We start from the raw sequence: 57,671 nt of genomic DNA on the forward strand, positions 1-57,671 counted from the left end.
GACGGCGGGGCAGGGTGAAGACGACTCTGAAGAGAAAAAAGAGGCCGAGCGCGTCAGGCTGAAGCGCGATCTGATTCTCGCCAGCGTGCTGGCGCTCCCCGTTTTTGTGCTTGAAATGGGCTCGCACCTTATTCCTGGTATGCACGAGTGGGTGATAAAAACGATTGGCCTGCAACAAAGCTGGTACTGGCAATTTGCACTGACCCTGTTGGTGCTGACGCTCCCCGGTCGCCGTTTTTACCTTAAAGGGTTCCCGGCGCTGGCGCGTCTGGCGCCGGACATGAACTCGCTGGTCGCCGTGGGAACCGCAGCGGCATTCGGCTACTCGCTGGTGGCGACCTTTACGCCCGACCTGTTGCCTGAAGGGACGGTAAACGTTTATTACGAGGCCGCCGCAGTGATTGTCGCGCTTATTCTGCTGGGGCGCTTTCTGGAGGCAAGGGCGAAGGGGCGGACTTCCGAAGCGATTAAACGTCTGGTGGGGCTACAGGCGCGGGTCGCGCATGTGTTACGCGAGGGCCGCATCGTGGATATCCCTGTCGACGAGGTTGTGCTGGGCGACTGTGTGGAGGTTCGGCCAGGCGAGCGGATCCCGGTTGACGGCGAAGTGACCGAAGGCCGCAGCTTCGTTGACGAGTCGATGATTACCGGCGAACCGATACCGGTTGAGAAATCCGCAGGAAGCGCGGTGGTGGGCGGTACCGTCAACCAAAAAGGCGCGCTCACGCTGCGGGCGACCGCCGTCGGCGGACAGACCATGCTGGCGCAAATCATTCGTCTGGTGGAACAGGCGCAGGGTTCAAAACTGCCGATTCAGGCCGTCGTGGATAAAGTGACGCTGTGGTTTGTCCCAATGGTAATGCTTATTGCTGCGCTGACCTTTGTGGTATGGCTGGCGTTTGGGCCGTCGCCTGCGCTGACTTTCGCTCTGATCAATGGTGTTGCGGTTCTGATTATCGCCTGTCCTTGCGCGATGGGCCTGGCGACGCCGACCTCCATTATGGTGGGAACCGGTCGTGGGGCGGAAATGGGCGTGCTGTTCCGTAAGGGGGAGGCGTTACAGCTACTCAAAGACGCTAAGGTGGTGGCCGTAGACAAAACCGGGACGCTTACCGAAGGCCGCCCGGTACTGACCGATCTCGACGTGGCCAGCGGCTTTGAGCGCCGTGAGGTGCTGGCGAAAGTCGCGGCGGTAGAATCGCGTTCAGAGCATCCGATTGCCCGTGCGATTGTCGTGTCGGCAGAAGAGGAAGGGATCGCGCTACCAGGCATGAACGGCTTCGAATCGGTGACCGGGATGGGCGTATACGCTACCGTTGACGGTACGCGTGTTGACGTGGGGGCTGATCGCTATATGCGCGAAATTGGCGTGGATATTAGCGGCTTCGCCACCACCGCCGAACGGTTAGGGCAGGAAGGGAAATCGCCGCTCTATGCGGCTATTGACGGTCAACTGGCGGCGATTATCGCCGTGGCCGATCCGATCAAACCCAGTACGCCCGCCGCAATTAACGCTTTACATCAGCTCGGCATTAAGGTCGCCATGATCACTGGCGATAATGCCCGCACGGCACAGGCTATCGCCAGACAGTTAGGAATTGATGATGTGGTTGCCGAGGTATTGCCAGAAGGGAAAGTCGAGGCGATACGGCGCCTGAAAGCGGCGTATGGGCAGGTGGCGTTTGTCGGCGATGGCATCAACGATGCGCCAGCGCTGGCGGAGTCCGACGTGGGGCTGGCGATTGGCACCGGCACCGATGTGGCGGTGGAATCCGCCGACGTCGTACTAATGTCCGGCAACCTGCAAGGCGTGCCGAATGCTATCGCGCTGTCTAAAGCGACCATCCGCAATATCCACCAGAATCTGTTCTGGGCCTTTGCTTACAATACGGCGCTGATTCCTGTCGCGGCAGGCGCGCTATTTCCGGTCTGGGGCATATTATTGTCCCCGGTATTCGCCGCAGGGGCGATGGCGATGTCGAGCGTGTTCGTGCTGGGCAACGCTTTGCGGCTGCGCCGTTTCCGGGCGCCGATGGCAACCCCATCCGACACATCCACGACATGAGGAGGAGCGTCATGAACATCGGTAAAGCAGCTAAAGCATCGAAAGTTTCGGCCAAAATGATTCGCTACTATGAACAGATTGGTCTGATTCCCGCGGCAAGTCGGACGGATTCCGGCTATCGGGCCTATACCCAGGCTGATGTTAATCAATTGCATTTTATACGCCGCGCGCGCGATCTCGGCTTTTCAGTTGCTGAAATCAGCGACTTACTGAATCTTTGGAATAACCAGTCGAGGCAAAGCGCTGACGTCAAACGCCTGGCGCAGACGCACATTGATGAACTGGACAGACGTATCCAGAACATGCAGCACATGGCGCAAACCCTCAAAGCGCTGATTCACTGCTGCGCCGGCGACGCGCTGCCAGATTGCCCCATTCTGCATACGCTTGGACAACCTGACGATAGCGAGCCGGAGGCGCGTACCGGAGCGGTATTGCGCCGTCCTCGTCGCCATGGACTGGCAAAGCGTCTGTAAGTCCTGAGATTACGCTTGACCTTCCAACACTGGCAAGGCCCAGACTGGCAACAGTTCCCAAACAAAAGGAGTTCACTATGCAGTTCCATATTGATGACATGACCTGCGGCGGCTGCGCCAGTACGGTAAAAAAGACGATTCTGACTCTTGATGCTAATGCGACGGTGAGAACCGACCCGGCGACGCGTCTGGTTGACGTTGAAACGTCGCTATCCGCGGAGCAGATTGCCGCCGCCCTGCAAAAGGCCGGTTTCCCGCCGCGCGAAAGGTAATCGGCAATGGCGATCGGTCTGGCGACAGGCCGGTCGCGATACGCTAGCCACGCTTCGCTTTCCTTTGCATGAGATAATCCCCATAAAAAGTGTGACAAATCATGTGTCAGTAAGCTTTGTTAATAATATGTAATGATTTGTCTATTTTTGCTAACATTTTACCTGCTATATACAAAAAGATAACAAATAAGTAGCGCAACGCTACCTTGTTACGTCGCTTTGACGACGGGAGCGCTCCAGCGTTTCGCCGCTTCAAAGCTTGATGTTATTTTTTGATGCAGGACACTACCTATGTACACCCCCCTGAACTGGACGACGACACAACGACATGTGGCGTTTGCCAGCTTTACCAGTTGGATGCTGGATGCGTTTGATTTCTTTATCCTTGTCTTTGTACTTAGCGATCTCGCCGAATGGTTTCACGCTTCCGTATCGGACGTTTCCATTGCGATTATGCTGACCCTGGCGGTACGTCCCATTGGCGCGCTGCTATTTGGTCGAATGGCGGAAAAGTACGGACGTCGACCGATACTGATGCTCAATATTCTGTTCTTTACGGTGTTTGAACTGCTTTCCGCCTGGTCGCCCACCTTCATGGCATTTCTGATTTTTCGGGTCATGTACGGCGTGGCGATGGGCGGGATATGGGGCGTCGCGTCATCACTGGCGATGGAAACCATTCCCGATCGTTCGCGTGGCCTGATGTCGGGCATTTTTCAGGCGGGCTATCCCTGCGGCTATCTGTTCGCCTCGGTTATTTTTGGCCTCTTCTACAGTATGGTAGGCTGGCGCGGCATGTTCCTGATTGGCGCCCTGCCTGTTGTCTTGCTGCCTTATATCTGGTTTAAAGTGCCGGAATCCCCCGTCTGGCTGGCGGCCAGAGCGCGTAAAGAGAATACCGCGCTGCTTCCTGTTCTGCGCAAACAGTGGAAGTTGTGTCTGTATCTGGTGCTGGTCATGGCGTTCTTTAACTTTTTCAGTCACGGCACGCAGGATCTCTATCCTACCTTCCTGAAGATGCAGCATGGTTTTGATCCGCATCTGATCAGTATCATTGCGATTTTTTATAACATTGCCGCCATGCTCGGCGGTATTTTCTACGGTACGCTATCGGAACGTATTGGGCGTAAAAAAGCGATCATGATCGCCGCCTTTCTTGCGCTTCCGGTACTCCCGCTATGGGCATTTTCCAGCGGATCATTCACGATTGGCCTGGGCGCGTTCCTGATGCAGTTTATGGTGCAGGGCGCCTGGGGAGTCGTGCCGACCTGGCTAAACGAGCTGGTTCCGGCGAATGCGCGCGCCGTGCTGCCAGGGTTTGTTTACCAACTGGGTAATTTACTGGCGTCGGTTAATGCGACGTTACAGGCCCGCATCGCGGAAACGCATGGTGGCAATTACGGGTTGGCAATGGCGATCGTGGCTGGCGCGGTGGCTATTTTAATCTGTGTATTTGTGGCATTTGGTCGCGAGACCCGGGGAGTCGTCATCTCCGGTACAGATAGCGACGCCCTCCCGGAGTCGGCCATCGGTCATCGCACGTAAACACTACGCTCCTGGCGCATACTGTCGCCGGGAGCGCTCCTTCCCCCCGTCGTTTTCACGCCCTTTCAACGAACAACAAAGGTTAATGATGGCATCTGCCTTTCGTGACCATTACAATCATCGCTTACTTTTTTCTTTATAAGAAATTGATTGTTGGACCTTAAAATTGTCAACGGAGCGAAGATATCATGTTGAAAGATAACCAAAAACACAACGAGTCTGTTGCCCCGAATAGCGCCTTTCTGTCTGAGTTACAACGTGCATTACCGGAATTTTTTACCGCCGATCGCTATAACGAGCAGGGCGAACTGATCGAGAAAGGCGGATTTGATCTCGCCAAATTTGAGAGCGCGCTGAAAGCGCGTAATATTGATGAGCTGACTAGCGGTTATCAGATTGATTTTATTGGCAAAGATTACGCAAAAAAACAGGCGGGTGAAAAATCCGTTACCGTTATCGTTCCTGACGTGGAACACAATACTCTGGCAGAAAATAAAAACAGTCATAATCTTTTTCTGACCGGAGATAATCTGGATGTGTTACGCCATCTGCAAAATAATTACGCCGATACCGTCGATATGATCTATATCGATCCCCCTTATAACACCGGATCGGACGGGTTTGTCTATCCCGATCATTTTGAATATAGCGATCGGGCGTTGCAGGATATGTTTGGTCTTAATGATACTGAACTGGCACGTTTAAAATCCATTCAGGGTAAATCGACGCACTCCGCGTGGTTATCTTTCATGTATCCGCGTCTTTTCCTGGCCAGGAAGCTCCTGAAAGATACCGGGTTTATTTTTATCTCTATCGACGATAATGAGTACGCCAATCTTAAATTAATGATGGATGAGATTTTTGGCGAAGGCGGATTTGTCACCAATGTGATGTGGAAGCGCAAAAAAGAGATTTCTAACGACTCTGATAACGTTTCCATCCAGGGGGAATACATTCTTGTTTATGCCAAAACCGGTCAGGGCGCTTTACGTTTAGAACCGCTTTCTAAAGAGTATATTCAGAAATCCTATAAAGAACCGACCGAACAGTTTCCAGAAGGGAAATGGCGACCGGTGCCGTTAACGGTGTCAAAAGGGCTGAGCGGCGGCGGCTATACCTATAAAATTACCACGCCGAACGGTACGGTACACGAAAGACTATGGGCTTATCCTGAAGCCAGTTACCAAAAACTGGTGGCCGATAATCTGGTCTATTTTGGCAAAGATAACGGCGGTATTCCCCAGCGAGTCATGTACGCGCATCACAGTAAAGGGCAGCCAACGACCAATTACTGGGATAACGTAGCGTCGAATAAAGAGGGGAAAAAGGAGATTCTGGATCTCTTCGGCGACAACGTTTTTGATACGCCGAAACCGACCGCATTATTGAAGAAAATCATCAAGCTCGCTATCGATAAAGACGGCGTCGTCCTGGACTTTTTTGCCGGTTCCGGTACTACGGCCCATGCGGTGATGGCGCTGAATGAAGAAGATGGGGGGCAGCGCACGTTTATTCTGTGTACTATCGATCAGGCATTAAGCAATAACACTATCGCGAAAAAAGCAGGTTATAACACTATTGATGAAATCAGCCGCGAGAGAATTACACGCGTTGCGGCGAAGATCCGCGCCAACAATCCCGCGACCAATAGCGATCTCGGTTTTAAACATTATCGTTTTGCCACTCCGACACAGCAGACGCTGGACGATCTGGATAGCTTCGATATTGCTACCGGCCATTTTATCAATACCAGCGGTCAACTGGCCGCTTTTACCGAGTCAGGATTTACCGACATGATCAATCCTTTTTCCGCCAGAGGATTGGGCGTGCCGGGCGGCGCAAGCGGCGAAGAGACCTTATTAACGACATGGCTGGTCGCCGATGGTTATAAAATGGATATTGACGTACAGACCGTTGATTTTTCCGGCTATTGCGCCAGGTATGTTGATAATACGCGCCTGTATCTGATTGATGAACGATGGGGAACCGAGCAGACCCGCGATCTTCTCAACCACATTGGTACGCACCAGCTTCCGGTTCAGACCATTGTCATTTACGGCTACTCTTTCGACCTTGAATCCATTCGTGAACTGGAAATCGGCTTAAAACAGCTTGATCAAAAAGTGAACCTGGTGAAGCGTTATTAAGAGGGGATGATGATGAATATTTTACTGGAAGAACTTCCCCATCAGGAACAGGCGTTAGCGGCGATTCTGGCGAGTTTCACCGGTATCGATCACGCGCAGGCCGATCATAATCACTATGCTAATCCGCTGATTAAGGAACGTTACGACGATAAGGCCAATATTGACGTTAAAATGGAGACCGGGACGGGCAAAACCTATGTCTATACCCGGTTGATGTATGAATTGCATCAGAAGTATGGCCTCTTCAAATTTGTGCTGGTAGTGCCGACGCCAGCCATTAAAGAAGGCGCGCGGAACTTTATCACCAGCGATTACGCCAGACAGCATTTTTCACAGTTCTACGAAAATACGCGGATGGAACTTTGCACCATTAACGCCGGTGATTTTAAAGTAAAGTCGGGGCGTAAAAATTTTCCGGCCCAGTTATTAAGTTTTACTGATGCCAGCCGTCGTGATAGCCATACGATTCAGGTTTTGCTGATCAATGCGCAAATGCTCAATTCCGCCAGTATGACGCGAGACGATTACGATCAAACGTTACTGGGCGGGCTGACGTCGCCTGTTAAAGGGCTGCAAATGACGCGACCGGTGGTCATTATTGATGAACCGCATCGTTTTGCGCGAGATAACAAATTTTATCGAGCGATTCAGGCTATTCAGCCGCAAATGATCGTCCGCTTTGGCGCTACCTTCCCGGATATTGTCGAAGGTAAGGGTAAAAATAAATGTGTACGTAAAGATTACTATCGCCGGCAACCGCAGTTTGATCTCAACGCGGTGGACAGTTTTAACGATGGTTTGGTGAAAGGTATTGATATTTATTACCCGAATCTCCCCGAAGAACAGGCCAACAATCGTTATATCGTTGACAGCGTCACGGCAAAGAAATTAATCCTCCGACGGGGGAGCAAAATTGCCGAGGTTGGCGTGGGCGAAAATCTCGCCGATGTCGATGCAGGATTTGAAGGCAGTATCGAATATGCCGGCAGTAAAATGTTGTCGAACGATCTGGAGCTGGAGGCAGGGATGGCGCTGGTGCCAGGAACCTTTGGCGCGAGCTACCAGGAACTGATTATTCAGGAAGCCATTGATAAGCATTTTGATACAGAGCAGGCAAATTTCTTACGCAGCAATGAGCCAGAAAATAATGCCCCGCGTATTAAGACCTTAAGCCTTTTCTTTATTGACAGTATTAAAAGCTATCGTGATGACGAAGGTTGGTTGAAACTGAAGTTTGAGTGTTTACTGAAAAAGAAACTGACGCAACTGATTGACGATTATCAGCGCAAGACCCTGCCGCGAGAAGTGGAGTATCTGTCGTTTCTGCAGGCCACGCTCGCCAGCCTGCACTCGGATAACCAAAACGTCCACGCTGGTTACTTTGGCGAAGACCGCGGAAGCGGCGATGAGGCGATCCAGGCTGAGGTAGATGATATTCTGAAAAATAAAGAGAAGTTGCTCAGTTTTTCAGACCATCACGGCAACTGGGAAACGCGCCGCTTTCTGTTTTCAAAATGGACGCTTCGCGAAGGCTGGGATAACCCGAATGTTTTTGTCATTGCTAAATTACGTTCTTCCGGTAGCGAGTCGAGCAAAATTCAGGAAGTGGGGCGCGGCCTGCGGCTACCGGTAGATGAAAACGGCCATCGCGTTCATCAGGAAGAGTGGCCGTCCCGACTGTCGTTTCTGATTGGTTATGATGAAAAAGCGTTTGCCAGTATGCTGGTTGATGAGATTAATCGCGACAGCAAAGTTCAGCTTAACGAGCAGAAACTGGATGAGGCGATGATCACACTCATCGTCACCGAGCGGCAAAAAGTCGATCCTGCGTTTACGGAGCTTCGTTTGCTGGAAGATCTGGATGATAAAAAACTGATCAACCGGAGTAATGAGTTTAAACCCAGCGTCACGCTTAACGGGGAAACCAAAAGTGGTTTTGCGTGGCTACTGGAGTTCTACCCTGAGCTGACGCAGGCGCGGGTGCGAGCGGATCGCATTCGTGACAATAAGCCCGCCTCCCGACTGCGAGTCAGGTTACGCAAAGAGAATTGGGAACAACTTAGCAGTATCTGGGAGCAGTTTTCCCGTCGTTATATGCTGCAATTCGAGCGTAGCGGCGCGTCTCTGGAACAGATTGCCGCCGAGGTGCTGCGCGATCCGGCGCTGTATATACGCCAGAAGCCAAGCCAGGTGCAACAACGGCTGGTATCGAATGAAGATAATGGCCGTTTTGAAGTGGCGCAGCGGGAAGGCGAATTAGCCGCCAGCGAATTTATGGCGGGCATGAAATATGGCCATTTTCTTAAGCAACTGGCGTTACGCACCAGTCTGCCGGTTAACGTCCTGCACCCGGTGTTAATGGCGATGCTGCGTGATGTTTTGCACGGAGATTCACGCTATTTAAGCGAGATCTCGTTGGACAATATGACCCGCGCATTACAGACGCGGATTAATGCGCATTTTGCGCAGCGCCACGATTATCTGCCTCTCGACTTTCAGGCTTCAACGTCGGTATTTGATTCCACGGCACGGCAGTTCAGAGAGGAGATTAGCGCTGAAATTGTGGGAAAAAATGTGGATGAGAATGCGATAGACGATCCCCGTTCTCTCTATCAAATACCGCCGTTGCGTTATGACAGCGTCGATCCAGAATTGCCGCTATTAAAATACGATTATCCGCAACAGGTTTCTGTGTTTGGCAAACTGCCTAAGCGGGCCATTCAGATCCCCAAATATACGGGAGGCTCTACTACGCCGGATTTTGTGTACCGTATTGAGCGTCAGGACGCCGACAGCGTTTATTTACTGGTTGAAACTAAAGCAGAAAATATGCGCGTAGGCGATCAGGTTATTCTTGATGCGCAACGTAAATTCTTCGATATGCTGCGTCGGCAAAATATCAATGTCGAGTTTGCGGAAGCGACCAGCGCGCCGGCGGTATTTTCTACCATCAATGGCTTGATTGAGGGGAAGGTAAACTAACGGGTTTGAATAGACCTTAACGGTTATCTTTTTGATAGACCATATAAAATGGCCGCCGCGCAGCGAGCGTTGCGGTCATTATCCCTGTGCTAATCCCCCGTCCCGTAAACCGCGTTGACTTGAAGGTTATCGTTTTACGTCTATTCTTAACTTTCAGCTAAGCGTATTTTGCTGAAATTGCAAATAGTCTTGAGGACGCTGTTTTTTTGTTTTGCCGTTATTTTTATAACGGCCAGGTAGATATTGCTAAGTGAATGTAACTAAGGGAGACATGTTATGCTAAATAGATACTACCGTTTCGCTGTCGAAAAAGACGACCCCTCCGAAGCGCCAGAGTCGGGCGATAAGCCTGACAGCCAGCCGCAAAAAAAATCGTAATTTATCTGGATATTCCCCAACGTTTTTACGTTTGGGGAAAATAACCGTTTCGTTTCAACCTGGTTGCGAACAGTGAATATTTTACACGAAGTGACTATATATAAACGGGAGGGAACATGGAGTTTGATGCCTTCTTTTTAGCGAGACTCCAGTTTGCCTTTACCGTCTCTTTTCATATTATTTTCCCCGCGATTACGATTGGCTTAGCCAGTTACCTGGTGGTACTGGAAGGTTTATGGCTAAAAACGCGTAATCCTGTCTGGCGCTCGCTCTATCAGTTCTGGCTCAAAATTTTTGCCGTCAACTTCGGGATGGGCGTGGTCTCCGGTCTGGTCATGGCTTACCAGTTCGGAACGAACTGGAGCGGTTTCTCCCAGTTCGCCGGCAGTATCACCGGGCCTTTATTAACCTATGAAGTGCTCACCGCATTCTTCCTGGAAGCGGGATTCTTAGGCGTGATGCTTTTTGGCTGGAACAAAGTCGGGCCGGGCCTGCATTTCTTGTCTACCTGTATGGTGGCGTTGGGTACGTTAATGTCGACGTTCTGGATTCTGGCGTCTAATAGCTGGATGCATACCCCGCAGGGATTTGAAATTCACAACGGTCAGGTGGTCCCGGTGGACTGGTTCGCGGTGATTTTCAACCCGTCGTTCCCGTATCGCCTGTTGCATATGTCCGTTGCGGCGTTTTTAAGTAGCGCGATGTTTGTCGGCGCGTCCGCTGCCTGGCATTTACTGAAAGGTAACGATACGCCGGCTATCCGCCGTATGTTCTCGATGGCGCTATGGATGGCGGTCGTGGTGGCGCCCGTTCAGGCATTGATTGGCGATATGCATGGCCTTAACACCCTGAAGCATCAGCCGGTCAAAATCGCCGCGATTGAGGGGCACTGGGAAAATACGCCCGGCGAGCCAACGCCGCTTACGCTGGTAGGCTGGCCGGATATGGAGGCGGAACGGACCCGCTATGCGCTTGAGATCCCGGCGTTGGGCAGTCTGATCCTGACGCATAGCCTGGACAAACAGGTGCCTGCGCTAAAAGATTATCCCAAAGAGGATCGCCCCAACTCTACCGTGGTGTTCTGGTCTTTCCGTCTGATGGTGGGCATGGGCGTACTGATGATCTTCCTGGGGCTGGCCAGCCTGTGGCTACGCTACCGACGCCGACTGTATCATTCGCGGCCCTTTATGCACTTTGCGCTGTGGATGGGGCCGTCCGGGCTTATCGCCATCCTTGCCGGATGGGTGACGACTGAAGTAGGACGTCAGCCGTGGGTGGTCTATGGCCTGCTGCGAACGCGTGATGCGGTTTCCGCGCACAGCACCTTGCAGATGAGCATCAGTTTGCTGGCCTTCTTTGTGGTCTATTCCCTGGTCTTTGGGGTTGGCTATATTTATATGATTCGTCTTATCCAGAAAGGGCCGCAGCCGGCGGAGACACCGACCGCTGAAACCGATGGCAGACCCGCGCGTCCTATCTCTGCCGTGGGAGAATCGCTTGAGCAGGAGAAACGCGAATGACCATCGATCTTCCGGTTATCTGGTTTGCTATTATCGTGTTCGCCACGCTGATGTATATCGTAATGGATGGGTTCGATCTGGGCGTCGGTATCCTGTTTCCGTTTATTCGCGATAAACACGATCGCGATGTTATGGTGAACTCGGTCGCGCCGGTATGGGACGGGAACGAAACCTGGCTGGTGCTGGGCGGGGCCGGGCTTTTTGGCGCGTTCCCGTTGGCTTATGCCGTCATCACCGACGCGCTGACTATCCCGCTGGTGGTTATGCTGCTTGGTCTTATCTTTCGCGGCGTCGCTTTTGAATTCCGTTTTAAAGCCACCGAGTCGCATCGCGCGTTCTGGGATAAATCCTTTATCGTCGGGTCAATCCTGGCGACCTTTGCCCAGGGGGTTGTGGTGGGGGCGGTGGTGAGCGGTTTTCAGGTGGAAGGGCGAACCTTTAGCGGTTCGCAGCTTGACTGGCTGACGCCGTTTAACCTGTTCTGCGGCGTCGGTCTGGTTGTCACCTACGCGCTGCTGGGCGCTACCTGGCTGATTATGAAAAGCGAAGATCCGCTGCATAGCCGGATGTGCGCGCTGTCGCGCCCGTTGTTGATCGTCTTGTTGTTGGTGATGGGAGGCGTCAGCGTGTGGACGCCGCTCACCCACGACGACATCGCCGGGCGCTGGTTCACGCTGCCCAATTTATACTACTTCCTGCCGGTGCCTGTGCTGGTGTTGGCTTTTAGCGTCTGGCTATGGCGCAGCGTGAAAAAACCAGAATCCCATGCGCGTCCATTTATTCTCACGCTAGGGCTGATTTTTCTGGGGTTCAGCGGGTTAGGCATCAGTATTTGGCCGAATATTATTCCACCGGATATTTCGCTGTATGCCGCCGCCGCGCCGCCGCAAAGTCAAAGCTTTATGCTGGTTGGGGCGCTGATAATCATCCCGATTATTCTGGCTTATACCTTCTGGAGCTACTACGTCTTCCGTGGAAAAGTGCGACATGGAGAGGGATATCACTGATGGTTAAAGTGAAAAAATGGTCGCGGCGAGTCGTATGGATGGTCGCGATATGGTGCGCCAGCGTGCTTCTGCTGGCGGGCGTCGGAATGTTATTCAGACTGCTCATGACCTCCGCAGGATTTCGCTCCTGACTGATATCCCCCGGACGCGCTTTCGTCTCTCGCGAAAGCGCGTTTTTATCGACAGATCGGCGTTTATCGATCACCTTTGCTCGCCTTATCTCTCCCCTCAATAGCGGTTGATAATTATTCTCATCTTTATTGTCGTTCCCGGGCCGCAGTGATATGGTTACACAGTGGCTAACGCTCTGGTATAACGCAGATAAACGGTATTGATAATGTCTCCGATCTCCTGTCACTCTTCCGCCGCCCCGGCGATGAAAAAGATCTTTTCCGTCAGCGATTTCATCGCGTTTGGCGAGCGTTATGGCATTGATTACCGCTTCCCTGCGTTACCGCAGTATACGCAGAGTAGTCCCGTACTTCATGGCGATATCGAAGAGATAGCGCTTCCCGGCGGGATTTGCATTACACGCTCGGATGTTCACGTGTTACAACCTTATGAAACCACCTCTCGCCATAGCAGTCCGCTGTATATGCTGGTGGTGCTGGAAGGTAACGTCGCGCTGGCTGTCAATGAGCAGACCTTTTTGTTGAGCGCGGGGATGGCGTTTTGCTCGCAACTGAGTGAGCAGCAGACGATACGCGCCCATCACGGCGCAGACAGTAAATTGCGCACCTTGTCGCTGGGAATGTACCCGGACGGCGGATGGCGGGAGCGTTTGCCTGTCTCGCTGGCAGACGAGTGGGAAAATAGCGCGGCCTCGGCGAGGGTCTGGCAGGTGCCGGAGTTTCTGCTTTCGGGGCTACGTTATGCGCAGCAGCCCGGACCTCATGCGGCGTCACGCCAGTTAATGCTGGAAGGCATCATGCTGCAATTACTGGGCTATGCGCTAAATCTATGTCAGCCCGCAACGCAAAAACGCGGGCTTCCCGTCACCGGTGAATATCAGCGGCTGGAGCTCATTCGGCGTTTACTGGAGCAGACGCCGGAAAAAGCCTACACGCTGAACGAACTGGCGCGTCGGGCGGCAATGAGTCCAAGTAGCCTGCGGTGCAAGTTTCGCCATGCCTATGGGTGTACCGTGTTTGATTATCTGCGCGATTGCCGCCTGGCGCGCGCGCGTCGTTATCTGATGGAGGGATACAGCGTGCAGCAGGCCGCCTGGATGTCAGGCTATCAACATGCCACAAACTTTGCGACGGCATTTCGTCGGCGTTATGGTTGCTCGCCCGGCGAGCTGCGTGACGCGTCTCTGACGGCGTCCCGCCACTGTGCGTAACGCGCCCCGCCAGAACGGTAATATCCGCCGCTAACCCGGTTTTCTGCCGCTTTGGGTGATGTTTTATCATTGCGCATAGGCAATCTGGCGTTACGCATAGTGGTCCGTTATCTATAAAAGGTAATAATTCTTATTTACAATAAAGATGCCTTTGGAGATGTTCATGTTTGCGACAACGCGTATGGCGCTATTGATAGGCGGAGCTATCGGCGGCGCGACTTTTCCTCTTTTTGCCCAGGAAACCACAAAAAATGATACGGTCATTGTCACCTCGCCCGTTCAGAGTGGCGCGACCAAGCTGGCGACGCCAGATATTGAAACGCCGCAGTCGGTATCCATTATTACCCGCCAGCAGTTTGAAGAGCAGGGCGCAACCAGCGTGCGTCAGGCGGTCAGCTACACCCCAGGCGTATACAGTAATCAGATAGGCGCCTCTAACCGCTTTGATTACATCGTATTGCGTGGTTTTTCGGACGGTAGTCTGGATAACGTCTATCTCGACGGGTTAAAAATGATGGGCGACACCAATTCGCACAGTTCGTTGGTGGTTGACCCCTGGTTTCTGGAAGATATCGAGGTGGTACGCGGCCCGGCGTCCGTTCTGTATGGACGTTCATCGCCAGGCGGCATTGTCGCGTTGACGTCGCGAAAACCGGCGTTTGATGCCGGGGGAGAGGTGAAGCTGTTTGCCGGCAATCACAACCAGCGCGGGGCGGCTTTTGATGTGACCGGCCCACTGGATGACAATGAACGTGTGGCGGCGCGTCTTAGCGGCATGACACGTTACGCCGATTCGCAGTTTACCCCCTTGAAAGAGGAACGTTATGCGCTGATGCCGAGCCTGACCTGGCGAATTACCGATCGGACGCGTCTTGATCTTATGGCCTATCTGCACCGTGATCCGGAAGGCGGTAGCCACTCCGGACTGCCTTATCAAGGCACGGTTGTACCTTATAACGGCGGAAAAATTTCTAACACTTTCTTTGAAGGTGAAGATGACTACGACAAATACGATCGCCGTGAAAATATGGTGGGTTATAACATTGAGCATCTGTTCGATAACGGCTGGTCGGTACGGCAAAAATTGCGCTATTTGCATACCAAAGTGACGTTGAATCAGGTCTATGCCGCAGGTTGGTTGAATGAAACGGCGCTGAATCGCGGCTATTCCGGCTCCGGGGAGAAAATGTCGGCTATCGCGCTGGATAATCAGCTCGACGGCAGCGTGGATACCGGGGCGATTAATCATCGTCTGCTGGTGGGGATCGATTATCAGGATCGCAGTAATCATACTACTGGCTATTATGGCGCGTTTCCGCCGATTGACGCTTTCAACCCTGTTTATGGCGCTCAGCCGGATTACATTACGTTGTATAGCCGTGAAAAACATAAGCTGCGGCAGACCGGATACTATTTACAGGATCAGATGTCATGGGATCGCTGGCGCTTTACGTTGGGCGGTCGTTACGATCGGGTCAGCGTGTCTAACATCGACAAACTTCATGATTCACGCAGCGATCTCGATAAAAACAACGTCAGCACCCGTGCCGCGTTGCTTTATCTGTTCGACAATGGCGTCGCCCCCTATCTCAGTTATTCTACCGCGTTTACGCCGACCAGCTTCGCCGACGAAAACGGCAATGTGCTGGAACCGATGAAAGGCAAGCAGTGGGAGGCGGGGGTAAAATACGAACCGCTGGGGGGGAACAGCCAGTTTAGCGCCGCCGTGTATCGTATTAACCAGACCAATATCGCGACCAAAGAAGAACCTACCGATCCGTACCGCTCGATTGGTGAAATTGAGTCTAAAGGGGGTGAACTGGAGGCCATTAGCCATTTGTCGGATAGCGTCCGTTTGCAGGCGGCGTATACCTATACTGATATCCGTTATAAGAAAAGTAGCCCGCAAGAGCAGGGTAAGCGCGCGGTTTATGCTCCACGGAACCAGGCCAGCGCCTGGCTAAGCTACGATGTGAAAAGCGGTCTGTTAGAGGGGCTGACTTTGGGCTCCGGCATCCGGTACGTCAACGGCGTGACCAGCGATCGCCTGAATACCCACACGTTGCCGTCCTATACACTGGTCGACATGGTAGTTGGGTATGATTTATCCAGCATTGGGTTAAATGGCTTGAGCGCCCAGCTCAACGTAAATAACCTGACGGACAAACGCTATGTCGCTGCCTGTAATTCGCTCTCTTATTGTTATTTTGGCGCCGAGCGTAGCATTGTAGGCAGCGTGTCATGGGCGTTTTGATAACGCTTATCGTCCGGTAGCAAAGGCTACCGGGCAAACATTAGCGGTGCGTCACGCCTTCATAGAGAAGTCTGAGCGCAAACATCCCGATAATGGCGCCGATAACACGGCTGGCAATGCGCTGTATTCGTCCATAAGCGCGGCGGACTGCGGGGAGCGAAAAGGCCTGGCTGAGAAAAATACGCCAGATAACGGATGACAGCACAATTCCGGCCCAGGCCATTAACCTTGCCCATGTGGGCGTTTCTGCGCTAAGCGTTACGGAAAAAATACTGATAAAAAACAGTACGGTTTGCGGATTGGATAAATCGGTCATTAATCCCCGGCGAAAGAAAATTGTCCACGGGGCGGCAATCGGCGTCTGGAGCGTGCTCATTTGCGGCGTCGCCTGGTGGCGAATACTGTTCCAGGCGAACCATAATAAATAGGCGCCGCCGACAATTTTGATAAGAGAAAATACCGCTTCGCATTGCGTAATGAGCGTCGCCAGACCGAAAAGCCCCAGCCCGGAATAAAAGGCGTCTCCCGTGGCGACGCCCAGGCCGGTGATGACTCCCGCCCGGCGTCCTGATGCGAGGCTGGTTTGCACTACCACAAACAGATTCGCGCCGGGATTAAAAAAGGTTAACACAAACAGACTGACGGTAAGCACAACGGCATGAAACGGCTCCATAGGCAACTCTTCTCTTAGCCTCAAGAAATAACCTTCATCTTATTAATAGTCAAACCAGATGATTGCGAGTGAGATCACAAAGCAGGGGCGTTTTAATCCGCGTTGTTACGCCGACAGAGCGGGGGCTGACTGGATTTTTCCAGCAATCTACACTACTTATTTAATCAGTCCGAACGGCCTTTTTGTTCTGATAAAGCGATGATGGCGTAATAATAAAACGAGGGTTTTGCTATGAAAACTGGCTACAAGGTTATGCTTGGCGCATTAGCGTTTGTCGTGACAAACGTTTATGCCGCAGAAATCATGAAAAAAACGGACTTTGATAAAGTCGCCTCCGAATACACGAAAATTGGCACGATTTCCACCACCGGGGAAATGTCGCCGCTGGACGCCAGAGAAGATTTAATCAAAAAGGCGGATGAAAAAGGGGCGGATGTGGTGGTGCTGACGTCCGGGCAGACAGAAAATAAAATTCATGGTACGGCTGATATTTATAAAAAGAAATAAAAGCGTTGCATCATAAAAATACCCGCCTGGGTTTCCGGCGGGTATTTTTATTCCTGGCAACCGTCATCCGTTTTGCCGGATGACGGCCTGCAGTAAACGTAGCGCCATCAGGCATTCAGGACGCTGTCATTTGTCTTAATTACCCGACTGGTCTTTGGCACCTGCTTTTAAACGACGCCACAGAGTGGTGCGGCTAATCCCCAGATAACGTGCCGCCGCGGTCTTATCGCCCTTAAAGCGCGCCAGTACATCCTGTAACGTGTGCGCATCCACGGTTGAAGGCGTCAGCTCTGCTGTGTTCACCATAAGCTCAGGTAATAACTGCCGCATAAATTGCCTGTCCAGCGTTGGCGCGGGATCGACGCTTAAAAAAAGCGCCAGGCGCTCCATCATATTACGCAGTTCGCGAATATTACCGGGCCAGCGCCAGGCCAGCAAAAGCGGCTGACACTGTGTCAATCCATGACGTATCGATTCGGTAAACGGAATTTCCATCGCCGCCAGCGACTGTTTTAAAAAGCTTTCCGCCAGCGGCAAAATATCAGCCTGCCGCTCGCGCAAAGGAGGAAGCGTCAGACGCAGAATACTCAGGCGATAAAAGAGATCGGGGCGAAAACGTCCTTGCATTATCTCCCGATCCAGATCGCAATGCGTAGCGCTGATCACCCGGACCTCCACCGGGATCGGGTGGTGTCCGCCGACGCGAGTGACGGCTTTTTCCTCCAGTACGCGCAAAAGTCGGGTTTGTAACGGCAAGGGCATTTCGCCGATTTCATCCAGAAACAGCGTGCCGCCGTGTGCGATTTCAAACAGCCCCGCCCGGCCTCCTCGTCGTGAACCGGTAAACGCGCCCTCTTCATAACCAAACAGTTCCGCTTCCAGCAACGACTCGGTAATCGCGCCGCAATTGACGGCGACAAAGGGAGGGGATGGCTTATTCTGACGGTGAGGCTGGCGGTGAAAAAACGTCTGGTGAATCGCCTGCGCCGCCAGCTCTTTTCCGGTCCCTGTTTCCCCCTGAATCAGCACTGCCGCACGGGAGCGGGCATAGAGCGTAATCGTCTGGCGGAGCTGCTCCATTTGCGGCGACTGGCCGCGTATATCGCCCAGTTCATACCGGGTTTGTAATCCCTTGCCGGATGAGTAATCCACGCGCTGGCGCCGTGTCAGACGGGTCATATCCAGCGCATCATGAAAAGCCTGACGAACGGTCGCCGCGGAATAAATAAAGATGGCGGTCATTCCTGCCTCTTCCGCCAGATCGGTAATTAATCCCGCGCCGACGACGGCCTCAATACCGTTGGCCTTAAGTTCGTTAATTTGCCCGCGCGCGTCCTCTTCGGTGACATAGCTTCGCTGTTCAAGACGGAGGTGAAACGTTTTCTGAAAGGCAAGTAAAGCCGGAATGGTCTCCTGATAGGTCACGATACTGATAGACGAGGTGAGCTTTCCCGCTTTCGCCAGCGCCTGTAATACATCGAATCCGCTGGGCTTGATGAGGATCACCGGTATTGACAGGCGACTTTTTAAATAGGCCCCGTTCGAACCCGCCGCGATAATCGCGTCGCAGCGCTCGGTCGCCAGTTTTTTGCGAATGTAGGTCACCGCCTTTTCAAAGCCGAGTTGAATAGGCGTGATGGTCGCCAGATGATCGAATTCCAGGCTGATATCCCGAAACAGTTCGAACAGACGCGTTACGGAGACCGTCCAGATCACCGGTTTATCGCTATTATCGCGCGGAGCGCTGTGAGCAGTCGTCATCGCAGTAGGTTCATCTTTAAGGGGCGATTTTTTGTTTTAAACGTGTTTCATAAATGTTGCAATGAAACGGAGCGATTCGTTTCATGAAACGTTAGCTGACACGTTTTTCTTTTCCCTTAATCGCGCTTATTCATAACAGGCATTACTGTAATTACCTGTTTTTAAATCTCATTGTATTTAATTTTCTCGCAGCCTCTTTGCCTGGCATAGCCTTTGCTTTGGTGAATACATTCTGAGTAACAATTTACTAACATGAGGACGAGATATGTCTTTACATTCGCCGGGGCAGGCATTTCGCGCCGCGCTCGCTAAAGAGAATCCATTACAAATTGTCGGCGCTATTAATGCCAACCATGCTCTGTTGGCCCAACGGGCCGGGTATCAGGCTATCTATCTTTCTGGCGGCGGCGTAGCGGCGGGCTCGCTCGGACTGCCGGACCTGGGGATTTCTACGCTGGATGATGTGTTAACCGATATCCGGCGCATCACGGATGTTTGCCCGCTGCCGCTGTTGGTGGATGCGGATATTGGCTTTGGTTCCTCCGCCTTTAATGTCGCGCGGACGGTAAAGTCCATAGCCAAAGCGGGCGCCGCCGCGCTGCATATTGAAGACCAGGTTGGCGCTAAGCGCTGTGGACACCGTCCAAACAAAGCGATCGTCTCGAAAGAGGAGATGGTAGACCGAATTCGGGCGGCAGTGGATGCGCGCACCGATCCGAACTTTGTGATCATGGCGCGTACCGATGCGCTGGCGGTGGAAGGGCTGGAGGCGGCTCTCGATCGCGCGCAGGCTTACGTGGACGCGGGGGCTGACATGCTGTTCCCGGAGGCGATCACCGAACTGTCGATGTACCGCCAGTTCGCCGACGTGGCGCAGGTGCCGATCCTCGCCAACATCACTGAGTTTGGCGCGACGCCGCTGTTTACGACCGACGAGTTGCGCAGCGCGCACGTGGCGATGGCGCTCTATCCGCTGTCGGCGTTTCGCGCCATGAACCGCGCCGCAGAAAAAGTCTATACCGTGCTGCGCCAGGAAGGGACGCAAAAGAACGTGATCGACATCATGCAGACCCGCAACGAGCTGTACGAAAGCATCAATTACTACCAGTTCGAAGAGAAGCTGGACGCGCTGTACAGGAATAAAAAATCGTAGCCTGTAGGCCTGATAAGGCGAAGCCGCCATCAGGCAATGCCGGATGGCACTACGTTTAACCCGCCTACGGTACGGCCTACACGCCTCAATACCCTACACATTACAATAATGACGAGGACAATATGACAGACACGACGATCCTGCAAAACAACACGCATGTCATTAAGCCTAAAAAATCGGTCGCGCTTTCCGGCGTACCTGCCGGAAATACCGCTCTGTGTACCGTGGGAAAAAGCGGTAACGATCTGCACTATCGCGGTTACGACATTCTCGATCTGGCGGAGCACTGCGAATTTGAAGAAGTCGCGCATTTACTGATCCACGGAAAATTACCGACCCGCGACGAGCTGAACGCGTATAAAAGCAAGTTAAAAGCGCTGCGCGGATTACCCGCCAATGTCCGTACCGTTCTGGAAGCGTTACCGGCGGCCTCGCACCCGATGGACGTGATGCGTACCGGCGTTTCCGCGCTGGGCTGCACCCTGCCGGAAAAAGAGGCACATACCGTCTCCGGCGCGCGCGATATTGCCGATAAGCTGTTGGCCTCGCTCAGCTCTATCCTTCTTTACTGGTATCACTACAGCCACAACGGCGAACGTATTCAGCCGGAAACCGACGATGATTCCATCGGCGGCCATTTCCTGCATCTGCTGCACGGTGAAAAGCCAACCCAAAGCTGGGAAAAGGCGATGCATATTTCGCTGGTGCTGTATGCCGAGCATGAGTTCAACGCCTCGACGTTTACCAGCCGGGTGATTGCCGGAACCGGCTCGGATGTCTACTCCGCGATTATCGGCGCGATTGGCGCGCTGCGCGGCCCGAAACACGGCGGGGCGAATGAGGTGTCGCTGGAAATTCAACAGCGTTATGAAACGCCGGACGAGGCAGAGGCGGATATCCGTAAACGCGTGGAAAACAAAGAGGTGGTGATTGGCTTTGGACATCCGGTTTACACCATCGCCGACCCGCGCCATCAGGTGATCAAACGGGTGGCGAAACAGCTTTCAGAAGAAGGCGGCTCGCTGAAGATGTACCACATCGCCGACCGTCTGGAAACGGTGATGTGGGAGACCAAAAAGATGTTCCCGAATCTCGACTGGTTTTCGGCGGTCTCCTACAACATGATGGGCGTCCCTACCGAAATGTTCACCCCGCTGTTTGTCATCGCCCGCGTTACCGGCTGGGCGGCGCACATTATTGAACAGCGTCAGGACAACAAAATTATTCGTCCCTCTGCCAACTATACCGGGCCGGAAGATCGTCCGTTTGTCTCGATAGACGATCGTTGCTAACTCACTCTTATTAAAAATAAAACGCAGGAAACGTACCCTATGTCTACCCAAGAACTGAACATCCGCCCAGACTTTGACCGTGAAATCGTTGATATCGTTGATTACGTTATGAATTACGACATCACCTCAAAGGTGGCGTACGACACCGCGCATTACTGCCTGCTCGACACGCTCGGCTGTGGTCTGGAAGCGCTGGAATACCCGGCCTGTAAAAAATTGCTTGGGCCAATCGTGCCAGGCACGGTGGTGCCCAACGGCGCACGCGTGCCGGGCACCCAGTTCCAGCTCGATCCGGTACAGGCAGCTTTTAACATTGGCGCGATGATCCGCTGGCTCGATTTTAACGATACCTGGCTTGCCGCCGAGTGGGGCCATCCTTCTGATAACCTCGGCGGTATTCTGGCGATTGCGGACTGGCTGTCACGCAACGCCGTCGCCGCCGGCAAAGCGCCGCTGACCATGAAACAGGTATTGAGCGGGATGATCAAAGCCCATGAAATTCAGGGTTGCATCGCGCTGGAAAACGCCTTCAACCGTGTCGGGCTTGACCATGTGCTGCTGGTGAAAGTGGCCTCGACTGCGGTGGTCGCTGAAATGCTGGGGCTGACGCGCGATGAGATCCTTAACGCGGTATCGTTGGCGTGGGTGGATGGGCAGTCGTTGCGCACTTATCGTCATGCGCCGAATACCGGTACGCGCAAATCCTGGGCGGCGGGCGATGCGACTTCGCGCGCGGTACGTCTGGCGCTGATGGCGAAAACCGGCGAGATGGGTTATCCCTCGGCGCTCACCGCCAAAACCTGGGGCTTCTACGACGTTTCATTCAAAGGTGAAACGTTCCGTTTCCAGCGTCCTTACGGCTCCTACGTGATGGAAAACGTGCTATTCAAAATTTCTTTCCCGGCAGAATTCCACTCGCAAACCGCCGTCGAAGCGGCGATGACGCTGTATGAGCAGATGCAGGCCGCGGGTAAAACGGCAGCGGATATCGAGAAAGTGACCATCCGCACCCACGAAGCCTGTCTCCGCATTATCGATAAAAAAGGCCCGCTCAATAACCCGGCGGACCGCGATCACTGTATCCAGTATATGGTCGCCGTGCCGTTGCTGTTCGGGCGGTTAACCGCGGCGGATTATGAAGACGAGGTGGCGCAGGACAAGCGTATTGACGCCCTGCGCGAGAAGATCGTGTGTTATGAGGACCCGGCTTTTACCGCCGACTATCACGACCCGGAAAAACGTGCTATCGGCAATGCGATCACCGTGGAGTTTACTGATGGCTCACGCTTTGGCGAGGTTGTCGTGGAGTATCCGATTGGTCATGCGCGTCGCCGCGCCGACGGTATTCCGAAGCTTATCGAAAAATTTAAAATTAACCTGGCGCGTCAGTTCCCGACTCGCCAGCAGCAACGCATTCTGGATGTCTCCCTGGACAGAGCCCGCCTGGAGCAGATGCCGGTTAACGAATACCTCGATTTATATGTCATCTGAGCCAGCCAGCAGTAAGGCGTAAGTTCAACAGGAGAGCGTGATGTCTTTTAGCGAATTTTATCAGCGTTCCATTAACGAACCGGAGGCGTTCTGGGCCGAGCAGGCCCGGCGTATCGACTGGCGACAGCCGTTTACGCAGACGCTGGATCATAGCCGTCCACCGTTTGCCCGCTGGTTTTGCGGCGGCACCACTAACTTATGTCATAACGCCGTTGACCGCTGGCGGGATAAGCAGCCGGAGGCGCTGGCGCTGATTGCCGTCTCATCAGAGACCGATGAAGAGCGCACATTTACCTTCAGCCAGTTGCATGATGAAGTCAACGCTGTGGCCGCCATGCTGCTGTCGCTGGGCGTGCAGCGTGGCGATCGCGTATTGGTCTATATGCCGATGATTGCCGAAGCGCAGATAACCCTGCTGGCCTGTGCGCGCATTGGCGCGATCCATTCGGTGGTCTTTGGCGGTTTTGCCTCGCACAGCGTGGCGGCGCGCATTGACGATGCCAGACCGGCGCTGATTGTGTCGGCGGATGCTGGAGCGCGGGGCGGTAAAATCCTGCCGTATAAAAAGCTGCTTGATGACGCTATTGCGCAGGCGCAGCATCAGCCGAAACACGTTCTGCTGGTGGACAGAGGGCTGGCGAAAATGGCGTGGGTGGATGGGCGCGATCTGGATTTTGCCACGTTGCGCCAGCAGCATCTCGGTGCGAGCGTGCCGGTGGCGTGGCTGGAATCCAATGAAACCTCGTGCATTCTTTACACCTCCGGCACTACCGGCAAACCGAAAGGCGTCCAGCGCGACGTCGGCGGTTATGCGGTGGCGCTGGCAACCTCGATGGACACCATTTTTGGCGGCAAGGCGGGCGGCGTATTCTTTTGCGCATCGGATATCGGCTGGGTCGTCGGCCACTCCTATATCGTTTACGCGCCGTTGCTGGCAGGCATGGCGACTATTGTTTACGAAGGACTGCCGACGTACCCGGACTGCGGGGTCTGGTGGAAAATTGTCGAGAAATACCAGGTTAACCGGATGTTTTCCGCCCCGACCGCGATTCGCGTGCTGAAAAAATTCCCGACGGCGCAAATCCGCAATCACGATCTCTCCTCGCTGGAGGCGCTTTATCTGGCCGGTGAGCCGCTGGACGAGCCGACGGCCAGTTGGGTGACGGAGACGCTGGGTGTGCCGGTTATCGACAATTATTGGCAGACGGAGTCCGGCTGGCCGATCATGGCGCTGGCCCGCGCGCTGGACGACAGGCCGTCGCGTCTGGGAAGTCCCGGCGTGCCGATGTACGGTTATAACGTCCAGCTACTCAATGAAGTCACCGGCGAACCTTGCGGCATAAATGAAAAGGGGATGCTGGTGATCGAAGGGCCGCTGCCGCCGGGCTGTATTCAGACTATTTGGGGCGACGATGCGCGTTTTGTGAAGACTTACTGGTCGCTGTTTAACCGTCAGGTTTATGCCACTTTCGACTGGGGAATCCGCGACGCCGAGGGGTATTACTTTATTCTGGGCCGTACCGATGATGTGATTAATATTGCGGGTCATCGGCTGGGGACGCGAGAAATAGAAGAAAGTATCTCCAGCTACCCGAACGTAGCGGAAGTGGCGGTAGTGGGGATAAAAGACGCTCTGAAAGGGCAGGTAGCAGTGGCGTTTGTCATTCCGAAGCAGAGCGATACGCTGGCGGATCGCGAGGCGGCGCGCGACGAGGAAAACGCGATTATGGCGCTGGTGGACAACCAGATCGGTCACTTTGGTCGTCCGGCGCATGTCTGGTTTGTCTCGCAGCTCCCCAAAACGCGTTCCGGAAAGATGCTTCGCCGCACGATCCAGGCGATCTGCGAAGGCCGCGATCCGGGCGATCTGACAACCATTGACGATCCCGCGTCGTTGCAGCAAATTCGCCAGGCGATCGAGGAATAGCCGTAAGCCGGATAAGCCGTGTTCGGCAACGGGTCAGGCTCAGCGACTGAATAGTGGGGTGTAAAGTCGGGAAAGGGCGGCAGCGCGCCGCCCTGTAACAGAATTAACGCAGAATATTTTTCTCAGCCAGATCCAGCGCGAAGTAACTGAAAATCAAATCGGCGCCGGCGCGTTTAATCGAGCCCAGACTTTCCAGCACGACCTTTTCTTCATCGATGGCGCCAGCCATAGCAGCAAATTTAATCATGGCGTATTCACCGCTCACCTGGTAAGCGCCAAGCGGCAACTCTGTGCGTTCGCGGATTTCACGCAGCACGTCCAGATACGCGCCGGCCGGTTTCACCATTAAGCAATCCGCGCCCTGGGCTTCGTCGAGCAGTGATTCACGAATCGCTTCACGGCGGTTCATCGGATTCATTTGATACGTTTTGCGGTCGCCTTTTAACGCGGTACCCGCTGCTTCACGGAAGGGGCCGTAGAAAGAAGAGGCGAACTTAGTGGAGTAGGACATTATTGCCGTATCGGTAAAACCGGCGGCATCCAGCGCCTGGCGGATAGCCTGGACTTGTCCATCCATGGCTGCGGAGGGCGCAATAAAATCTGCTCCAGCCGCCGCCGCGATAACGGCCTGCTTGCCGAGGTTGGCCAGCGTCGCATCGTTATCCACTCCGTGTTCGCACAACACGCCGCAGTGGCCGTGCGAGGTGTATTCGCAGAAGCAGGTGTCGGACATGACGATCATCTCCGGCACGGTTTGCTTACAGATGCGGGACATTCTTGCCACCAGTCCGTCTTCTTTCCAGGTATCGCTGCCGGTGTCATCAGTATGGTGAGAAATGCCGAAGGTCATAACGGAACGAATGCCAGCATTTGCGATACGTTCAATCTCTCGCGCCAGTTGCTTTTCCGGGATACGCATTACGCCGGGCATGGCATCAATAGCTTTGTAATCGTCGAGTTCTTCTTCAACAAAGATCGGCAACACCAGGTCGTTCAGGCTAAGTGTTGTCTCTTCAAACATAGCGCGCAGCGCAGCGGATTTGCGCAGGCGGCGAGGGCGATGGATAAGGTCTGTCATGGTCTGCCTGATGTTTGTGGAATCGAAGGCCCAGTATACCTGAATCTGCAGGCAGATGTTTTACGAAAACGGTCCTTAACGTAGCAGGCGCAGCCCCAGCGGCAGCAGAACATGACGCTTCCTTTATATACCGAAGATTAATACCTCAGGCACTATATCATTTTAAATAAGAATTAGTTTTACGTTGTTTTTAGTTTTATTTCATCGTCATTTAAGTAAATGTGGGTTTCAACATTATTCATGTTTATTTTGTTTTTCTTTAATCCATATTTATCTTATATGTGTTTTGTTTTTTTATTTTCTTGTAAGGCCATGAAAAAGAATGCTTTTCAATTATAAATTTTCCTTTTATTACGTCCTTTTAATTCATGTCCGAATCCGGACTGAGGATAAAGAATAATTGAACCTTTTAGCAATGACGCCGCATAATCCTTCTTGCTAAACATCTCTATGTTTTTATGCATTGATAATTGATGGATCAACTATATTACGTCCCTGAGGAGGGATGACAAATGCACTCCTGGAAAAAGAAACTTGTAGTCTCACAATTAGCATTGGCTTGCACTCTGGCAATCACTTCTCAGGCGAATGCTACTACATATGATACTTTTGGGTACCATGACGATGCAGCCACTGTTTTTGGCTGGGATAATACCAACGATCATGACTATCTAACTTATGGTGGTTATGTCTACAACACCCCAGCTAGTGATAGCGGCTATTTTGATACAAAATTTACTGGTGACACTGTAAATGGCGTCATTTCAACTTTTTATCTGAATCATGATTACGCCAATGATACTGCGAATACATTGGATGTTACCAACTCAACCATTCATGGTATGATTACTTCTTACCAGATTGGCTACGGTCAATATGTTTGGACTAACGGTAGTGATTATACGACCCATGATTGGGTTGATGATGATACTTTTAATCTAAACATTTCTAATTCTACAATCGATGATGACTTTGAGGCGTTTTACTTCACTGATACCTATCTCGATTCTGATGGAAAAACAGTCAAAACCGATTATGACAAATTGGTTACTGCTGGTTTAGGCACTGCTATAACCCTTGATGTTGAAAGTAATATTAATATTACTAACAATTCTCATGTGGCTGGTATTGCTCTTTACCAAAAAGATCTTGGCAATTCAACATATACAACCGAAGCACATCAGTGGGATAACACTATTAACGTAGCGAATTCAACTGTAACTTCAGGTTCTTGGTCCGAAGATGAAGAACAAGGCCATTTTGGCAATTCAAGTGAACCAAGCGATTATAATGGCAATGGTTGGAATAAAGATGATGTTGCTTTAGCTTTTGTTGACGATCCTTATTCAAATTACCGTATGGTAAACAACGTTACGTTTACCGACTCGCAGTTACTGGGGGATGTCGTCCTTCAGAGCTCCTGGAATTATAATTTCTATTCTGACGGCCGTTTAGTCGATGATTCCACTACCGTCTATACGAATGGTGGTTGGGCAGATGATGATCAAAACGTTGATCACCTGACATTGACCCTGAATAACACTAAATGGGTTGGTGCGGCGTTTAATGATTCACAGTCAATGGATCCAGTGCAATTCTATGATGTTGATGCCAATAGCTTAGATCCAGACTCGACTAATTATGATGCCTGGGGACGTGTTAATAGTGCTGCTTCCTTCCAGAGCGGTATCTTTGACGTCAGCTTGAATAATGGATCTGAGTGGGATACCACAAAAACATCTGTAATAGATACCTTAGCAGTAAATAGCGGCTCTCAGGTTGATGTTGCTAATGGCTCCAGTTTAACCGCTGATACCATTACTCTAAACGGTGGTTCAGCTATGAACATCGGGGAAGGTGGCTACGTTGATACTGATCACCTGACCGTTGATACTTTCAGTACAGTTACTTTGGCTGATGATGTCAGCAGTGCATGGAGTGATGATGCACTGTACGCTAATACTATTACCGTAACTCACGGTGGTATGTTAGATATTCAAACCAACAATACAAACGCAGATAGCGTCATTGATACTGATACGTTAGAACTGACTAGCAGTAACGTTGCGGATAATAATGGCAATGTTTATGCTGGTGTGCTCAACATTCATAGCAATGACTATACCCTAAATGCCGATTTGGTGAACGACCGTACCTGGGATACTACTCAGGCTAACTACGGTTACGGCGTTGTTGCGATGAACTCTGACGGTCACCTGACTATCAATGGTAACGGCGATATCAACAATGGTGACGAGGCTGATGCAAGTAGCACCACTGACAACGTTGTAGCCGCAACTGGTAACTATAAAGTGCGCATCGACAACGCTACTGGTGCCGGTTCTGTTGCGGATTACAAAGGCAACGAGCTGATTTATGTCAATGACATAAACACCGACGCGACCTTCTCTGCAGCAAACAAAGCTGACCTGGGTGCTTACACCTATCAGGCTAAGCAGGAAGGCAACACTGTCGTGCTGGAACAGATGGAACTGACCGACTACGCTAACATGGCGCTGAGCATTCCTTCTGCGAACACCAATATCTGGAACCTGGAACAAGACACCGTTGGTACTCGTCTGACCAACGCTCGTCATGGCCTGGCGGATAACGGCGGCGCATGGGTAAGCTACTTCGGCGGTAACTTCAACGGCGACAACGGCACCATTAACTACGATCAGGATGTTAATGGCATCATGGTCGGTGTTGATACCAAAGTTGATGGTAACAACGCTAAGTGGATCGTTGGTGCGGCAGCAGGCTTCGCGAAAGGCGATCTGAGCGATCGTACCGGTCAGGTGGATCAGGACAGCCAGTCTGCCTACATCTACTCTTCCGCTCGTTTCGCAAACAACATCTTTGTTGACGGTAACTTGAGCTACTCTCACTTCAACAACGATTTGTCTGCTAACATGAGCGACGGTACTTACGTTGACGGCAACACCTCTTCTGACGCCTGGGGCTTCGGCTTGAAACTGGGTTATGATCTGAAGCTGGGTGATGCAGGCTACGTAACGCCTTACGGCAGCGTATCCGGTCTGTTCCAGTCTGGCGATGACTACCAGCTGAGCAACGACATGAAAGTTGACGGTCAGTCTTACGACAGCATGCGTTATGAACTCGGTGTAGATGCAGGTTATACCTTCACTTACAGCGAAGATCAGGCGCTGACCCCGTACTTCAAACTGGCTTACGTTTACGACGACTCCAACAACGATGCTGACGTAAACGGCGACTCTATCGACAACGGCGTAGAAGGTTCTGCGGTACGTGTTGGTCTGGGTACTCAGTTCAGCTTCACGAAGAACTTCAGCGCCTACACCGATGCTAACTACCTCGGCGGCGGTGATGTTGATCAAGACTGGTCTGCAAACGTTGGTGTTAAATATACCTGGTAATCATTTTCTCTCAGGAGAAATAAAGGTAATTTAAACTGAAAAATGCCCGTCAAGGACTTGACGGGCATTATTGCAAGGAATGCATATGTTATCTTTAAGCAAGCCACTACAGGAATTCTACAGACTCGATAAATGCCTTTCTAAGCATGGTACGCGTTTCGAGTTTGTTAATGATAAAGAGATTATCTGTTCACCTGATGAAAGTAATACCCATACCTTTGTTATTTTAGAGGGGGTTGTTTCGTTAGTTCGGGGTGATAAAGTTCTTATTGGTATTGTGCAGGCCCCCTTTATTTTCGGTTTAGCCGATGGTGTGGCGAAAAAAGAGGCACAATATAAATTAATTGCGGAGAGCGGTTGCATCGGTTATCGCCTCTCATCATCACAAACTCTCGCCATCATTGAGCAAAACCAACTGTGGCGTGAAGCCTTCTGTTGGATAGTATGGAAAAGTCAGGTACTGGAACTTCGTGACAAGCAGCTCATTGGTAATAATTCTTACGACCAGATTCGTGCGACGTTAATGACAATGATTGAGTGGGATGAAGAACTTCGCTCACGTATTGGTGTTATGAATTATATTCATCAACGAACGCGCGTATCGCGATCGGTGGTGGCGGAAGTTCTCGCGGCCCTGCGTAAGGGTAATTACATTGAAATGAATAAAGGCAAACTGATCAGTATTAACCGTTTGCCCTCCGAATATTAACAAGAAGGTTGCGCCTCGTCTGATATAGCGCGAGGCGCGACGACTCAGGATGCGGGAATAGCAATCGGTTTATTGCCGCTTAGCTCAGTAACCAAATCGTTAATCCCGTCGCTCATATTGGTAAAACGCGTGAGGGGGGAACGGGTTACGACCACAAAAGCGCCAATATTATATTGTGGGATCATCGCCATATAGGTAATAAAACCGCCGCCGCCTCCTGTTTTCTGGATAATGCCAGGACGTCCGTCTTTTGGCGCCATATAGACCCAGCCCAGACCGAGCGCGTCGGCTTTACCCGGTACGTCCATCCCAATGATTTTCTTTAACTGTGTGCGCTGATAAATCAACGTTTGCATACGATCGGCCTGTTGGCTACGGTGATAGAAATCTGACGACAGATACTGTTGCATCCAGCGCATCATATCTCCTGGCGTAGAATAGACCCCACCGCTGCCAATGGCAGCCAGCGTATTATTACAGGGGCTTGCGCCTTTTTCTGCCACCATCAGACGCTTACACTGATCGGGAGAAGGGGTAAACGTGGTGTCTTTCATTCCCAGCGGGCGAGTAATCTTTTCTTCAAACAGTTGCGTATAAGGTTTGCCGGAGGCGGTCGCCAGCGCGTCGGCTAACAGGTCGAACGCCAGATTGGAATAGGCCGCCTGCGAACCGGGCGCGACTTTTAACGTTGCTGTGGAGAGCCAGTTCCAGCGTTGTTCGCGGGTTGGCCAGACAAATACCGGACGATGCGCCGCGCCGCCTGGCTGTTCTCGCGGAAGCGCGCTGGTGTGGGTTGCTAAGTTGACCAACGTAATCGGCGTGCCTTGATACGTCGGGACATGCGCGCCGGGAGGCGCATATTTGCTGAGAGGATCGTTTAATTTTACCGTTCCCTGATCGAGCAATTTTACCAACATTTCACTGGTCATGAGCTTGGTGAGAGAAGCGATACGAATGACCGAATCAAGCTGTGGACGAACATTATTTCCCGGTCTGGTGTCACCGAAACTACGAAACACGCGTTGATTGCCGTCGATCACCACCAGCGCCATGCCCGTGGCGCCGCTACCATAAAAGATATGCTCGGCATAACGATCAACGATATCAGAGGCAAAAACCGGATCGGCAATCGGCTGAGCCGCCTGGACAGAAGTAAGTGATGCCGCAAACAGCATGGCAGTAAAAAGCAGACTACGTTTCAACGGTGATGTCCATAAGTGAAATAACAGTGATTATGCGTATTTATACTACCCGGCGGCACATTGCAAAACGTTAAAGAGAAAAAAGTGGGTGAAAAAACGTAACGGCGGGTTTTCGTGATGGAGAATGTTTACTTTTGTGATAGAGCGCTTGTGATAACCTGATAGCGTCAGCGTGCCTGCTGTGTATGAAACTCGTCGAAACAATTCTGTTGAGCAGAAATGCGAACTAAGCGTCACAACGTAGGTCACAATGCCTGGTTTAGCCCTTTCATTTGCGTGGGCATGGCGTGCTATTGTCGCCGTCACAGCAGCCGTAATAAAGATAAGAAGTTAGCAGGAGAGCATGATGTTTAAATCTTTTTTCCCAAAGCCAGGGCCGTTTTTCATGTCGGCGTTTGTTTGGGCGCTGATCGCCGTCATTTTCTGGCAGGCGGGAGGAGGAGATTGGGTGGCGCGACTTGTAGGGGCATCCGATGAAGTGCCTATCAGCGCAGCGCGCTTTTGGTCGCTGGACTATCTGATTTTTTATGCTTATTACCTGATTTGCGTGGGATTATTTGCAACGTTCTGGTTCATCTATAGCCCGCACCGCTGGCAGTACTGGTCGATACTTGGCACCTCGCTCATTATTTTTGTCACCTGGTTTTTGGTGGAGGTTGGCGTCGCGGTTAACGCCTGGTACGCGCCGTTCTATGATTTGATTCAAACGGCGCTCAGCTCGCCGCACAAGGTCACTCTTGGTCAATTTTATCATGAAGTAGGGGTATTTCTCGGTATTGCGCTTATCGCCGTGGTGATCGGCGTGCTGAACAACTTCTTTGTCAGCCACTATGTATTTCGCTGGCGTACCGCAATGAATGAGCACTATATGGCGCACTGGCAGTACCTGCGCCATATCGAAGGGGCCGCCCAGCGTGTGCAGGAAGACACCATGCGTTTTGCCTCTACACTGGAGAACATGGGCGTGAGTTTTATCAATGCCATCATGACGCTTATCGCCTTTCTGCCGGTGTTGGTCACCCTGTCAGCGCATGTGCCGAATTTACCCATCGTAGGACATATCCCTTACGGCCTGGTCATTGCCGCTATAGTCTGGTCATTAATGGGGACGGGCCTGCTGGCGGTCGTCGGGATCAAATTGCCGGGGCTGGAATTTAAAAATCAGCGAGTGGAAGCCGCTTATCGTAAGGAGCTGGTCTACGGTGAAGATGACGCCAGCCGCGCCACGCCGCCCACCGTCCGTGAACTGTTTAGCGCGGTGCGCCATAACTACTTCCGTCTCTACTTTCACTATATGTATTTCAACATCGCGCGCATTCTCTATTTGCAGGTCGATAACGTTTTCGGTTTGTTCCTGCTGTTTCCTTCCATTGTTGCCGGTACGATTACGCTGGGGCTGATGACGCAAATCACCAACGTGTTTGGTCAGGTGCGCGGTTCGTTCCAGTATTTGATTAACTCCTGGACGACTCTGGTGGAGCTGATGTCTATTTATAAACGTTTACGTAGCTTTGAACGCCAGTTGGATGGTCAGCCAGTTCAGGAAGTGACCCACTCTTTTAGCTAACAGAAGGAAACGTTATGTCGGCGGCGTCCCGTCTTTATCCTCTGCCTTTTCTGGCGGTCGCCATATTGGCTGGCTGTAGTAGTCAATCCGGGCAGCCGGTGAGCAAGGGCGAGAAGCCTGTCGACGTGGTAAGCGTAGTACGTCAGAAAATGCCGGCCAGTGTCAAAGACAGAGAGGCCTGGGCGAAAGATATCGCGACAACGTTTAAGAGCCAGGGGCTGGCGCCGACGGTAGAAAATATCTGTTCGGTGCTGGCTGTCGCCCAGCAGGAGTCCGGTTATCAGGCGGATCCTGTCGTGCCGGGGCTAAGTAAAATCGCCTGGCAGGAGATTGATCGCCGCGCTGAACGACTACACATCCCGCTGTTTCTGGTGCACACCGCGCTGAAAATTAACTCCCCCAACGGCAAGAGCTATAGCGAACGGCTGGACACGGTAAAAACCGAAAAACAGCTTAGCGCTATTTTTGACGATTTAATCAATATGGTTCCTATGGGGCAGACGCTATTTGGCTCATATAACCCGGTGCATACGGGCGGCCCGATGCAGGTCAGCATTGCCTTTGCCGAACAGCACGCGAAAGGTTATCCGTGGAAGATGACGGGTACGGTACGTCAGGAGGTCTTTACGCGCCGTGGCGGGTTGTGGTTTGGAACTTACCATTTGCTGAATTACCCGGCGAACTACAGCGCGCCTGTTTTCCGCTTCGCCGACTTCAACGCGGGATGGTACGCCAGCCGTAACGCTGCGTTCCAGAATGCCGTCAGTAAAGCCAGTGGGGTAAAACTGGCGCTGGATGGCGATCTGATTCGTTATAACAGCAAGGAGCCGGGCAAAACAGAGTTAGCGGTGCGCAAACTGGCAGGGCAGTTGGGAATGAGTGAGCGTGAAATTCGCAGCCAACTGGAGAAAGGCGATAGCCTGGCGTTTGAAAAAACGGCGCTCTACAAGAAAGTCTATAAACTGGCCGAGGCCAAAACGGGCAAGACGCTTGCGCGGGAAATGTTGCCCGGTATTCAACTGGAAAGCCCGAAGATCACGCGTAAGCTGACGACCGCCTGGTTTGCTAAACGAGTTGATGAGCGGCGGGCGCGGTGTATGGGGCGATAAATTTCGCGCTGGGATATTTTCTCCAGCGCGCTAAGGTTTATTGGTGACGGTGACGCCAGCGTAAAAACGCGGCGATAACGGCGAAAATGAGGCAGCCCGTGAGGAAGGGCACCAGGCCAAAAATCGTCCCGACGCCCAGCCCAATCTCTACCCGCGGTCGACCTGTATCCTGTACCTGCATCAGATGCTCATAGATGCCCGGCGCATGAACCAGCAGGTTTAAGAGTTGCGCTCCGGCCCAGAAGCAAAACAGTACAAATATGGCGTAAGCAATATTTCCGGGCGTAGAGGAGGTTTCTCGATGCTTCCCGCTGAACAGCGATTTTGAGAGAGTGAAATCAGCCATAAAGACCTCCAGGATGATCGGCTACGATCTGGCGTTATGCCATCGGCTTACTGTGAAGTCTGACAGGTCATTGTGTTTGTCAATATCAGAATCATGGTAATTTCACATACGGAATGTATCCATCGCGTAAATTTTTGTTAGTTGTCACAAAACGATCACTTTTATCAAAATCAATTAACATTTAAGAAATTCCGTATCCCCCACAGACTCGCTCGCCAGAAGTATGTAAAAATACGTTTTTGTTGCTGTTAATACGTCGGAGTCGTTATGCGTTTGCCCGTAAAAATTCGTCGTGACTGGCACTACTATGCCTTCTCTATTGGCCTTATCTTTATTTTGAATGGTGTCGTAGGATTGCTGGGTTTTGAGGCGAAAGGATGGCAAACCTATGGCGTTGGGCTGGTAACGTGGATTATTAGCTTCTGGCTGGCGGGGTTCATCATTCGCCGGCGCGAAGAGGATGAGGTAAAAGACGCCCGATAAACGTTGCGCTATCGGGCGTGCGCTATTACATCGTGGTTTTTAAGGCGTTATTCGCCGCATGGCGTTCCAGCGCCAGCTCAATCAGGCGGCTGATCAAATCGGTATAGCCCAGTCCGCTCGCCTGCCAGAGTTTTGGATACATACTGATATTGGTAAAGCCTGGCAGCGTATTGATCTCGTTAATCACGACCTCATTGTCTGCCGTTAAGAAGACATCGACACGCGCCATACCCGCGCATCCCAGCGTCTGATAAGCCTGGATCGCGATCGCGCGGATCTTGTCATTTACCCCGGAAGGAAGCTGTGCAGGCACGACAACTTGTGCGCCGTTATCATCAATATACTTAGTATCGTAGGCGTAAAATTCGCTATTCAGTACGATTTCGCCGCAGGTACTGGCCTGTGGGTTATCGTTACCTAATACGGCGCATTCGATCTCGCGCCCTTTGATCCCTTGCTCCACCACCACTTTATGATCGAATTCGAAAGCCAGCGCGACCGCCTGCTGATATTGCGCTTCGTTAGCGACTTTACTGACGCCGACCGAAGAGCCCTGATTGGCGGGCTTAACGAACAGCGGCAGTCCCAGACGGGATTCAACCTCGGCAAAACTAAACGCGTGACGATTCGTTCGGGTGAGTGTAATAAACGGGGCGATATTCAGTCCTGCATCGCGTAGCAGTCGTTTGGCGACGTCTTTATCCATGCAGGCTGCGGAGCTCAGCACGTCTGAACCGACAAACGGTAAGTTTGCGACGCGCAGCATCCCCTGCAATGAGCCGTCTTCGCCCAGCGTACCGTGGACGATAGGAAAAATAACATCTACCGTCGGTAGCGGCTGCCCGTTCTGAGCGTTAATCAATTGGTGTTGGTGTTTGCCAGGCACCTGGGCCAGACTGATTGCCGAAGGACGTAGCGCGATATGTGCCGGATCGTCTGCATTCTGCAAATAATTTTCCGCATCGTTAACATGCCATTGTCCTGCCTTATCTATCCCTAACAGCACCACGTCGAAGCGGGTTTTATCGATCGCATCAACGATATTTTTCGCTGATTGCAAAGACACTTCATGTTCCGCCGACTTACCGCCAAATACTATTCCTACCCGCAATTTCGCCATCTTAAAAACCCATTCCATCGAATGCAAAGCGTATACATTACCACGACAAAACGCGGGTTTCGCGGGGTTCTGCCATAATGTTTATGGGATGTGAGAACGGAGGCCGCGTGAGAGGTAAGGGTTTTCTGATTATTGTGCTGTTGGGCGGCATTGGCGGGCTGGGATATCGTTATCTTCCCTCTTACTATAATCCTTTTGCTCCGCTACAACTTGCCGATCCGCCAGGCTGGATCACTACCTTCAAACTACAGCGCCTTACGCCGTCGCAGTGCCGGGAGCTGTTGACGGCGGCCAATCAACAGGGATTAATTTCATCACAACCTGTTGCGGATAGCGCTGGTGAATGTCCCTTGTCCCATGTTGTGCGCGTCAGAGATTTTGGCCAGGTCAAACTGAGCAGCAGTTTTTTAGCCTCCTGCCCGCTGGCGCTGCGCTCCGCGCTGTTTGTCGAACAGCAGGCAAAACCTTTAACAGAAACGTGGATGAAGCGCCGCCTGACCCGCATCGAACATCTGGGCAGCTATGCCTGCCGTAATATTTATCACCGCCCGGATGCGCGTCGCAGTGAACATGCCAGCGCAGAAGCGCTGGATGTCAGCGGGTTTCAGCTATCAGATGGCCGAAAAATCACTGTACTGCGCGGCTGGGGGCGTCAGGAGACGGGGCCCTGGTTACGCGCTATGTTAAACGCCAGTTGCCATTATTATGGCAATGGGCTCGGGCCTGACTATAACGCTGCTCATGCTAACCATTTTCATCTTGGAATGCGGGGCTACGGCGTGTGTCGTTAAAGCATAAACGTCTGCCTTGCGCGGCTATATAATGTGACATGTTTCACAAAAATGATGAACGGGGAGACAAAATAGCAAAGTGTGACGTATCGCACCTCTGGAACCACCAGGAAAAAGAGAACTTGCTAAGCTAACGCGTATTTTCAGCTACTTACCGTTACGAGTCTTATGGAATCCTGGAAAGTTAATCTAATTTCCGTTTGGTTTGGATGTTTTTTTACCGGGCTGGCAATCAGCCAAATCCTGCCATTCTTACCCCTTTATATTTCCCAGCTTGGCGTCTCTTCCCATGAAGCGTTATCAATGTGGTCCGGGTTAACGTTTAGCATCACGTTTCTTATTTCCGCCATTGTGTCGCCGATGTGGGGCAGTCTTGCCGATCGTAAAGGGCGTAAACTGATGCTATTGCGCGCGTCGCTCGGGATGGCGATAGCTATTCTACTGCAGGCATTTGCGACCCATGTCTGGCAACTTTTCCTGCTGCGCGGAATCATGGGGTTAACGTCAGGTTATATCCCCAATGCCATGGCGCTGGTAGCCTCTCAGGTACCGCGCGAACGTAGCGGCTGGGCGCTCAGTACGCTTTCTACGGCGCAGATCAGCGGCGTTATCGGCGGGCCGTTAATGGGCGGCTTTGTCGCGGATCATATCGGGCTGCGGGCGGTATTTCTGATTACCGCCATGCTGTTGGTGGTGAGCTTTCTGGTCACGCTATTTTTAATTAAAGAAGGCGTGCGTCCGGTCATCAAGAAAAGCGAACGCCTGAGCGGTAAAGCCGTTTTTGCGTCGTTACCTTATCCTGCGCTGGTGATCAGTTTGTTTTTTACCACGATGGTCATTCAACTCTGTAATGGTTCCATCAGTCCAATCCTGGCGCTGTTTATCAAATCAATGATGCCGGACAGTAATAACATCGCCTTTCTTAGCGGGTTAATTGCCTCGGTGCCCGGTATCTCCGCGCTTATCTCCGCGCCTCGCCTGGGAAAACTTGGCGACAGAATCGGCACGGAAAGAATTCTGATGGCCACGCTTATCTGCGCAGTGCTGCTTTTCTTCGCGATGTCCTGGGTCACCACGCCGTTCCAGTTGGGACTGTTGCGTTTCTTGTTGGGCTTTGCCGATGGCGCGATGTTACCCGCCGTACAAACGTTATTGGTGAAATACTCCAGCGACCAAATTACCGGACGTATTTTTGGCTACAACCAGTCATTTATGTATCTGGGCAACGTGGTTGGGCCGTTGATGGGCGCGACGGTATCGGCGATGGCCGGTTTCCGCTGGGTTTTTATCGCTACGGCGGCGATCGTGTTGATCAATATCGGGCAACTGACCCTGGCGTTACGTCGTCGGCGTAACGCGCAAAAAGCGAAAGGCCAATAGCGGTGCATCGTAACGGCGCTTCTGCCGTTACGATATGGTTTAAATTAAAAGATATATTCTTTATCCGTGAAGTTTTTCTATAGATGGCATAACCTTAAATTATGATATAGCGTGATTATTGTTTTTTGATGGTTTATTATCGTCTCGTTTACGGCCTGAGAAACGTTTCGCTGCGGCGACAGTGATAATTATTTGTGTAAAGTTCTTCCTGTATCATAAAAATAGTACTTTCAGCCTCTAGGCAGTGGTTCTTCATAGTGATAACGTCACCCTGGAACTAATAAGGAAATATGGTCATGAAAAATCTCATAGCAGAGTTGTTGCTTAAGCTAGCCCAAAAAGAAGAAGAGTCGAAAGAACTGGTTGCTCAGGTAGAAGCGTTAGAGATTATCGTCACAGCAATGTTACGTAACATGGCGCAAAACGAGCAGGAGATGTTGATACGTCAGGTAGAGGGGGCACTTGAAGGCGTAAAGCCGGATGCCAGCGTTCCTGATCACGATACGGAATTGCTGCGCCAATATGTAAAAAAGTTGCTGAGACACCCCCGGCACTAATCGTATTTTAAAACAACACAGTTGTTATAACGTTACTTTTATGAAATAACATAGCCGCTTCGTTTTTATTTTCTTCTGGGTAATACAGAGCAAAATAAAAACGAAGCGGCTATGGTAATAACAGTGTAACGTTATGCGCTGTTCTTCTGCATCCTGCCAGTGTGACTGTGGATAATCGAATTGCACATTAGCCTACGGTTTGTCAATCAATAAAACATCTATTGCTAACGGTAAGTAATACTTTTACAGCCGGGTGGTATTTTTGCCAGTAACAGCCAGACTTATATAAAGTCCCTGGGATATTTCCCAAAGGGACAACGTGTAATGTGTACACTGACAAAAGGATGGTGCTATGAAAATAACATTACTGGTGACTTTACTTTTTGGCCTGGTCTTTTTAACCGCCGTCGGCGCAACCGAGAAACCGTTAACGCCGCAACAGCAGCGCATGACGACCTGTAATCAGCAGGCGACAGCGCAAGCGTTGAAAGGCGATGCGCGTAAAGCCTACCTTAGCGACTGCCTGAAAAACAGTCAGTCAGCCCCTGGCGAGAAAAGCCTGACGCCGCAACAGCAGAAAATGCGTGAATGCAATGTTCAGGCGACGGAACAATCACTGAAAGGCGATGACCGTAGCAAGTTTATGAGCGCCTGCCTGAAAAAAGCGGCGTAGTGCTATCGGGTGAGTCCTGAAAAACACTCACCCGAAATTTCATACTCCCTCCATGCGCTCTGTTTCTATAATTTGGGAAAATTGTTTCTAAATGTTCCCAAAAATAATGAATGATGAAAATTTTTACCGAAAAGCGGTTGAACAGGCGGTAGCGCCGCCTGACCCTCCTGATGATCGTCAGCGCTCCGGGTTGCGCTTCGCCCGGCGCATCAGGCTACCGCGCGCGGTGGGGTTAGGGGGGATGTTTTTACCGGTGGCCGCCGTGTTAGTGTCGCAACCTGTCTTTGGCGGCTGGTGGCTATTGCTGGTCGGCTGGTCTTTTGTCTGGCCGCATCTGGCGTGGCAGTGGGCGGCGAAAGCCCTTGATCCGCTACGCCAGGAAATTTACAACCTGAAAGTGGATGCGATCCTCTCCGGCATGTGGATCGCGCTGATGGGCGTCAATATGTTGCCTGCCGCCGCGCTGTTTATGATGATGAGCATGAATCTGATGGGCGCTGGCGGGCGGCGGCTATTCACTGTCGGAATGGGCCTTTTGCTGGCGTCATGTCTGGTGACGTTGCAGCTTACCGGGCTACCCGTCGCTATGCGAAGCTCGTCGCTGGAAGTCACGCTCTCTTTGCCCGTCATTATGTTGTATCCGCTTCTGTTCGCCTGGGTAAGTTATCAAACGGCCATTAAATTAGCGGAACATAAGCGACGCTTGCAGGCGATGAGTTCGCGGGATGGCATGACCGGCGTCTATAACCGACGCCACTGGGAAATTTTATTACGTAATGAATTCGATCACAGCCGACGCCACCATCGGGAGGCGACATTGTTGATTATCGATATCGATCATTTTAAGAGCATTAACGACACCTGGGGACATGATGTTGGGGATGAGGCTATTATCGCCCTGACGCGTCAATTACAGATAACGCTACGCGGGAGTGATATTATCGGGCGCTTTGGCGGCGACGAATTTGCGGTGATTATGTGCGGAACGCCGGCAGACAGCGCGATTACCGCCATGTCGCGAGTGCATGAACGGCTAAATACCTTACGCTTGCCGGGCGCGCCGCAGGTCATGTTACGTATCAGCGTGGGCGTGGCGCCGTTAACGCCACAAATCGGTCATTATCGGGAATGGTTAAAGTCTGCGGATATGGCGCTTTACAAAGCAAAGAATGCCGGACGTAACCGCACCGAAGTGGCGGCATGACGTCCAGCCGGGCTTCAGGATTTACTGAGCGCCTCTGATTTTTCCATACACTTCGTCATCGCTTCTATTACCGCAGCGCGGAAGCCACGCTCTTCCAGAACGCGTACGGCTTCAATCGTCGTTCCGCCAGGCGAGCACACCATATCTTTCAGTTCGCCGGGATGCTTTCCGGTTTCGAGTACCATTTTCGCCGATCCCATAACGGCCTGCGCGGCGAATTTATAAGCCTGAGCGCGAGGCATACCGCCCAGAACGGCTGCGTCCGCCATCGCCTCGATAAACATAAAGACATAGGCCGGCGAAGATCCGCTCACGCCAACCACCGGATGGATCATCGGCTCAGCAATCACTTCCGCCTCGCCAAAGCAGCGGAAAATATTCAGCACATCAGCCGTATCTTCCGGTGTGACCAGCGCGTTGGGCGTGACGGAGGTCATTCCTGCGTTGACCAGCGACGGCGTATTCGGCATAGCGCGAATGATTTTACGGTCGTGTCCCAGCGCGCGCGCAAGCTGATCAAGCGTTACGCCTGCGGCGATAGAGACCACCAGCGAGTCTTTGTTCAGGCTGGAGGAGATTTCACTGAGCACTTTCACCATAATGCCCGGTTTTACCGCGCCGAAAACGATATCCGCGACCTGAGCGACCTCCTGCGCGCTTTGCGCCGCATTAATGCCGTACTGGTCATGCAGGGCGGCAACTTTATCGGGGGAGGGGGTGTAGACCCAGATCTGGCCGGGAAGTACCTGACCGCTGGCAATCAGTCCGCCAAGAATAGCCTTGCCCATATTACCGCAGCCAATAAAACCGATTTTCTTCTCCATCTCGTCACTCCCTATGTTTGTGTGTTATGGGGAATGGTTAGCTTAACGCGGATTGAAAACGGGCAGAAGGAGAAACAGCACTTTGATGAAAGGCAAAAGCGCGAGACAATAAAAGATTGTATACCGTACGGGAGACATTATGACCATCTGGGTGGATGCGGATGCGTGTCCGAATGTCATTAAAGAAATTTTGTACCGCGCCGCCGAGCGGATGCAGTTGCCGCTTATTCTGGTTGCCAATCAGGCCTTGCGCGTGCCGCCTTCGCGTTTTATCCGCACGCTTCGCGTGGCCGCCGGGTTTGACGTGGCGGACAATGAAATTGTGCGTCAATGCGAAGCGGGCGATCTGGTGATTACCGCGGATATTCCGCTGGCGGCTGAAGTGCTGGAAAAAGGCGCTGCGGCTCTTAATCCCCGGGGAGAACGCTATAGCGACGCCACGATTCGCGAACGTCTGACGATGCGTGACTTTATGGACACGCTACGCGCCAGCGGCGTACAAACGGGGGGACCAAACACTCTCTCGCCGCGCGATCGTCAGCATTTTGCCGCCGAGCTGGATAAGTGGTGGCTGGAAAGCCAGCGTAAAAAATAAATCCTGTAATGAAAAATTTACAGTTTATTCATTTCTGATTCTTGCTATAGTACTAATATTGTGACTTTAGTACCTTTGTGTAAATTATTATTTACATTTATGCGTTGTACTAGTTAGATGATATGATTATAACATTGCTGATATCAAATCCTGCGTATGCGCAGTTCCTGGGGGAACGCCTGCTATGATGCAACCTCTTTATCTTGTTGGCCCGCGGGGCTGTGGGAAAACCACCATCGGTATGGCGCTGGCGCAGGCAACCGGTTTTCGGTTTGCAGATACCGACCGCTGGCTGCAATCGCACGTGCAGATGAGCGTCGCTGATATCGTTGAAAAAGAAGGCTGGGGAGGGTTCCGCGCCCGGGAAACCGCGGCCCTGGAGGCGGTAAGCGCGCCTTCGACTGTCGTGGCGACGGGAGGCGGTATTATTCTCACGGAGTATAACCGACGTTATATGCACCGTGTTGGCGTAGTGATTTATCTGTGCGCGCCGGTATCCACGCTGGTTAACCGGCTTGAGGCTGAACCTGAAGCGGATCTGCGCCCGACCCTCACCGGCAAGCCGTTGAGCGAAGAGGTTCGGGAAGTGCTTGAGCAGCGTGACGCGTTGTATCGCGAAACGGCGCATTACATTATTGACGCGACGAAAGCGCCGGCCCAGGTCGTTTCTGAAATTATTGCGGCGCTGCCGCCGTCGACGCAACGGTTACAGGGAGATGTCTATACTTAATGCTCACCCAGAATAAAGGAAACGCTATGCCAACCAGACCACCTTATCCGCGGGAAGCTTATATCGTCACCATTGAAAAAGGCACGCCGGGCCAGACGGTGACGTGGTATCAGCTACGGGCTGACCATCCGAAACCTGATTCGCTCATCAGCGAGCATCCGACCGCAGAAGAAGCGATGGATGCGAAAAAACGTTACGAAGATCCGGATAAATCATAGACGCATGAACCACTCGGAAGGGATTCTGAGTACCCCTAAATTGTATCTCCATCACATTCTTGAAACATTTATACTGGCAACTAAAACCGTAAATTAAGCGATAACAATACAATATTGGAGTTATTTGGAATCTTTACACAATACGTTGCTCATCTGCTGCTACGCTTTCTGAGATTTGTAGGGCAGGTAGCGCGGTGAGCGTGTGAATATTTGCCCGGGAATTACGACGAAGTAATAAGGTGGAATAAAAATGAGTGCGTCGTTGGCAATCCTCACAATCGGCGTTGTGCCAATGAGCGAAGTGTTACCGCTTCTGACGGAATACATCGACGAACAACACATCACCCATCATAGCCTGCTGGGAAAAATGAGCCGGGAAGACGTTATGGCGGATTACGCTGTAGAGCCTGGCGACGATCCGCTTTTGACGTTGCTGAATGATAACCAGATAGCCCATGTTTCCCGCCAGAAGGTGGAGCGAGATTTACAGAGCGTTGTCGAGGTGCTGGATAACCAGGGTTATGACGTCATTATACTGATGAGCACCGCGGCGATTAAAAGTATGGCAGCCCGTAATTCTATTTTGCTTGAACCGCTGCGTATTATTCCACCGCTTGTCGCCTCTATTGTGGATGGGCATCAGGTGGGCGTGATTGTGCCTGTTGCAGAACTTCTGGCGGCCCAGGAGAAAAAATGGCAGGTATTGCAAATGCCGCCGGTGTATTCGCTGGCGAATCCGGTTCACGGTTCTGAGCAACAGTTAATTGATGCCGGGCAGGCGCTACTGGATCAAGGCGCGGACGTCATTATGCTGGATTGTCTGGGTTTTCATCAGCGTCATCGGGATATTTTACAGCAGGCGCTGGATGTGCCGGTTTTACTCTCTAACGTTTTGATTGCGCGGTTAGCTTCAGAACTGCTTGTCTAATTTTACGTGACAGGCCGAACGTCAGGACTCTATATTGGGTGTTAATTTAATAATGAGACGGGGCCTGATTATGCTACAAAGCAATGAATACTTTTCCGGAAAAGTTAAGTCTATTGGATTTACCAGCAGTAGCACCGGCCGGGCCAGCGTTGGTGTGATGGCGGAAGGGGAGTATACCTTTGGCACCGCCGAACCCGAAGAGATGACGGTTGTGAGCGGCGCGTTGAAGGTACTGTTGCCGGGAACTGTCGAATGGAAAGTGTATACAGCCGGTGAGGTGTTTAACGTGCCTGGCCACAGTGAGTTTCATCTCCAGGTTGCTGAGCCCACCTCGTATCTGTGCCGCTATTTGTAACGGAACGGTGAGTCCCCTCTCCGGCGGAGAGGGACCCTCTGGTTAGCGCTGCGCTTCGCCGCCTAATCCTTCCACCAGGCTTTGAATCAGCGCCGCCAGCTCGCCGGTCATCAGGATAAAGTCCGCGTCAAAACGTTGGGCAAAATCTTCCCGGTCGATATCTTCGTTCTGATCGCGCAGCTCATCGCAGAATTTCAGACGCTTAATGGAGCCGTCGTCGCACATGACGAATTGAATACGCTGCTGCCAGTCGAGCGCCAGCTTCGTGACCACTTTACCCGCTTCAATATGAACGGCGATCTCGTCGCTGACCAGATCCTGCTTTTTCGCGCGGATCACGCCGCCATCTTCCAGCATCGCTTTCAATTCGGCTTCGTCCAGCAACTGGAAACCCTGAGCGACCGTACCGGAGCGCACCCACTCTGTGAGCGTCAGCTCAATCGGATTTTCCAGCGCCAGCGGGACGACCGGCAGCGAGCCAAGACTTTTACGCAGTAGCGCCAAAGTATCTTCCGCTTTTTTCGCGCTGGCGCAGTCAACCATAATCAGGCCGTTAACGGTATCAATCCACATCATTGTCTGACTGAAGCGGCTAAACGCGCGCGGCAGCAACGAATGCAACACTTCATCCTTCAGGGAATCTTTTTCCGTCTTCTTCAGCTTGCGTCCCTGATCGGCTTCCAGTTTCTGGATTTTCGCCTCCAGAGCCTGTTTGATCACTGGCGATGGCAGGATTTTCTCTTCTTTGCGCGCGCAAATAATAATTTGGCCATTGGCGGTGTGCGTTAACGCATCGCTGTGAGAGCCCATCGGCGGAACCCAGCCCATTTTGGCCATATCCTGGCTACCGCATGGGGTAAACGTCATTGAGGCGAGCTGTTTCTCCATCTCTTCGGCGCGTAATGTGATATCGCGGCTAAGACGGTAAACCATTAAATTTTTGAACCACAGCATGATAATTTCCACGGCCTTGTCGTTAAATCCAGGCGGTATAGTAACGAATTGTCGGCAGGCTTGCATTGCCAATCAGAACGGTGAATTCTACCCTGTTGATATTCCCAAAAAATGAGGAGCGGTATGTGCGTATTGGTATCGATTTAGGCGGCACAAAAACGGAAGTCATTGCGCTTGATGATGCAGGAGAGCAGCGGTTTCGCCATCGTCTGCCTACGCCGCGGGAGGATTATCAGCAAACGATAGAAACCATCGCTACGCTGGTCGACATGGCGGAACAGGCGACCGGCCAGACCGGTAGCGTTGGCATTGGCATTCCCGGTTCTCTCTCGCCTTACACCGGCGTGGTGAAAAACGCTAACTCTACGTGGCTTAACGGCCAGCCGTTCGATAGCGATGTGAGCCGTCGTCTGAAGCGTGAAGTGCGGTTAGCCAACGATGCCAATTGCCTGGCGGTATCAGAGGCGGTAGATGGCGCGGCGGCGGGGGCGCAAACGGTATTTGCGGTGATTATCGGTACCGGGTGCGGCGCGGGCGTAGCGCTAAATGGCCGGGTGCACATCGGCGGCAACGGTACGGCAGGTGAATGGGGCCACAATCCGTTGCCGTGGATGGATGACGATGAGTTGCGTTACCGCGAAGAAATTCCCTGTTATTGCGGTAAACAAGGCTGTATCGAAACCTTTATTTCCGGTACGGGATTTGCCACGGATTACCAGCGTTTGAGCGGTAAAGCGCTAAAAGGCGATGAGATTATTCGTCTGGTCGACGCGCAGGACGCCGTGGCGGAACTGGCGTTAAGCCGTTATGAGCTACGGCTGGCGAAAGCATTATCTCATGTCGTAAATATTCTGGATCCGGATGTCATTGTGCTGGGCGGCGGTATGAGCAATGTTGAGCGCCTGTACAAGACGGTTCCGTCGCTGATGAAATCGTTTGTTTTTGGCGGCGAGTGCGAGACGCCGGTACGTAAGGCGCGGCATGGCGATTCGAGCGGCGTGCGCGGCGCGGCCTGGCTGTGGCCGCTGGCGTAATGTTTTTAGCCGGATGGTGTCATCCGGCAACCGGCGTGACCGATGGCTGCTTGTGTTTTAGACGTCCGTATACCAGCAACGACGACATGGCGGAAAACGAGAGCAGGGCGGCGGGAAGCGCCACGTAGTAGTACGCAAAACCTAGCGTCAGCATCAGCCCGCCGCACCAGGCGCCAATCGCGCTACCGAGATTAAACGCGATTTGCCCTCCCGCCGCGCCCAGCAGTTCGCCGCCTTTGGCGTTTTGCAGTAGCAGGATTTGCAGCGGCGCAGAGAGCGCAAACAGACCAGCACAGCAGATAAACGCGAAAGTCAGCGATGCCGTTTTGTATCCGCTGAAGAAAAAGAGCGCCATGAGAGAGAGCACGATAACGAGGTCAGTCACTACCGCGATGCGCAGCGGCGTATATCTGCCGGAGAGTTTGCCGCTTAACAGATTGCCTAACACCATCCCCAGCCCGACCAGCATCATAATAAACGTCATGCTCGTCTCCGAAAAACCGGAGATGTACATCATAAATGGCTTGATATAGCTGAACCAGGCAAAAACGCCCGCATTGCCGAACATCGTGGCGGCGAAAATGAGCCACGGCGCGGGGCTACGCAAGAAGTGAAACTGTTCGCGCAGGCTGCCTTGGGCTTTGTCACGGATATCCGGCACCCAGAAGAAAATTGCGGTGAGCACGGCGATGTTGAAAACCGCGATCAATAAAAAGGTGTAGCGCCAGCTAAATTCCTGGCTCAGGTAAGTGCCGACCGGAATGCCCACCAGATTCGCCACCGTCATCCCTGAAACCATACCCGCGACGGCGGCGGTGACTTTCCCGGGGCGGATAATCTTTGACAGGACAATGGCGCCGACGCCAAAAAAGGCGCCGTGCGGAAAGCCGGAAACCAGTCTGCCGACGGCGAGCATCAGATATGACGAGGAAAAGGTAAATATGGCATTGCCCATCACGCACAGCGTGACCAGAAACAGCAGTATATGTTTAAGCGAAAAGCGGCTGGAAAAGAGCGCCATAACAGGCGCGCCCAGCACGACGCCGAAGGCGTAAAACGAGATCATATGCCCGGCGGTGGGAATCGTTATCCCGACATCGCGTGCCAGCTCCGTCAGCACGCCCATAATGCCAAACTCGGCCATCCCCAGTCCGAACGTACCCAGCGCCAAAGAAAAAATAACTTTTTTCATACCACCTGCCGAAAATGAAGACGCATGTCGCGCGCTGTGGCTATGAATTGTCACAGCCAATCAACGTATAGCTTGCGGATAAGCGCGAGGTAATACCATTCCTTATTCGTCTTTGTGTATTCATTATTATGCTATGTCATGACGGTATGCTGTGCGCAGGATGACACTCGCGTTACTCCACGGCAAACGCTTTGTCCAGTTTGCTATAACCAAGCCCATTGATTTTTTTCACTTTTATCTGCACGGGGATACGTTCTTTCATGGCTTCCACGTGGCTAATCACACCGATGGTCTTCCCGCTGGCATTCAGCGCGTCGAGCGCATCCAGCGCGGCGTCCAGCGTTTCGCTATCAAGCGTGCCGAAGCCTTCGTCGAGGAACAAAGAATCAATGCGCGTTTTATGGCTGACCAAATCTGATAACGCCAGCGCCAGCGCCAGGCTGACCAGGAAACTTTCGCCGCCTGATAACGTTCGCGTATCGCGCACGGCGTCGGCCTGCCAGGTATCGACAACCTCCAGTTCCAGCGCGTCGCTGGCTTTGCGCTGCAATAAATAGCGGCCATGCAGGCGGGTGAGCTGATGATTCGCCAGCCAGACCAGATTATCCAGCGTCAGTCCCTGGGCGAATTTGCGGAACTTATCACCTTCTTTAGAGCCGATCAGTGCATTGAGATAGCCCCAGTCTTCCACTTGCTGAGAGGCTTGTTTCATTTCCGCCATCAGCGCCCGTTGGCGCTGCCGATTATCTGCATCCTGTTTAATTTGCTGGCGGATTTCCCCCTGGCGTGTCGTGTTTTCACGCAGTTGTTGCGCCAACTGCGCCAGCCGCTGCGCGAGCTGCTCCGCCGTACACGTTGGGTCCAGACCGGCGGGCGGCTGTTGCTGATGGTCAGCCAGCGCCTGCGCGGACTGCGCGCTTAACGCCTTCGCTTGTTGTAGCTGACTTTCCAGCGTTTGTTGTTGTTTTTCCAGACGGGTCACGGTCTCTTCATCCAGCAACGCCGCCAGGAACGTTGCCTGGCTGTCAAACGGGCTATTTTTTAACGCCGCATCAAAGTGCGCTATCGCCTCGGCGGCGCGCTGCTGTTCCTGCGTCGTCTGTTCCTGCAGGGTTTGCAACTGGCTTTGTAATGACACGCACTCATCATGCGCCTGCCGCCAGTTATCCAGCGGCACGTCGTCGTCGGAATCCGCGGTATCCGTTTGCGGTAGCGTTTCCAGCAACGGGGCAAGCCTGTCGATCTGCGTTTGCAAATCCGCGAACTCAGTCTGACGCTGTTGCCATATTTTCGCTTCGTCGGCGCGCTCATTCAGCCACGAAGCCTCGTCTTCTGGCGCAGGAAGGGAAAGCGTATACTGCGCCAAATCAGCCGTCAGCGACGCCTGACGCTGCGCAATCTGCGCGGTAAAGCGCGCTACCTGTTCAGTATGCGCCGCGATTTGCGTTTGTAGAGCATGACGCTGGCTGAGCTGATCCAACTGTTGCTCATGCTCTTCCGCGGCGGTCAGCCAGCCCGCGAGGTCTTCTTGCGGCTGGAGCTGAACGCCCAGCGTAGCGCACAGCGTTTGCCATTCCTCAGTAAGCGCTTGCTCCTCCTGCAACAACGACTGCGCCTCGCTTTCATCCCGCTGTAATTGTTGCGTTAAGGCATCTAACTGTCCTCGCAGCGCCGCGCCTTCTTCCGCCAGCGTTTTGACCTCTTTTTCCAGCGCGTCGCGGCGGGTTTGATTCGCGCTCAGTTCCAGCGCCTGATAGGCGGCGATGGCGGGGTGCGTCGTCGAGCCGCAAAGCGGACACGGCTGGCCGGACTGTAAGTGCGCCCGCTGGCTTTCCAGATCTTTGATGCGCGCCTCCTGCTCGCAAATAGTGCGAACGTCCGCAAGCTCCTGCGCTTTAGTCTTATAACTCAAACGCTTATCCGCCAGACGTTGGGTGTATTGCGCCTGCTCCTGATGATGACGCGCGATAGCTGCCTGTAGCTGCGCCTGACGCTTTTGTTTCGGGAGAATTTGCCCCTGAAGCGCGGCGAGACGATGGCGTAGCGGACGCTGCCGGGTATGCAATGCTCTGGCTTCCGCCAGCGCCTGTGGCGTGAGGTCGAGCGTGAGCGGCGGTAGCGCATCACGCTGACGCGTATCGCTCAGCAACTGCTGTTGCCATTGGCTCAGTTGCTCCCGATCGTGGGATTGTTGTGTTAATAATGCTCGCCACCCCGCCAGTTCGCTGCGCCAGACGCGGATGCCGTCGTGTTCCGCCAGCCATGTCTTCAACCGCTGCCCTGTGGCGTTCAGTTGCGTGAATTGTCGATGCGCGCAGGCGCGGATACGCCGGCGCAGGCGATACGCGCTTTGTAAGCGAGCATTCACTTCATCACTGTGCTGGCGAACACGCTCAACGGCGCGGGTTTGTTCCTGAATGCGCTCCCAATGCGGGCGCAACTGGCGAGCAGGTTGCGCCAGAGTCAACGCCGCGAGCTGCGGCTGCGCTTTTTCTCGCGCCTCTTGCGCCGCGTACAGCGCCTGCTGCCGGGCGTGTAATTCAGTGTGGAGCTCGTTTTTTCGGGTCAGCCAGTGAAGGTGCTGCTGCTGTCCCTGCTGGTCGGCCAGCAGGCGTTTCTCTTCGTCAGTAAGCGCCTGCAAACTGGCTTCCAGTTGCTGTAACTGTTCGTCCGCCAATAGGGCGACGCCGCTGGCCTGCGCTTGTAACTTTTCCAGTTCGAGACGGGCTGATTTATGTTTTTCAAATACCTGTGCGGAGATCTGCCCGTAAATCTCAGTGCCGGTGAGCTCCTCCAGAAGCTCTGCGCGCTCTTTCGCTTTGGCGTTAAGAAAGGCGGCGAACTGCCCCTGTGATAACAACATCGAACGGGTGAAGCGCCCGTAGTCCAGCCCGGTCAACGTGGCGATCATCTCCAGTTTATCCTTTACCTTATCGGCAAAGATCTTTCCGTCTGAACACCGCGCCAGCTCCACGCGTGGGGCCTGGAGATTGCCGTCAGGCTGATTTCGGGCTCGGTTCTGGCTCCAGAACGCGCGCCAGGCTTCGCCTTTTACCTCAAACTCCACTTCGGCCAGACATTCCGCCGTATCGCGCGTCATCAAATCGTTTTGCGACTGCGATACCGTATTCAGGCGCGGCGTTTCGTGGTACAGCGCCAGGCAGATGGCGTCAAGCAAGGTGGTTTTTCCCGCGCCGGTCGGGCCGGTAATGGCGAATAACCCGTTACTGGCAAACGGTTCGGCGGTAAAGTCGACCTTCCATTCTCCTTTCAGCGAGTTCAGGTTTTTCAGACGCAAACTGAGAATTTTCATGCCTCATGCTCCTCATTCAACGCGTAGAGCGTGCTGGAAAAGAGCTGATTCAGGCGCTCGCGCTGCGGGGTATCTAACGCTTCCAGCGCCAGACGCCGCGCAAAAACCTCTTCCACGCTAAGCTCGCTTAATGTTTCCCGCCGCTCGTTCGCCAGCGAGCGCTCGCGCTGTTCGCGGCTACGGCGCACCAGTAATACCTCTACGGGGAGTGACTCCGTTAATGTCTGTATTCTGCGTTGGATATCGTGCAGATAGTCATCGGTGGTGATTTCAATATCCAGCCAGACGGGGGGCGATTGCTCAACGCCGCGCCACTGCTCAAGCTGTTCGGTAATTGATGCCAGGTCGCCTTTTAAAACCGCCAACGGTTGAGTCACGGGGACAGCCAGACTTTCGGTGCTTTGCCATTTCCCCTGGTCGAAGGTCACCAGATGCACGCATTTGCTTTTGCCGCACTCATCAAAGCTGAGGGCGATGGGCGAGCCGCAATAGCGGATATGCTCCGTGCCGCCGACACATTGCGCGCGGTGAATGTGTCCTAATGCGATATAATCCGCGGGGGGGAAATGCTGCGCCGGAAAGGCATCCAGCGTACCGATATAAATGTCGCGAACCGCATCGCTTTTGCTGGCGCCGACGGTGGTTAAATGCCCCGTCGCGATAACCGGCAGCTTTCGTTCGCCGCGTAGCTGGCATGCTTCCCGATATTGCTGTTGATAATAATCGGCAATCGCATGAAGAAGTTGCTGCTGTTTCTCGCTGCCGGATAATCCCGCCTGACTGGTAATAATGTCGCGCGGGCGCAAAAAGGGAATGGGGCACAGTACGGCGCCTGGAGAACCGTCGCGACGATGAAGTAGCTGCGGCGCATAGCCCGCGCTGGCGATCACGGTTGTATTGAGAAACGCCAGAATGTCGCGTGACTCGTTTAGTGTGGCGACGGAATCATGATTACCGGCCAGCACCACCAGATGACAGCCCGTTTGCTGTAAATTAACGACGAAACGGTTATAAAGTTCTCGGGCATAGCTTGGCGGCGAACCGGTATCAAAAATATCGCCAGCGACAATAATGGCATCCACCTGATGGGCCTGCGCGGTCTCCAGCAGCCAGTCCAGAAAAGCCTGATGCTCCGCGGCGCGGCTTTTACTGTAGAAATTTTGTCCCAGATGCCAGTCAGAGGTGTGGAGGATGCGCATAATTGTTCCATGCAAAAAAAGCGTGAACGGGATTATACACGTCATCCCCTCCATTTTTGGGCGCAATTTACCGCCGGTACACGGTAATGCACGGTTTCACCGGTGTCATAAATCATCAACATGCTATCAATGCCGCCTTTTTTTTTCATAAATCTGTCATAAATCTGACGCATAATGGCGCGGCATTGATAACTAACGACTAACAGGGCAAATTATGGCGAGACGTATTCTGGTCGTAGAAGATGAGGCGCCGATCCGTGAAATGGTGTGCTTCGTGCTCGAACAAAATGGCTTTCAGCCCGTAGAAGCCGAAGATTATGACAGTGCGGTGAATAAACTTAATGAACCCTGGCCGGATCTCATCCTTCTTGACTGGATGTTGCCCGGCGGGTCAGGGTTACAGTTTATTAAACATCTCAAACGTGAAGCCCTGACCCGGGATATTCCGGTGGTTATGCTGACCGCGAGAGGTGAGGAAGAAGATCGCGTGCGCGGGCTGGAAACCGGCGCTGACGATTACATTACCAAGCCGTTTTCCCCCAAGGAGTTGGTGGCGCGCATTAAAGCCGTTATGCGGCGCATCTCGCCGATGGCGGTCGAAGAGGTGATCGAGATGCAGGGACTGAGCCTTGATCCTGGATCTCACCGCGTGATGACCGGCGACAGCCCGCTGGATATGGGGCCGACCGAATTTAAATTACTCCATTTCTTTATGACGCACCCGGAACGGGTTTACAGTCGCGAGCAGCTACTCAATCATGTCTGGGGCACCAATGTGTACGTTGAAGACCGGACGGTCGACGTGCATATTCGCCGTTTGCGTAAGGCGCTGGAGCACAGCGGCCACGACCGGATGGTGCAAACGGTACGCGGGACAGGGTATCGTTTTTCGACCCGCTTTTAATGCCTTTTCCGCCAGTTGATCACAGGTTTCTGGCGGAGAAGGCTTTCCATTCTTGAGGGAGTATGACGCGTGCTGGAACGGCTGTCATGGAAAAGGCTGGTGCTGGAGCTGGTGCTCTGTTGCATCCCCGCGCTTATCCTTAGCGCTTTTTTTGGTTATCTGCCGTGGTTTTTACTGGCGGCGGTGACGGGACTGCTTGTCTGGCATTTCTGGAATTTATTACGTCTCTCCTGGTGGCTTTGGGTCGACAGAAGTATGACGCCGCCGCCGGGACGGGGAAGTTGGGAACCGCTGTTATACGGTTTACACCAGATGCAGTTGCGAAATAAGAAGCGGCGTCGCGAGCTGGGGAACCTGATTAAACGTTTTCGCAGCGGCGCGGAGTCGCTGCCTGATGCCGTGGTACTGACCACAGAAGAGGGCGGTATTTTTTGGTGTAACGGTTTGGCGCAACAGATACTGGGGCTACGCTGGCCGGATGACAACGGGCAGAATATTCTCAATCTACTGCGTTATCCGGAGTTTACCCAGTATTTAAAAACGCGTGATTTCACCCGTCCGCTTCATTTGGTGCTCAATACCGGGCGGCATCTGGAGATCCGCGTCATGCCTTATACCGATAAACAACTCCTGATGGTGGCGCGCGATGTGACGCAAATGCATCAGCTTGAAGGCGCCAGACGTAACTTTTTCGCCAACGTTAGCCATGAGTTGCGTACGCCCTTGACGGTATTGCAAGGCTATCTGGAAATGATGCAGGAACAGGCGCTGGAAGGGGCAACGCGAGAAAAAGCGCTGCATACGATGCGCGAGCAAACGTATCGTATGGAAGGGCTGGTAAAACAACTGCTTACGCTGTCTAAAATTGAGGCGGCCCCGGCGCTGTTATTAAATGAAAAAGTGGATGTACCGATGATGCTGCGGGTCGTGGAGCGTGAAGCGCAGACGCTCAGCCAGCAGAAACATACCTTTACGTTTGAGGTCGACGATAGTCTTAGCGTTCTGGGTAATGAAGAGCAGCTACGTAGCGCGATCTCAAACCTGGTGTATAACGCGGTAAACCATACGCCGACGGGAACGCATATTACGGTGAGCTGGCGACGTGCCGCGCATGGCGCTGAGTTTTGCATTCAAGATAACGGTCCGGGGATTGCTGCCGAGCATATTCCTCGTCTGACCGAACGCTTCTACCGCGTCGATAAAGCGCGTTCGCGGCAAACGGGCGGCAGCGGCCTGGGATTGGCGATTGTGAAACATGCGTTGAATCACCATGAAAGCCGCCTTGAAATCGACAGTTCGCCTGGCAAAGGAACGCGATTTAGCTTTGTGCTGCCGGAACGTTTAATTGCCAAAAATAGCGATTAATTGCCTTTCGTAAGTATAACTTTCCATAAGCCAGCGGATGCTGGCTTATTTTCTTTGCAGTTAAGACGGGCTCGTTGAAACATTCAACGTTTGGTGGTTTTTTGTTCGCATGATTAGCCATAACTTTTTCATGAGAATGGTGTTTTATTCTGGTTGTAAATTTCATATCGCTATATTCATCTGGTTTTTAGATCCCACCTTGCTTTAAAACGTTATAAGCGTTTAAATTGCGCTTCAGGTGCTGTCATTACGACTGCATTTGCGCGGTAAATCGAAAAACAATTCTTCGCCGCATCGGTCCGGGAGCTTTTCCCGCTGAAATTGATAAAAAACGCCGCTTTATAATCCTCCGGGAAAGGCAAAAATTTTAATGTTTACAACATCACCATCCACAGGCAGTAAGACTTTATGACCCATCAGTTAAAATCGCGCGATATCATCGCCCTGGGCTTTATGACATTTGCGCTGTTCGTTGGCGCAGGCAATATTATCTTTCCTCCTATGGTCGGTTTGCAGGCGGGTGAACACGTCTGGACAGCCGCTATTGGCTTTCTGATTACCGCCGTAGGGCTACCGGTTCTTACTGTTGTGGCGCTGGCGAAAGTCGGCGGCGGCGTAGACAGCCTCAGTACGCCGATTGGTAAAGTGGCGGGACTCCTGCTGGCGACCGTTTGCTATCTGGCCGTCGGGCCGTTATTTGCGACGCCGCGTACCGCGACGGTGTCGTTTGAGGTCGGTATCGCTCCGTTGACCGGCGATTCTGCAATGCCGTTGCTGATTTACAGCGTGGTCTATTTCGCTATTGTTATTCTGGTTTCCCTCTATCCGGGTAAGCTGCTGGATACGGTAGGGAATTTCCTGGCGCCGTTGAAAATTATTGCGCTGGTCATCCTTTCCGTCGCGGCTATCGTTTGGCCTGCCGGTCCAATCAGCAACGCCCTGGACGCTTATCAGAATGCGGCCTTTTCTAACGGATTTGTGAACGGCTATCTGACGATGGATACGCTGGGCGCGATGGTGTTTGGTATCGTTATTGTGAACGCGGCGCGTTCTCGCGGCGTGACCGAAGCGCGCCTGTTGACGCGTTACACGGTCTGGGCCGGCCTGATGGCGGGCGTGGGGCTGACGCTGCTTTACCTTGCCTTGTTCCGCTTAGGTTCTGACAGCGCGACGCTGGTCGATCAGTCAGCGAACGGCGCGGCGATTCTTCATGCCTACGTTCAGCATACCTTTGGCGGCGCGGGAAGCTTCCTGCTGGCGGCGCTGATCTTTATCGCGTGTCTGGTGACGGCGGTGGGGCTGACCTGCGCCTGCGCTGAGTTTTTCGCGCAGTATATTCCGCTGTCTTACCGCACGCTGGTCTTTATTCTCGGCGGCTTCTCTATGGTGGTGTCAAACCTCGGACTGAGCCATCTGATTCAAATCTCCATTCCGGTGCTGACGGCTATCTATCCGCCGTGTATCGCACTGGTTGTATTAAGTTTTACCCGCTCATGGTGGCATAATTCCACCCGCATCATCGCGCCGGCCATGTTTATCAGTCTGCTTTTTGGTATCCTTGACGGCATCAAAGCATCTGCCTTTGGCGATATGCTGCCAGCCTGGAGTCAGCGTTTGCCGCTGGCGGAACAGGGACTGGCGTGGTTGATGCCAACGGTGGTGATGGTGATCCTGGCGATTATCTGGGATCGCGCGGCGGGTCGGCAGGTGACCTCCAGCGCTCACTAAAATCGCTGACATATGTGTACACCACGGGGCTTAACGCCCCGTGGTTTTTTATTGTGTTGATAGGTCAGAAATTGATGGAAAGCAATAATAAGCTAAAGCGTGGGCTGAGCACCCGGCACATTCGCTTTATGGCATTAGGTTCGGCAATCGGCACCGGCCTGTTTTACGGCTCGGCGGACGCCATCAAAATGGCGGGGCCGAGCGTGCTGTTGGCCTATATTATTGGCGGGGTCGCGGCATATATCATTATGCGCGCATTGGGGGAAATGTCCGTTCACAACCCTGCCGCCAGCTCATTTTCGCGCTATGCGCAGGAAAACCTCGGCCCGCTTGCGGGCTACATTACCGGCTGGACCTACTGTTTTGAGATCCTGATCGTCGCCATTGCCGACGTGACCGCGTTCGGCATTTACATGGGAGTCTGGTTCCCCGCCGTGCCGCACTGGATTTGGGTACTTAGCGTGGTGTTGATCATTTGCGCCATCAACCTGATGAGCGTCAAGGTGTTCGGCGAACTGGAGTTTTGGTTCTCCTTCTTCAAAGTCGCCACCATTATTATCATGATTGTCGCGGGTATCGGCATCATTGTGTGGGGAATTGGCAACGGCGGGCAGCCGACCGGCATTCATAACCTGTGGAGCAACGGCGGCTTCTTCAGCAATGGCTGGCTGGGAATGATCATGTCGCTGCAAATGGTGATGTTCGCTTATGGCGGGATTGAGATTATCGGTATCACCGCCGGGGAAGCGAAAGACCCGGAGAAATCCATTCCGCGCGCCATTAACTCAGTACCGATGCGTATCCTGGTATTTTATGTCGGCACGCTGTTCGTCATTATGTCTATCTATCCGTGGAATCAGGTCGGCACAAACGGCAGCCCATTTGTGCTGACGTTCCAGCATATGGGGATTACCTTTGCCGCCAGCATTCTGAACTTTGTGGTATTGACCGCCTCGCTTTCCGCTATCAACTCCGATGTGTTTGGCGTAGGCCGTATGCTGCATGGTATGGCGGAGCAGGGGAGCGCGCCGAAAATCTTTGCCAAAACGTCACGCCGTGGTATTCCGTGGGTCACTGTACTGGTGATGACGATTGCGCTGCTGTTTGCGGTTTACCTGAACTACATCATGCCGGAAAACGTCTTCCTGGTGATTGCTTCGCTGGCGACGTTTGCGACGGTATGGGTATGGATTATGATCCTGCTGTCGCAAATCGCCTTCCGTCGTCGTTTACCGCCGGAAGAGGTAAAAGCGCTGAAATTTAAGGTGCCGGGCGGTGTCGTAACGACGATAGCGGGTCTGATTTTCCTGGTCTTCATTATTGCGCTTATCGGCTACCATCCGGATACCCGCATCTCACTGTATGTGGGCTTCGCCTGGATAGTTCTGCTGTTGATTGGCTGGATATTTAAACGCCGTCGCGACCGTCAATTGGCGCAGGCGTAGTCGTTTTTCTCTGCCTTATCCGGTCTGCAGGCAACGGTAGACCGGATAAGCGGAGCCGCTTCTCCTCCTGGAGCCTCCTCCCCTAATAAACCCCTGGATGATGAGTTATCCTTTAAATCTCTGTGGCAAGGTGGCCCCATTTTCAGTAGAGGGGATACGAGATGTTGAATGCCTGGCACTTACCGGTTGCCCCATTTGTGAAGCAACATAACGATAAATTAACCATTACGCTGTGGCTGAGCGGAGAAAATCCGCCGTCTCGCGTGACGTTGCGCTCAGAATTCGATAATGAAGAAATCTCACTGGCGATGCGCAAACAGCGCCGCCAGCCGCAGCCGGGCGTGACGGCGTGGCGAGCGACGCTCAATATCGCGTTAGGGCAACCCCGTCGCCGTTACAGCTTTAAATTGCTTTGGCATGACCGCCAGCTTTGGTTTACGCCGCAGGGATTTAGCTGCTTTCCGCCCGCGCGTCTGGA

At 52.7% G+C, this 57,671-nt stretch carries 49 protein-coding genes and 1 pseudogene (2 of these 50 running past the window's edge); 39 read left to right on the plus strand and 11 right to left on the minus strand.

Translation table 11 applies throughout. From position 1 onward, the window contains the following. The 13 genes and pseudogenes from golT to foxA all read left to right on the plus strand — a co-directional run. Positions 1-2,065, plus strand: partial view of a gold/copper-translocating P-type ATPase GolT gene (golT, locus tag J4650_RS17310; RefSeq protein WP_023204765.1) — the 3' portion only. The gene continues 224 nt to the left of window position 1, outside the view; 2,065 of the gene's 2,289 nt are visible here — the last part of the coding sequence; the start codon falls outside the window, past its left edge; it ends in the stop codon at positions 2,063-2,065. 11 nt (positions 2,066-2,076) lie between these two features. Continuing rightward, positions 2,077-2,541, plus strand: a complete 465-nt coding sequence (gene golS, locus J4650_RS17315) for an Au(I) sensor transcriptional regulator GolS (RefSeq protein WP_001020583.1) — start codon at positions 2,077-2,079, stop codon at positions 2,539-2,541. Between the two features lie 77 nt (positions 2,542-2,618). Then, positions 2,619-2,813 (plus strand): gold resistance metallochaperone GolB, encoded by a 195-nt coding sequence (gene golB, locus J4650_RS17320; RefSeq protein ID WP_001159470.1) that lies wholly within the window; start codon positions 2,619-2,621, stop codon positions 2,811-2,813. Positions 2,814-3,104: 291 nt separating this feature from the next. Continuing rightward, positions 3,105-4,358, plus strand: a complete 1,254-nt coding sequence (locus J4650_RS17325) for an MFS transporter (protein WP_000288502.1) — start codon at positions 3,105-3,107, stop codon at positions 4,356-4,358. A gap of 188 nt (positions 4,359-4,546) precedes the next feature. After that, positions 4,547-6,505, plus strand: a complete 1,959-nt coding sequence (locus J4650_RS17330; RefSeq protein WP_023993793.1) for a site-specific DNA-methyltransferase — start codon at positions 4,547-4,549, stop codon at positions 6,503-6,505. Positions 6,506-6,514: 9 nt separating this feature from the next. Continuing rightward, a complete protein-coding gene (locus tag J4650_RS17335) occupies positions 6,515-9,487 on the plus strand; it encodes a type III restriction-modification system endonuclease (RefSeq protein ID WP_023994373.1) in 2,973 nt (990 codons plus the stop codon). Between the two features lie 276 nt (positions 9,488-9,763). Further along, positions 9,764-9,865, plus strand: coding sequence for a small effector SsaA (gene ssaA, locus J4650_RS17340; RefSeq protein ID WP_000934834.1), 102 nt, complete (start codon positions 9,764-9,766; stop codon positions 9,863-9,865). Between the two features lie 116 nt (positions 9,866-9,981). Continuing rightward, positions 9,982-11,385 carry a cytochrome ubiquinol oxidase subunit I gene (locus J4650_RS17345; RefSeq protein WP_000393711.1) on the plus strand — a complete coding sequence of 468 codons (1,404 nt, stop codon included), beginning with the start codon at positions 9,982-9,984 and terminating at the stop codon, positions 11,383-11,385. Further along, positions 11,382-12,392 (plus strand): cytochrome d ubiquinol oxidase subunit II, encoded by a 1,011-nt coding sequence (cydB, locus tag J4650_RS17350; protein ID WP_000151049.1) that lies wholly within the window; start codon positions 11,382-11,384, stop codon positions 12,390-12,392. Before J4650_RS17345 ends, cydB begins: the two co-directional genes overlap by 4 nt. Then, positions 12,338-12,523: a DUF2474 domain-containing protein gene (locus J4650_RS17355; RefSeq protein WP_305954967.1), complete on the plus strand. Its 186-nt coding sequence runs from the start codon at positions 12,338-12,340 to the stop codon at positions 12,521-12,523. Before cydB ends, J4650_RS17355 begins: the two co-directional genes overlap by 55 nt. Beyond that, a pseudogene (locus J4650_RS22990) lies at positions 12,442-12,634 on the plus strand (hypothetical protein). The gene J4650_RS17355 and the pseudogene J4650_RS22990 overlap by 82 nt, the downstream one beginning before the upstream one ends. 95 nt (positions 12,635-12,729) lie before the next feature. Beyond that, positions 12,730-13,734 (plus strand): ferrioxamine uptake transcriptional regulator FoxR, encoded by a 1,005-nt coding sequence (gene foxR, locus J4650_RS17360; protein WP_000074601.1) that lies wholly within the window; start codon positions 12,730-12,732, stop codon positions 13,732-13,734. 145 nt (positions 13,735-13,879) lie between these two features. After that, positions 13,880-15,988: a ferrioxamine B receptor FoxA gene (foxA, locus tag J4650_RS17365; protein ID WP_124234994.1), complete on the plus strand. Its 2,109-nt coding sequence runs from the start codon at positions 13,880-13,882 to the stop codon at positions 15,986-15,988. Between the two features lie 40 nt (positions 15,989-16,028). Here the strand turns inward: foxA and J4650_RS17370 are convergent, their stop codons facing one another. Next, positions 16,029-16,661, minus strand: a complete 633-nt coding sequence (locus tag J4650_RS17370) for a LysE family transporter (protein ID WP_000433131.1) — start codon at positions 16,659-16,661, stop codon at positions 16,029-16,031. Between the two features lie 231 nt (positions 16,662-16,892). On the opposite strand from J4650_RS17370, the gene yahO reads away from it, so the two are divergent. After that, positions 16,893-17,168, plus strand: coding sequence for a DUF1471 family periplasmic protein YahO (yahO, locus tag J4650_RS17375; protein ID WP_000848026.1), 276 nt, complete (start codon positions 16,893-16,895; stop codon positions 17,166-17,168). Between the two features lie 135 nt (positions 17,169-17,303). On the opposite strand, the gene prpR is transcribed toward yahO, so the two are convergent. After that, positions 17,304-18,929, minus strand: a complete 1,626-nt coding sequence (gene prpR / locus J4650_RS17380; RefSeq protein ID WP_124234995.1) for a propionate catabolism operon regulatory protein PrpR — start codon at positions 18,927-18,929, stop codon at positions 17,304-17,306. A gap of 265 nt (positions 18,930-19,194) precedes the next feature. Between prpR and prpB the strand changes: the two genes are divergently transcribed. The 4 genes from prpB to prpE all read left to right on the plus strand — a co-directional run bounded on the left by prpB (position 19,195) and on the right by prpE (position 24,792). Next, on the plus strand, positions 19,195-20,082 hold the full coding sequence (gene prpB / locus J4650_RS17385; RefSeq protein WP_000052221.1) for a methylisocitrate lyase: 888 nt from the start codon (positions 19,195-19,197) through the stop codon (positions 20,080-20,082). Positions 20,083-20,204: 122 nt separating this feature from the next. Continuing rightward, positions 20,205-21,374: a 2-methylcitrate synthase gene (gene prpC / locus J4650_RS17390; protein WP_000132746.1), complete on the plus strand. Its 1,170-nt coding sequence runs from the start codon at positions 20,205-20,207 to the stop codon at positions 21,372-21,374. A gap of 39 nt (positions 21,375-21,413) precedes the next feature. After that, positions 21,414-22,865, plus strand: coding sequence for a bifunctional 2-methylcitrate dehydratase/aconitate hydratase (locus J4650_RS17395; protein ID WP_000107067.1), 1,452 nt, complete (start codon positions 21,414-21,416; stop codon positions 22,863-22,865). Positions 22,866-22,905: 40 nt separating this feature from the next. Next, a complete protein-coding gene (gene prpE / locus J4650_RS17400) occupies positions 22,906-24,792 on the plus strand; it encodes a propionate--CoA ligase (protein WP_000010220.1) in 1,887 nt (628 codons plus the stop codon). Positions 24,793-24,895: 103 nt separating this feature from the next. On the opposite strand, the gene hemB is transcribed toward prpE, so the two are convergent. Beyond that, complete coding sequence (gene hemB, locus J4650_RS17405) at positions 24,896-25,870, minus strand: porphobilinogen synthase (RefSeq protein WP_000130724.1); 975 nt, start codon at positions 25,868-25,870, stop codon at positions 24,896-24,898. A 512-nt stretch (positions 25,871-26,382) separates the two neighbouring features. Between hemB and J4650_RS17410 the strand changes: the two genes are divergently transcribed. Together J4650_RS17410 and iprA are read left to right on the plus strand one after the other, a co-directional pair. Next, positions 26,383-29,268, plus strand: coding sequence for an autotransporter outer membrane beta-barrel domain-containing protein (locus tag J4650_RS17410; protein ID WP_023993790.1), 2,886 nt, complete (start codon positions 26,383-26,385; stop codon positions 29,266-29,268). A gap of 85 nt (positions 29,269-29,353) precedes the next feature. Then, complete coding sequence (iprA, locus tag J4650_RS17415) at positions 29,354-29,977, plus strand: hydrogen peroxide resistance inhibitor IprA (RefSeq protein ID WP_000950242.1); 624 nt, start codon at positions 29,354-29,356, stop codon at positions 29,975-29,977. Positions 29,978-30,021: 44 nt separating this feature from the next. Here the strand turns inward: iprA and ampH are convergent, their stop codons facing one another. Next, positions 30,022-31,179, minus strand: a complete 1,158-nt coding sequence (ampH, locus tag J4650_RS17420) for a D-alanyl-D-alanine-carboxypeptidase/endopeptidase AmpH (RefSeq protein WP_000830777.1) — start codon at positions 31,177-31,179, stop codon at positions 30,022-30,024. Between the two features lie 346 nt (positions 31,180-31,525). Between ampH and sbmA the strand changes: the two genes are divergently transcribed. Further along, positions 31,526-32,746, plus strand: a complete 1,221-nt coding sequence (gene sbmA, locus J4650_RS17425; RefSeq protein ID WP_000477024.1) for a peptide antibiotic transporter SbmA — start codon at positions 31,526-31,528, stop codon at positions 32,744-32,746. 14 nt (positions 32,747-32,760) lie between these two features. Beyond that, entirely contained in the window at positions 32,761-33,855 is a 1,095-nt protein-coding gene (gene yaiW / locus J4650_RS17430) for a surface-exposed outer membrane lipoprotein YaiW (protein ID WP_023993789.1), read from the plus strand. A 37-nt stretch (positions 33,856-33,892) separates the two neighbouring features. On the opposite strand, the gene J4650_RS17435 is transcribed toward yaiW, so the two are convergent. After that, positions 33,893-34,201 carry a YaiY family protein gene (locus J4650_RS17435; RefSeq protein ID WP_000763139.1) on the minus strand — a complete coding sequence of 103 codons (309 nt, stop codon included), beginning with the start codon at positions 34,199-34,201 and terminating at the stop codon, positions 33,893-33,895. A 267-nt stretch (positions 34,202-34,468) separates the two neighbouring features. Between J4650_RS17435 and J4650_RS17440 the strand changes: the two genes are divergently transcribed. Further along, positions 34,469-34,684 carry a DUF2754 family protein gene (locus J4650_RS17440; protein ID WP_001239243.1) on the plus strand — a complete coding sequence of 72 codons (216 nt, stop codon included), beginning with the start codon at positions 34,469-34,471 and terminating at the stop codon, positions 34,682-34,684. Between the two features lie 25 nt (positions 34,685-34,709). On the opposite strand, the gene ddlA is transcribed toward J4650_RS17440, so the two are convergent. Continuing rightward, complete coding sequence (gene ddlA, locus J4650_RS17445) at positions 34,710-35,804, minus strand: D-alanine--D-alanine ligase (protein ID WP_001096592.1); 1,095 nt, start codon at positions 35,802-35,804, stop codon at positions 34,710-34,712. A 77-nt stretch (positions 35,805-35,881) separates the two neighbouring features. Between ddlA and J4650_RS17450 the strand changes: the two genes are divergently transcribed. The 5 genes from J4650_RS17450 (at position 35,882) to adrA (ending at position 40,409) form a co-directional block, all read left to right on the plus strand. Then, on the plus strand, positions 35,882-36,595 hold the full coding sequence (locus J4650_RS17450) for an extensin family protein (RefSeq protein WP_000480794.1): 714 nt from the start codon (positions 35,882-35,884) through the stop codon (positions 36,593-36,595). A gap of 168 nt (positions 36,596-36,763) precedes the next feature. Next, positions 36,764-37,975: a multidrug efflux MFS transporter gene (locus tag J4650_RS17455; RefSeq protein ID WP_000446768.1), complete on the plus strand. Its 1,212-nt coding sequence runs from the start codon at positions 36,764-36,766 to the stop codon at positions 37,973-37,975. 296 nt (positions 37,976-38,271) lie between these two features. Beyond that, positions 38,272-38,532: an anti-adapter protein IraP gene (gene iraP, locus J4650_RS17460; protein ID WP_001518423.1), complete on the plus strand. Its 261-nt coding sequence runs from the start codon at positions 38,272-38,274 to the stop codon at positions 38,530-38,532. Between the two features lie 352 nt (positions 38,533-38,884). Continuing rightward, entirely contained in the window at positions 38,885-39,205 is a 321-nt protein-coding gene (gene psiF / locus J4650_RS17465; protein ID WP_023993788.1) for a phosphate starvation-inducible protein PsiF, read from the plus strand. A gap of 91 nt (positions 39,206-39,296) precedes the next feature. Further along, positions 39,297-40,409, plus strand: a complete 1,113-nt coding sequence (gene adrA / locus J4650_RS17470) for a diguanylate cyclase AdrA (RefSeq protein ID WP_000484083.1) — start codon at positions 39,297-39,299, stop codon at positions 40,407-40,409. 14 nt (positions 40,410-40,423) lie between these two features. Here the strand turns inward: adrA and proC are convergent, their stop codons facing one another. Continuing rightward, positions 40,424-41,233, minus strand: coding sequence for a pyrroline-5-carboxylate reductase (proC, locus tag J4650_RS17475; protein WP_000412193.1), 810 nt, complete (start codon positions 41,231-41,233; stop codon positions 40,424-40,426). A gap of 139 nt (positions 41,234-41,372) precedes the next feature. Between proC and J4650_RS17480 the strand changes: the two genes are divergently transcribed. The 5 genes from J4650_RS17480 to ppnP all read left to right on the plus strand — a co-directional run bounded on the left by J4650_RS17480 (position 41,373) and on the right by ppnP (position 44,059). Then, entirely contained in the window at positions 41,373-41,828 is a 456-nt protein-coding gene (locus tag J4650_RS17480) for a YaiI/YqxD family protein (protein WP_000158137.1), read from the plus strand. 184 nt (positions 41,829-42,012) lie between these two features. Then, a complete protein-coding gene (gene aroL / locus J4650_RS17485; protein WP_000983569.1) occupies positions 42,013-42,558 on the plus strand; it encodes a shikimate kinase AroL in 546 nt (181 codons plus the stop codon). Between the two features lie 26 nt (positions 42,559-42,584). Continuing rightward, the gene (gene yaiA, locus J4650_RS17490) at positions 42,585-42,776 is read left to right on the plus strand and encodes a protein YaiA (protein ID WP_001143161.1); all 192 of its coding nucleotides are present in this window, start codon (positions 42,585-42,587) and stop codon (positions 42,774-42,776) included. Between the two features lie 250 nt (positions 42,777-43,026). After that, positions 43,027-43,704 carry an AroM family protein gene (locus J4650_RS17495; RefSeq protein ID WP_001276437.1) on the plus strand — a complete coding sequence of 226 codons (678 nt, stop codon included), beginning with the start codon at positions 43,027-43,029 and terminating at the stop codon, positions 43,702-43,704. Between the two features lie 70 nt (positions 43,705-43,774). Continuing rightward, positions 43,775-44,059 carry a pyrimidine/purine nucleoside phosphorylase gene (gene ppnP / locus J4650_RS17500; RefSeq protein ID WP_000941953.1) on the plus strand — a complete coding sequence of 95 codons (285 nt, stop codon included), beginning with the start codon at positions 43,775-43,777 and terminating at the stop codon, positions 44,057-44,059. Between the two features lie 42 nt (positions 44,060-44,101). On the opposite strand, the gene rdgC is transcribed toward ppnP, so the two are convergent. Continuing rightward, complete coding sequence (gene rdgC, locus J4650_RS17505) at positions 44,102-45,013, minus strand: recombination-associated protein RdgC (protein WP_000964305.1); 912 nt, start codon at positions 45,011-45,013, stop codon at positions 44,102-44,104. Between the two features lie 125 nt (positions 45,014-45,138). Here rdgC and mak point away from each other — a divergent pair, with 125 nt between their 5' ends. Continuing rightward, positions 45,139-46,047 (plus strand): fructokinase, encoded by a 909-nt coding sequence (mak, locus tag J4650_RS17510; RefSeq protein ID WP_001219284.1) that lies wholly within the window; start codon positions 45,139-45,141, stop codon positions 46,045-46,047. Between the two features lie 19 nt (positions 46,048-46,066). Here mak and araJ read toward each other — a convergent pair whose 3' ends face one another. The 3 genes from araJ to sbcD all read right to left on the minus strand — a co-directional run bounded on the left by araJ (position 46,067) and on the right by sbcD (position 51,751). Beyond that, entirely contained in the window at positions 46,067-47,239 is a 1,173-nt protein-coding gene (gene araJ / locus J4650_RS17515; protein WP_023993787.1) for an MFS transporter AraJ, read from the minus strand. Positions 47,240-47,411: 172 nt separating this feature from the next. Further along, the gene (gene sbcC / locus J4650_RS17520; protein WP_023993786.1) at positions 47,412-50,552 is read right to left on the minus strand and encodes an exonuclease subunit SbcC; all 3,141 of its coding nucleotides are present in this window, start codon (positions 50,550-50,552) and stop codon (positions 47,412-47,414) included. After that, a complete protein-coding gene (gene sbcD, locus J4650_RS17525) occupies positions 50,549-51,751 on the minus strand; it encodes an exonuclease subunit SbcD (protein WP_023993785.1) in 1,203 nt (400 codons plus the stop codon). The genes sbcC and sbcD overlap by 4 nt, the downstream gene beginning before the upstream one ends. 214 nt (positions 51,752-51,965) lie before the next feature. On the opposite strand from sbcD, the gene phoB reads away from it, so the two are divergent. The 5 genes from phoB to malZ form a co-directional block, all read left to right on the plus strand. Beyond that, positions 51,966-52,655: a phosphate response regulator transcription factor PhoB gene (gene phoB, locus J4650_RS17530; protein WP_000113918.1), complete on the plus strand. Its 690-nt coding sequence runs from the start codon at positions 51,966-51,968 to the stop codon at positions 52,653-52,655. A gap of 69 nt (positions 52,656-52,724) precedes the next feature. Continuing rightward, positions 52,725-54,020, plus strand: coding sequence for a phosphate regulon sensor histidine kinase PhoR (phoR, locus tag J4650_RS17535; RefSeq protein ID WP_023993784.1), 1,296 nt, complete (start codon positions 52,725-52,727; stop codon positions 54,018-54,020). Positions 54,021-54,428: 408 nt separating this feature from the next. Continuing rightward, positions 54,429-55,748 carry a branched-chain amino acid transporter carrier protein BrnQ gene (brnQ, locus tag J4650_RS17540; RefSeq protein ID WP_000149625.1) on the plus strand — a complete coding sequence of 440 codons (1,320 nt, stop codon included), beginning with the start codon at positions 54,429-54,431 and terminating at the stop codon, positions 55,746-55,748. Between the two features lie 74 nt (positions 55,749-55,822). After that, positions 55,823-57,193, plus strand: a complete 1,371-nt coding sequence (gene proY, locus J4650_RS17545; protein WP_000445556.1) for a proline-specific permease ProY — start codon at positions 55,823-55,825, stop codon at positions 57,191-57,193. Between the two features lie 161 nt (positions 57,194-57,354). Then, positions 57,355-57,671: the 5' portion of a maltodextrin glucosidase gene (gene malZ / locus J4650_RS17550; RefSeq protein WP_023993783.1), read on the plus strand. 1,501 nt of this gene lie beyond the right edge of the window; only the first 317 of its 1,818 coding nucleotides appear in the window; its start codon is at positions 57,355-57,357; its stop codon lies off the right edge, out of view.

This window comes from Salmonella sp. 32120201201600049SM (assembly GCF_017572835.1).
Taxonomy (GTDB): domain Bacteria; phylum Pseudomonadota; class Gammaproteobacteria; order Enterobacterales; family Enterobacteriaceae; genus Salmonella; species Salmonella enterica.

Excerpts from the sequence above, each read along its gene's own strand:
- golS (WP_001020583.1), top strand. The coding sequence starts at position 2,077 with ATGAACATCGGTAAAGCAGCTAAAGCATCGAAAGTTTCGGCCAAAATG.
- golB (WP_001159470.1), top strand. The coding sequence starts at position 2,619 with ATGCAGTTCCATATTGATGACATGACCTGCGGCGGCTGCGCCAGTACG.
- J4650_RS17325 (WP_000288502.1), top strand. The coding sequence starts at position 3,105 with ATGTACACCCCCCTGAACTGGACGACGACACAACGACATGTGGCGTTT.
- J4650_RS17330 (WP_023993793.1), top strand. The coding sequence starts at position 4,547 with ATGTTGAAAGATAACCAAAAACACAACGAGTCTGTTGCCCCGAATAGC.
- J4650_RS17335 (WP_023994373.1), top strand. The coding sequence starts at position 6,515 with ATGATGAATATTTTACTGGAAGAACTTCCCCATCAGGAACAGGCGTTA.
- ssaA (WP_000934834.1), top strand. The coding sequence starts at position 9,764 with ATGCTAAATAGATACTACCGTTTCGCTGTCGAAAAAGACGACCCCTCC.
- J4650_RS17345 (WP_000393711.1), top strand. The coding sequence starts at position 9,982 with ATGGAGTTTGATGCCTTCTTTTTAGCGAGACTCCAGTTTGCCTTTACC.
- cydB (WP_000151049.1), top strand. The coding sequence starts at position 11,382 with ATGACCATCGATCTTCCGGTTATCTGGTTTGCTATTATCGTGTTCGCC.
- foxR (WP_000074601.1), top strand. The coding sequence starts at position 12,730 with ATGTCTCCGATCTCCTGTCACTCTTCCGCCGCCCCGGCGATGAAAAAG.
- foxA (WP_124234994.1), top strand. The coding sequence starts at position 13,880 with ATGCCTTTGGAGATGTTCATGTTTGCGACAACGCGTATGGCGCTATTG.
- J4650_RS17370 (WP_000433131.1), bottom strand. The coding sequence starts at position 16,661 with ATGGAGCCGTTTCATGCCGTTGTGCTTACCGTCAGTCTGTTTGTGTTA.
- yahO (WP_000848026.1), top strand. The coding sequence starts at position 16,893 with ATGAAAACTGGCTACAAGGTTATGCTTGGCGCATTAGCGTTTGTCGTG.
- prpR (WP_124234995.1), bottom strand. The coding sequence starts at position 18,929 with ATGACGACTGCTCACAGCGCTCCGCGCGATAATAGCGATAAACCGGTG.
- prpB (WP_000052221.1), top strand. The coding sequence starts at position 19,195 with ATGTCTTTACATTCGCCGGGGCAGGCATTTCGCGCCGCGCTCGCTAAA.
- prpC (WP_000132746.1), top strand. The coding sequence starts at position 20,205 with ATGACAGACACGACGATCCTGCAAAACAACACGCATGTCATTAAGCCT.
- J4650_RS17395 (WP_000107067.1), top strand. The coding sequence starts at position 21,414 with ATGTCTACCCAAGAACTGAACATCCGCCCAGACTTTGACCGTGAAATC.
- prpE (WP_000010220.1), top strand. The coding sequence starts at position 22,906 with ATGTCTTTTAGCGAATTTTATCAGCGTTCCATTAACGAACCGGAGGCG.
- hemB (WP_000130724.1), bottom strand. The coding sequence starts at position 25,870 with ATGACAGACCTTATCCATCGCCCTCGCCGCCTGCGCAAATCCGCTGCG.
- J4650_RS17410 (WP_023993790.1), top strand. The coding sequence starts at position 26,383 with ATGCACTCCTGGAAAAAGAAACTTGTAGTCTCACAATTAGCATTGGCT.
- iprA (WP_000950242.1), top strand. The coding sequence starts at position 29,354 with ATGTTATCTTTAAGCAAGCCACTACAGGAATTCTACAGACTCGATAAA.
- sbmA (WP_000477024.1), top strand. The coding sequence starts at position 31,526 with ATGTTTAAATCTTTTTTCCCAAAGCCAGGGCCGTTTTTCATGTCGGCG.
- yaiW (WP_023993789.1), top strand. The coding sequence starts at position 32,761 with ATGTCGGCGGCGTCCCGTCTTTATCCTCTGCCTTTTCTGGCGGTCGCC.
- J4650_RS17435 (WP_000763139.1), bottom strand. The coding sequence starts at position 34,201 with ATGGCTGATTTCACTCTCTCAAAATCGCTGTTCAGCGGGAAGCATCGA.
- J4650_RS17440 (WP_001239243.1), top strand. The coding sequence starts at position 34,469 with ATGCGTTTGCCCGTAAAAATTCGTCGTGACTGGCACTACTATGCCTTC.
- ddlA (WP_001096592.1), bottom strand. The coding sequence starts at position 35,804 with ATGGCGAAATTGCGGGTAGGAATAGTATTTGGCGGTAAGTCGGCGGAA.
- J4650_RS17450 (WP_000480794.1), top strand. The coding sequence starts at position 35,882 with ATGTTTATGGGATGTGAGAACGGAGGCCGCGTGAGAGGTAAGGGTTTT.
- J4650_RS17455 (WP_000446768.1), top strand. The coding sequence starts at position 36,764 with ATGGAATCCTGGAAAGTTAATCTAATTTCCGTTTGGTTTGGATGTTTT.
- iraP (WP_001518423.1), top strand. The coding sequence starts at position 38,272 with ATGAAAAATCTCATAGCAGAGTTGTTGCTTAAGCTAGCCCAAAAAGAA.
- psiF (WP_023993788.1), top strand. The coding sequence starts at position 38,885 with ATGAAAATAACATTACTGGTGACTTTACTTTTTGGCCTGGTCTTTTTA.
- adrA (WP_000484083.1), top strand. The coding sequence starts at position 39,297 with ATGTTCCCAAAAATAATGAATGATGAAAATTTTTACCGAAAAGCGGTT.
- proC (WP_000412193.1), bottom strand. The coding sequence starts at position 41,233 with ATGGAGAAGAAAATCGGTTTTATTGGCTGCGGTAATATGGGCAAGGCT.
- J4650_RS17480 (WP_000158137.1), top strand. The coding sequence starts at position 41,373 with ATGACCATCTGGGTGGATGCGGATGCGTGTCCGAATGTCATTAAAGAA.
- aroL (WP_000983569.1), top strand. The coding sequence starts at position 42,013 with ATGATGCAACCTCTTTATCTTGTTGGCCCGCGGGGCTGTGGGAAAACC.
- yaiA (WP_001143161.1), top strand. The coding sequence starts at position 42,585 with ATGCCAACCAGACCACCTTATCCGCGGGAAGCTTATATCGTCACCATT.
- J4650_RS17495 (WP_001276437.1), top strand. The coding sequence starts at position 43,027 with ATGAGTGCGTCGTTGGCAATCCTCACAATCGGCGTTGTGCCAATGAGC.
- ppnP (WP_000941953.1), top strand. The coding sequence starts at position 43,775 with ATGCTACAAAGCAATGAATACTTTTCCGGAAAAGTTAAGTCTATTGGA.
- rdgC (WP_000964305.1), bottom strand. The coding sequence starts at position 45,013 with ATGCTGTGGTTCAAAAATTTAATGGTTTACCGTCTTAGCCGCGATATC.
- araJ (WP_023993787.1), bottom strand. The coding sequence starts at position 47,239 with ATGAAAAAAGTTATTTTTTCTTTGGCGCTGGGTACGTTCGGACTGGGG.
- sbcC (WP_023993786.1), bottom strand. The coding sequence starts at position 50,552 with ATGAAAATTCTCAGTTTGCGTCTGAAAAACCTGAACTCGCTGAAAGGA.
- sbcD (WP_023993785.1), bottom strand. The coding sequence starts at position 51,751 with ATGCGCATCCTCCACACCTCTGACTGGCATCTGGGACAAAATTTCTAC.
- phoB (WP_000113918.1), top strand. The coding sequence starts at position 51,966 with ATGGCGAGACGTATTCTGGTCGTAGAAGATGAGGCGCCGATCCGTGAA.
- brnQ (WP_000149625.1), top strand. The coding sequence starts at position 54,429 with ATGACCCATCAGTTAAAATCGCGCGATATCATCGCCCTGGGCTTTATG.
- proY (WP_000445556.1), top strand. The coding sequence starts at position 55,823 with ATGGAAAGCAATAATAAGCTAAAGCGTGGGCTGAGCACCCGGCACATT.